57 protein-coding genes and 1 pseudogene (2 of these 58 running past the window's edge) are annotated in these 55,778 nt (G+C 66.2%); 17 read left to right on the top strand and 41 right to left on the bottom strand.

The window, feature by feature from the left end:
- Together E3O06_RS08025 and E3O06_RS08020 are read right to left on the bottom strand one after the other, a co-directional pair.
- Positions 1–533, bottom strand: the beginning of a protein-coding gene (locus E3O06_RS08025; protein ID WP_134502527.1) for an ATP-dependent helicase. Its footprint begins 2,047 nt before the window's first position; 533 of the gene's 2,580 nt are visible here — the first part of the coding sequence; it begins with the start codon at positions 531–533; the stop codon falls past the left edge of the window.
- A 70-nt stretch (positions 534–603) separates the two neighbouring features.
- Complete coding sequence (locus E3O06_RS08020) at positions 604–1,614, bottom strand: glycerophosphodiester phosphodiesterase family protein (RefSeq protein ID WP_134502525.1); 1,011 nt, start codon at positions 1,612–1,614, stop codon at positions 604–606.
- A gap of 233 nt (positions 1,615–1,847) precedes the next feature.
- Between E3O06_RS08020 and E3O06_RS08015 the strand changes: the two genes are divergently transcribed.
- The 3 genes from E3O06_RS08015 (at position 1,848) to E3O06_RS17510 (ending at position 4,844) form a co-directional block, all read left to right on the top strand.
- Complete coding sequence (locus tag E3O06_RS08015; RefSeq protein ID WP_134502523.1) at positions 1,848–2,666, top strand: Bax inhibitor-1/YccA family protein; 819 nt, start codon at positions 1,848–1,850, stop codon at positions 2,664–2,666.
- Positions 2,667–2,783: 117 nt separating this feature from the next.
- Complete coding sequence (locus E3O06_RS08010; protein WP_134502522.1) at positions 2,784–4,646, top strand: pyruvate kinase; 1,863 nt, start codon at positions 2,784–2,786, stop codon at positions 4,644–4,646.
- Positions 4,647–4,691: 45 nt separating this feature from the next.
- Complete coding sequence (locus E3O06_RS17510; RefSeq protein ID WP_166788140.1) at positions 4,692–4,844, top strand: hypothetical protein; 153 nt, start codon at positions 4,692–4,694, stop codon at positions 4,842–4,844.
- 34 nt (positions 4,845–4,878) lie between these two features.
- Here E3O06_RS17510 and E3O06_RS08005 read toward each other — a convergent pair whose 3' ends face one another.
- Positions 4,879–5,127, bottom strand: a complete 249-nt coding sequence (locus E3O06_RS08005) for a Rossmann-fold NAD(P)-binding domain-containing protein (RefSeq protein WP_134502520.1) — start codon at positions 5,125–5,127, stop codon at positions 4,879–4,881.
- Between the two features lie 85 nt (positions 5,128–5,212).
- Between E3O06_RS08005 and E3O06_RS08000 the strand changes: the two genes are divergently transcribed.
- Entirely contained in the window at positions 5,213–6,481 is a 1,269-nt protein-coding gene (locus E3O06_RS08000; RefSeq protein WP_134502518.1) for an MFS transporter, read from the top strand.
- Between the two features lie 30 nt (positions 6,482–6,511).
- Here E3O06_RS08000 and E3O06_RS07995 read toward each other — a convergent pair.
- The 4 genes and pseudogenes from E3O06_RS07995 to E3O06_RS07980 form a co-directional block, all read right to left on the bottom strand.
- Positions 6,512–6,832, bottom strand: a pseudogene (locus tag E3O06_RS07995) (GNAT family N-acetyltransferase); the annotation flags it as partial.
- Positions 6,833–6,911: 79 nt separating this feature from the next.
- Positions 6,912–7,874 carry a phosphotransferase gene (locus E3O06_RS07990; protein ID WP_134502516.1) on the bottom strand — a complete coding sequence of 321 codons (963 nt, stop codon included), beginning with the start codon at positions 7,872–7,874 and terminating at the stop codon, positions 6,912–6,914.
- Between the two features lie 44 nt (positions 7,875–7,918).
- Positions 7,919–8,266, bottom strand: coding sequence for a hypothetical protein (locus E3O06_RS07985; RefSeq protein WP_134502515.1), 348 nt, complete (start codon positions 8,264–8,266; stop codon positions 7,919–7,921).
- Positions 8,247–9,056, bottom strand: a complete 810-nt coding sequence (locus tag E3O06_RS07980) for an EamA family transporter (RefSeq protein ID WP_134502513.1) — start codon at positions 9,054–9,056, stop codon at positions 8,247–8,249. The genes E3O06_RS07985 and E3O06_RS07980 overlap by 20 nt, the downstream gene beginning before the upstream one ends.
- Between E3O06_RS07980 and E3O06_RS07975 the strand changes: the two genes are divergently transcribed.
- A complete protein-coding gene (locus E3O06_RS07975; RefSeq protein WP_166788138.1) occupies positions 9,046–9,396 on the top strand; it encodes a MarR family winged helix-turn-helix transcriptional regulator in 351 nt (116 codons plus the stop codon). The two genes, E3O06_RS07980 and E3O06_RS07975, sit on opposite strands and share 11 nt — an antisense overlap.
- A 150-nt stretch (positions 9,397–9,546) precedes the next feature.
- On the opposite strand, the gene E3O06_RS07970 is transcribed toward E3O06_RS07975, so the two are convergent.
- The 6 genes from E3O06_RS07970 to E3O06_RS07945 all read right to left on the bottom strand — a co-directional run bounded on the left by E3O06_RS07970 (position 9,547) and on the right by E3O06_RS07945 (position 15,031).
- Positions 9,547–9,969, bottom strand: coding sequence for a hypothetical protein (locus tag E3O06_RS07970; RefSeq protein WP_134502510.1), 423 nt, complete (start codon positions 9,967–9,969; stop codon positions 9,547–9,549).
- Between the two features lie 191 nt (positions 9,970–10,160).
- The gene (gene guaA, locus E3O06_RS07965; RefSeq protein WP_134502563.1) at positions 10,161–11,786 is read right to left on the bottom strand and encodes a glutamine-hydrolyzing GMP synthase; all 1,626 of its coding nucleotides are present in this window, start codon (positions 11,784–11,786) and stop codon (positions 10,161–10,163) included.
- Positions 11,787–11,788: 2 nt separating this feature from the next.
- Entirely contained in the window at positions 11,789–12,238 is a 450-nt protein-coding gene (locus E3O06_RS07960) for a DUF3817 domain-containing protein (protein WP_134502508.1), read from the bottom strand.
- A 10-nt stretch (positions 12,239–12,248) separates the two neighbouring features.
- Positions 12,249–13,013: an SURF1 family protein gene (locus E3O06_RS07955; RefSeq protein WP_241979990.1), complete on the bottom strand. Its 765-nt coding sequence runs from the start codon at positions 13,011–13,013 to the stop codon at positions 12,249–12,251.
- A gap of 5 nt (positions 13,014–13,018) precedes the next feature.
- Positions 13,019–14,494, bottom strand: coding sequence for a cation:proton antiporter (locus E3O06_RS07950; RefSeq protein WP_134502504.1), 1,476 nt, complete (start codon positions 14,492–14,494; stop codon positions 13,019–13,021).
- A gap of 3 nt (positions 14,495–14,497) precedes the next feature.
- On the bottom strand, positions 14,498–15,031 hold the full coding sequence (locus E3O06_RS07945) for a cation:proton antiporter regulatory subunit (protein ID WP_233193339.1): 534 nt from the start codon (positions 15,029–15,031) through the stop codon (positions 14,498–14,500).
- Between the two features lie 212 nt (positions 15,032–15,243).
- On the opposite strand from E3O06_RS07945, the gene E3O06_RS07940 reads away from it, so the two are divergent.
- Positions 15,244–16,221, top strand: coding sequence for a hypothetical protein (locus tag E3O06_RS07940; protein ID WP_134502503.1), 978 nt, complete (start codon positions 15,244–15,246; stop codon positions 16,219–16,221).
- A gap of 206 nt (positions 16,222–16,427) precedes the next feature.
- Here the strand turns inward: E3O06_RS07940 and E3O06_RS07935 are convergent, their stop codons facing one another.
- The 3 genes from E3O06_RS07935 to E3O06_RS07925 all read right to left on the bottom strand — a co-directional run bounded on the left by E3O06_RS07935 (position 16,428) and on the right by E3O06_RS07925 (position 19,780).
- Positions 16,428–18,158 carry a glycerol-3-phosphate dehydrogenase/oxidase gene (locus tag E3O06_RS07935; protein WP_134502501.1) on the bottom strand — a complete coding sequence of 577 codons (1,731 nt, stop codon included), beginning with the start codon at positions 18,156–18,158 and terminating at the stop codon, positions 16,428–16,430.
- Between the two features lie 58 nt (positions 18,159–18,216).
- On the bottom strand, positions 18,217–19,335 hold the full coding sequence (locus E3O06_RS07930) for a GuaB3 family IMP dehydrogenase-related protein (RefSeq protein WP_092107329.1): 1,119 nt from the start codon (positions 19,333–19,335) through the stop codon (positions 18,217–18,219).
- 112 nt (positions 19,336–19,447) lie between these two features.
- Positions 19,448–19,780, bottom strand: coding sequence for a hypothetical protein (locus E3O06_RS07925; RefSeq protein WP_134502499.1), 333 nt, complete (start codon positions 19,778–19,780; stop codon positions 19,448–19,450).
- 269 nt (positions 19,781–20,049) lie between these two features.
- Between E3O06_RS07925 and E3O06_RS07920 the strand changes: the two genes are divergently transcribed.
- A complete protein-coding gene (locus tag E3O06_RS07920) occupies positions 20,050–20,742 on the top strand; it encodes a hypothetical protein (RefSeq protein ID WP_134502497.1) in 693 nt (230 codons plus the stop codon).
- Positions 20,742–22,643 carry a clostripain-related cysteine peptidase gene (locus E3O06_RS07915; RefSeq protein WP_241979988.1) on the top strand — a complete coding sequence of 634 codons (1,902 nt, stop codon included), beginning with the start codon at positions 20,742–20,744 and terminating at the stop codon, positions 22,641–22,643. Before E3O06_RS07920 ends, E3O06_RS07915 begins: the two co-directional genes overlap by 1 nt.
- Before the next feature lie 49 nt (positions 22,644–22,692).
- Here E3O06_RS07915 and guaB read toward each other — a convergent pair whose 3' ends face one another.
- Entirely contained in the window at positions 22,693–24,195 is a 1,503-nt protein-coding gene (guaB, locus tag E3O06_RS07910; RefSeq protein WP_134502493.1) for an IMP dehydrogenase, read from the bottom strand.
- A gap of 296 nt (positions 24,196–24,491) precedes the next feature.
- Between guaB and E3O06_RS07905 the strand changes: the two genes are divergently transcribed.
- Genes E3O06_RS07905 through E3O06_RS07890 form a run of 4 tightly spaced genes read left to right on the top strand, consistent with a single transcriptional unit; the run spans position 24,492 to position 28,449 of the window.
- Positions 24,492–25,757, top strand: a complete 1,266-nt coding sequence (locus tag E3O06_RS07905) for a branched-chain amino acid ABC transporter permease (RefSeq protein WP_134502492.1) — start codon at positions 24,492–24,494, stop codon at positions 25,755–25,757.
- A gap of 8 nt (positions 25,758–25,765) precedes the next feature.
- On the top strand, positions 25,766–26,746 hold the full coding sequence (locus E3O06_RS07900) for a branched-chain amino acid ABC transporter permease (RefSeq protein WP_134502490.1): 981 nt from the start codon (positions 25,766–25,768) through the stop codon (positions 26,744–26,746).
- Positions 26,747–26,804: 58 nt separating this feature from the next.
- Entirely contained in the window at positions 26,805–27,695 is an 891-nt protein-coding gene (locus tag E3O06_RS07895) for an ABC transporter ATP-binding protein (protein WP_241979987.1), read from the top strand.
- Positions 27,682–28,449, top strand: a complete 768-nt coding sequence (locus E3O06_RS07890; RefSeq protein WP_134502487.1) for an ABC transporter ATP-binding protein — start codon at positions 27,682–27,684, stop codon at positions 28,447–28,449. The genes E3O06_RS07895 and E3O06_RS07890 overlap by 14 nt, the downstream gene beginning before the upstream one ends.
- 301 nt (positions 28,450–28,750) lie before the next feature.
- On the opposite strand, the gene E3O06_RS07885 is transcribed toward E3O06_RS07890, so the two are convergent.
- The 4 genes from E3O06_RS07885 to groES form a co-directional block, all read right to left on the bottom strand.
- Positions 28,751–30,052 (bottom strand): ABC transporter substrate-binding protein, encoded by a 1,302-nt coding sequence (locus E3O06_RS07885; protein WP_134502485.1) that lies wholly within the window; start codon positions 30,050–30,052, stop codon positions 28,751–28,753.
- A 127-nt stretch (positions 30,053–30,179) separates the two neighbouring features.
- A complete protein-coding gene (locus E3O06_RS07880) occupies positions 30,180–30,887 on the bottom strand; it encodes an ABC transporter substrate-binding protein (RefSeq protein ID WP_134502483.1) in 708 nt (235 codons plus the stop codon).
- Positions 30,888–30,931: 44 nt separating this feature from the next.
- Positions 30,932–31,876 (bottom strand): EamA family transporter RarD, encoded by a 945-nt coding sequence (gene rarD, locus E3O06_RS07875; RefSeq protein WP_134502481.1) that lies wholly within the window; start codon positions 31,874–31,876, stop codon positions 30,932–30,934.
- 100 nt (positions 31,877–31,976) lie between these two features.
- On the bottom strand, positions 31,977–32,273 hold the full coding sequence (gene groES / locus E3O06_RS07870; protein WP_092339382.1) for a co-chaperone GroES: 297 nt from the start codon (positions 32,271–32,273) through the stop codon (positions 31,977–31,979).
- A 125-nt stretch (positions 32,274–32,398) separates the two neighbouring features.
- Here groES and E3O06_RS07865 point away from each other — a divergent pair, with 125 nt between their 5' ends.
- Positions 32,399–33,604 carry a class I SAM-dependent methyltransferase gene (locus E3O06_RS07865; RefSeq protein WP_134502480.1) on the top strand — a complete coding sequence of 402 codons (1,206 nt, stop codon included), beginning with the start codon at positions 32,399–32,401 and terminating at the stop codon, positions 33,602–33,604.
- A gap of 8 nt (positions 33,605–33,612) precedes the next feature.
- Here E3O06_RS07865 and E3O06_RS07860 read toward each other — a convergent pair whose 3' ends face one another.
- The 7 genes from E3O06_RS07860 to E3O06_RS07830 all read right to left on the bottom strand — a co-directional run bounded on the left by E3O06_RS07860 (position 33,613) and on the right by E3O06_RS07830 (position 38,688).
- Positions 33,613–34,017, bottom strand: a complete 405-nt coding sequence (locus E3O06_RS07860; RefSeq protein ID WP_134502478.1) for a DUF4190 domain-containing protein — start codon at positions 34,015–34,017, stop codon at positions 33,613–33,615.
- Between the two features lie 75 nt (positions 34,018–34,092).
- Complete coding sequence (locus tag E3O06_RS07855; RefSeq protein ID WP_134502476.1) at positions 34,093–34,557, bottom strand: DUF4190 domain-containing protein; 465 nt, start codon at positions 34,555–34,557, stop codon at positions 34,093–34,095.
- Between the two features lie 53 nt (positions 34,558–34,610).
- The gene (gene tsaD, locus E3O06_RS07850; protein ID WP_134502561.1) at positions 34,611–35,717 is read right to left on the bottom strand and encodes a tRNA (adenosine(37)-N6)-threonylcarbamoyltransferase complex transferase subunit TsaD; all 1,107 of its coding nucleotides are present in this window, start codon (positions 35,715–35,717) and stop codon (positions 34,611–34,613) included.
- Positions 35,718–35,722: 5 nt separating this feature from the next.
- Positions 35,723–36,220, bottom strand: a complete 498-nt coding sequence (rimI, locus tag E3O06_RS07845) for a ribosomal protein S18-alanine N-acetyltransferase (protein WP_134502474.1) — start codon at positions 36,218–36,220, stop codon at positions 35,723–35,725.
- A complete protein-coding gene (gene tsaB, locus E3O06_RS07840) occupies positions 36,217–36,852 on the bottom strand; it encodes a tRNA (adenosine(37)-N6)-threonylcarbamoyltransferase complex dimerization subunit type 1 TsaB (RefSeq protein ID WP_134502472.1) in 636 nt (211 codons plus the stop codon). Before tsaB ends, rimI begins: the two co-directional genes overlap by 4 nt.
- 46 nt (positions 36,853–36,898) lie before the next feature.
- On the bottom strand, positions 36,899–37,666 hold the full coding sequence (locus tag E3O06_RS07835) for a sulfite exporter TauE/SafE family protein (protein ID WP_134502470.1): 768 nt from the start codon (positions 37,664–37,666) through the stop codon (positions 36,899–36,901).
- A gap of 26 nt (positions 37,667–37,692) precedes the next feature.
- Complete coding sequence (locus E3O06_RS07830; RefSeq protein WP_134502469.1) at positions 37,693–38,688, bottom strand: zinc-binding dehydrogenase; 996 nt, start codon at positions 38,686–38,688, stop codon at positions 37,693–37,695.
- Between the two features lie 82 nt (positions 38,689–38,770).
- Between E3O06_RS07830 and E3O06_RS07825 the strand changes: the two genes are divergently transcribed.
- Positions 38,771–39,208: a sulfite exporter TauE/SafE family protein gene (locus E3O06_RS07825; protein WP_134502467.1), complete on the top strand. Its 438-nt coding sequence runs from the start codon at positions 38,771–38,773 to the stop codon at positions 39,206–39,208.
- Here E3O06_RS07825 and E3O06_RS07820 read toward each other — a convergent pair.
- From E3O06_RS07820 to E3O06_RS07810, 3 genes are read right to left on the bottom strand one after another with little or no spacing between them, the layout of a single operon-like run.
- Positions 39,187–40,698: a carboxyl transferase domain-containing protein gene (locus tag E3O06_RS07820; protein ID WP_134502465.1), complete on the bottom strand. Its 1,512-nt coding sequence runs from the start codon at positions 40,696–40,698 to the stop codon at positions 39,187–39,189. The genes E3O06_RS07825 and E3O06_RS07820 overlap by 22 nt on opposite strands.
- Positions 40,695–41,921 carry a CaiB/BaiF CoA transferase family protein gene (locus E3O06_RS07815; RefSeq protein ID WP_134502463.1) on the bottom strand — a complete coding sequence of 409 codons (1,227 nt, stop codon included), beginning with the start codon at positions 41,919–41,921 and terminating at the stop codon, positions 40,695–40,697. Before E3O06_RS07815 ends, E3O06_RS07820 begins: the two co-directional genes overlap by 4 nt.
- Positions 41,922–41,960: 39 nt before the next feature.
- Positions 41,961–43,328 (bottom strand): SLC13 family permease, encoded by a 1,368-nt coding sequence (locus tag E3O06_RS07810; protein WP_134502462.1) that lies wholly within the window; start codon positions 43,326–43,328, stop codon positions 41,961–41,963.
- Positions 43,329–43,451: 123 nt separating this feature from the next.
- Between E3O06_RS07810 and E3O06_RS07805 the strand changes: the two genes are divergently transcribed.
- Positions 43,452–44,153, top strand: a complete 702-nt coding sequence (locus E3O06_RS07805) for a FadR/GntR family transcriptional regulator (protein WP_134502460.1) — start codon at positions 43,452–43,454, stop codon at positions 44,151–44,153.
- Positions 44,154–44,190: 37 nt separating this feature from the next.
- Here the strand turns inward: E3O06_RS07805 and E3O06_RS07800 are convergent, their stop codons facing one another.
- The 5 genes from E3O06_RS07800 to glmS are packed head-to-tail and all read right to left on the bottom strand — an operon-like array spanning position 44,191 to position 48,836.
- Positions 44,191–44,976, bottom strand: a complete 786-nt coding sequence (locus tag E3O06_RS07800; protein ID WP_241979978.1) for a sulfite exporter TauE/SafE family protein — start codon at positions 44,974–44,976, stop codon at positions 44,191–44,193.
- Positions 44,973–45,497, bottom strand: a complete 525-nt coding sequence (tsaE, locus tag E3O06_RS07795) for a tRNA (adenosine(37)-N6)-threonylcarbamoyltransferase complex ATPase subunit type 1 TsaE (RefSeq protein WP_134502458.1) — start codon at positions 45,495–45,497, stop codon at positions 44,973–44,975. Before tsaE ends, E3O06_RS07800 begins: the two co-directional genes overlap by 4 nt.
- Complete coding sequence (gene alr, locus E3O06_RS07790; protein WP_134502456.1) at positions 45,490–46,611, bottom strand: alanine racemase; 1,122 nt, start codon at positions 46,609–46,611, stop codon at positions 45,490–45,492. The genes tsaE and alr overlap by 8 nt, the downstream gene beginning before the upstream one ends.
- The gene (locus E3O06_RS07785; RefSeq protein WP_134502454.1) at positions 46,611–46,964 is read right to left on the bottom strand and encodes a holo-ACP synthase; all 354 of its coding nucleotides are present in this window, start codon (positions 46,962–46,964) and stop codon (positions 46,611–46,613) included. Before E3O06_RS07785 ends, alr begins: the two co-directional genes overlap by 1 nt.
- 21 nt (positions 46,965–46,985) lie before the next feature.
- On the bottom strand, positions 46,986–48,836 hold the full coding sequence (gene glmS / locus E3O06_RS07780) for a glutamine--fructose-6-phosphate transaminase (isomerizing) (RefSeq protein ID WP_134502453.1): 1,851 nt from the start codon (positions 48,834–48,836) through the stop codon (positions 46,986–46,988).
- 34 nt (positions 48,837–48,870) lie between these two features.
- On the opposite strand from glmS, the gene coaA reads away from it, so the two are divergent.
- A complete protein-coding gene (gene coaA / locus E3O06_RS07775) occupies positions 48,871–49,827 on the top strand; it encodes a type I pantothenate kinase (protein WP_134502451.1) in 957 nt (318 codons plus the stop codon).
- Between the two features lie 259 nt (positions 49,828–50,086).
- On the opposite strand, the gene glmM is transcribed toward coaA, so the two are convergent.
- From glmM to E3O06_RS07755, 4 genes are all read right to left on the bottom strand, one after another.
- Positions 50,087–51,448 (bottom strand): phosphoglucosamine mutase, encoded by a 1,362-nt coding sequence (gene glmM / locus E3O06_RS07770; protein WP_134502450.1) that lies wholly within the window; start codon positions 51,446–51,448, stop codon positions 50,087–50,089.
- Positions 51,449–51,467: 19 nt separating this feature from the next.
- On the bottom strand, positions 51,468–51,953 hold the full coding sequence (gene rpsI, locus E3O06_RS07765) for a 30S ribosomal protein S9 (RefSeq protein ID WP_092107287.1): 486 nt from the start codon (positions 51,951–51,953) through the stop codon (positions 51,468–51,470).
- Between the two features lie 67 nt (positions 51,954–52,020).
- Complete coding sequence (rplM, locus tag E3O06_RS07760) at positions 52,021–52,467, bottom strand: 50S ribosomal protein L13 (RefSeq protein WP_092107284.1); 447 nt, start codon at positions 52,465–52,467, stop codon at positions 52,021–52,023.
- A 138-nt stretch (positions 52,468–52,605) separates the two neighbouring features.
- A complete protein-coding gene (locus E3O06_RS07755) occupies positions 52,606–53,550 on the bottom strand; it encodes a tRNA pseudouridine synthase A (RefSeq protein WP_241979977.1) in 945 nt (314 codons plus the stop codon).
- A 92-nt stretch (positions 53,551–53,642) separates the two neighbouring features.
- Between E3O06_RS07755 and E3O06_RS07750 the strand changes: the two genes are divergently transcribed.
- Entirely contained in the window at positions 53,643–55,610 is a 1,968-nt protein-coding gene (locus tag E3O06_RS07750) for an acyltransferase family protein (RefSeq protein WP_134502448.1), read from the top strand.
- Positions 55,611–55,613: 3 nt separating this feature from the next.
- Here E3O06_RS07750 and E3O06_RS07745 read toward each other — a convergent pair whose 3' ends face one another.
- Positions 55,614–55,778: the final stretch of a GNAT family N-acetyltransferase gene (locus tag E3O06_RS07745; RefSeq protein WP_134502446.1), read on the bottom strand. The gene runs 879 nt beyond the window's last position; only the last 165 of its 1,044 coding nucleotides appear in the window; its start codon lies beyond the right edge, outside the window; its stop codon occupies positions 55,614–55,616.

Genomic DNA, 55,778 nt, shown 5'->3' with positions numbered 1-55,778 from the left:
TAGGTGTCGGCGTCGAGCCCCTTGATGATGCGCTTGAGGGTGACCTTGGTGTCGGCCGAGTCGTAGATGCTGAACGTGCTCGACAGGCCGATCTTCTCGGCTTCGCGGCGCAGAATGCGCACGCAGGAAGAGTGGAAGGTGCTGATCCACATACCGTCGGACCCCTGGCCGAGAATGGCGTGCACCCGCTCGCGCATCTCAGCAGCAGCCTTGTTCGTGAAGGTGATCGCGAGAATCTGGCTCGGCCAGGCGTCGCGGGTTTCGAGCAGGCTCGCGACCCGCCGGGTGAGCACGCTGGTCTTGCCCGAGCCGGCGCCCGCGATGATGAGCAGCGCCTGCCCGCGGTATTCAACGGCCTCTTTCTGCTGCGGGTTGAGCCCGTCGAGCAGCGGGCTCTGCCGGGCGCCGCCCGTGCCCGCATGTCCCTGCGCCGCATAGCCGTTGGCTGCTCTGTCGGACGCATCGAGGATGATCGGCGTGGCCGAACGACGGGCGGTGGCGGGCGCGGATTCCGCGTTAAGAGGTGTGGTCATGTCGGTTTCCAGTGTAGGCGAGGCCCCTGACAGCAGAACTGGTCAGCACGATCTGATCAGCACGAACTGGTCAGCGCAGCGCGTCGCGCACGTGCACGGCCAGATCGGGGTGGTCGGCGAACACCCCGTTGACTCCCGAGTCGAGAATGACCCGAAACTCCGACTGCCAGTGGCCGAAGTCCGCCTTGCGGGCACCGTTGCGAAAGGATTTCGCCAGGAATTTGTTTTCCGGGCGCAGAGTCCAGCAGTAGATCTCCAGCCCGACGGCGTGGGCGTCGTCGACCAGGGCGGATGCCCCGATCGTTTCGCCCGCGATATCCGTTTCGAGAATGAGCGATTTGGGAACGCTGATGCCGTCGATCGCGTCAGAACCAGCGGCCAGCTGCGCGAGACCGGCGGCCGTGAGGTGATCAGCGTAAGGTGCGGCGCCGGCACCGAACTCCGCCACCTGGTCGGCCGGACGTCCCTGGTCTTCCAGCAGAAAGATGCGTTTGCCGCGCACACCCTGGGCTCGAACGCGGGCGAGCACGCTCGGTTCGAAGCTCTCCACGGTGAGCCGGTCGGTGTTCCAGCCCGCAGCGGAGATCTCAGCGGCGAACAGTTCGGCCAGCGGCAGGTCGAGTGCGGCGAAATAGTTGGCGTGCTTGATCTCGGCGATGATGCCGAGCACCCGGTCGGCCTGCTCGGCCGCGGCGTCGACAATGTCGAACAGGTCGCGCAGGCGCAGAATCGGCTGCTGGTCGTTGAAGGTCGTATTGCCCTGGCGCAGGGTGGGCAGCCGTTCCCGGGCGCGCAGGGTGCGTAGTTCGGCCCAGGTGAAGTCCTCGGTGAACCAGCCGGTGACCGGGTTGCCGTCGATGTACTTCTCGGTGCGGCGAGCGGCGAATTCGGCGCGAGTGGCGACATCCGTGGTGCCGGAGATCTCGTTTTCGTGGCGGATCACGAGCACACCGTCGCGGGTGGCCACCAGGTCTGGTTCGACGGCGTCGGCGCCGAGCGCGAAGGCAAGGTTGAAAGCGGAGCGCGTGTGCTCTGGCCGGTGGCCGCTCGCCCCGCGGTGGCCGATGACGATGGGTCGCATGGTTTCAGGCTATCGGCGCCGACAGAACGGATGCTGGGGGCCAGCCACGCTCGCAGCACAACGGGGCTCAGAACACAGTCGATAATGCTGCAAATCCGCTGATCGCCGCGCATTCCCCGGTGCATTCGCAGTCACTCTCGGGTACCGTGGAGGGAGCGCCGCACCAGGCGCTGCGTGCCGGTTTGCCCGCATGCACCGAATTACCCACCAGCTGATTGTGAGTACAGCACCCCATGGCATCCTCCAACCCCGCTTTCTCCCGCAACGAAGCGTTCGGCGCTCGTGGCGCAGTGGCGTCGTCGCAGGCCCTCTCTGACAACGATCTGCAGTCGATGTACAACCGGCCATCCGCCGGTGCGCAGGACACCGAACGCATGACCTACGAAGACACCATCACCAAGACCGGCCTCGGCTTCGCGCTGCTGGTCGTCGCGGCAATGATCTCCTGGGTCGCCACCCCGGTGCTGCCGTTCCTGTTCATCCTCGGCGCCATCGTCGGTTTCGTGCTCGGTCTGGTCAACACCTTCAAGAAGGAGCCGTCGGCCCCGCTGATCCTCGCCTTCGCCGGGGCCCAGGGCCTGTTCGTCGGCGGCATCTCCCGCGTCTTCGACGACATCTACCCGGGCGTCGTGGTGCAGGCGGTTCTCGCCACCCTCGTCGTGGTCGCCGTCACCCTGGCCCTGTTCAAGAGCGGCAAGATCCGCGCCTCGAAGAAAGCCACCAAGATCTTTCTGATCGCCATGATCGGCTACGCCGCTTTCTCGCTCATCAACGTGGGAATGATGATCTTCGGCGGCACCGACCAGGCCTTCGGCATGCGCAGTGCGAGCATCAGCATTCTCGGCTTCGACATCAAGCTCGGCATCCTCATCGGCCTCCTCGCGGTGCTCCTGGCCGCGTACTCGCTGGTGCTCGACTTCGACTTCATCCAGAAGGGCGTCAACAACCGCCTGCCGCGCAAGTACGGTTGGACCGGCGCGTTCGGCATCATCATGACCGTCGTCTGGCTCTACGTCGAAATGCTGCGCATTTTCGTGCTCACCCGCGAGTAGCAGCTCGAACCCTGTCAGTGGGCCGATCCTCGCGGATCGGCCCACTTTTTTGTGTTTGCACCCCGGCCGTTCACCGGCACCCGCCATACTGGGCGGGCCCGCCACGAAAGGGACGCTATGACATCGCTCGAGTTGTCCGACTTGATCTCCCTGCACTCCGAGATCGTGGCGTTGCGGGCCGATCTGCTGCTGGCCGAAGCCCGACAGGCCGAAGAGATCGCCGCCGTTGCGCCACACCATGAGTTCAGTGCGACAAACCTGGTGCACTACGCCGAGCTGCGAGCCCACGATGTGCGCGATCTGCAGACTCGCCTCGCCCGCCACGGTCTGACCTCGCTCGGGCGCACCGAATCGCACGTTTTGGCGAGCATCGATGGGCTGCTCCGCACGCTGTCCCTGCTGATCACTCCCGACGATCGCTTCGTTCCCGTTGCGGTGCCCCCGCAACTGCCTGACGGCGCCGCCATCCTCACCCGCAACACGGCCCTCCTGCTCGGCAGGCAGCCGGAGCATCGTTCCACGCGCATCATGGTGACCCTGCCGAGCGAGGCGGCCACCGACGGCGAGCTGGTGCAGTCCATGCTCGAGAGCGGAATGGACATCGCCCGCGTCAACTGCGCCCACGACGGGGCGAGCGGGTGGAGCGCGATGATCGCCAATATCCGCTCGGCCGAGGCGTCGACTGGCCAGCGTTGCCTCGTGGCCATGGATCTCGGCGGCCCGAAACTGCGTACCGGACCCATCGAGCCCGGCCCCGAGGTGATCAAAATTAAGCCGGTGCGATCGGCGACGGGTGCCGTTCTTCGTCGCGGGCTGGCCTGGCTCGGAACGCGACCCGACAACGCGGTCGCGCCGGGGGCATCCGTTGTGCCGGTCACCGACCCGAGTTGGGTCGCCCTGCGCCACGTCGGCGACACGATTGACTTCGTCGACGCGCGCGCTTCGCACCGCACGCTCACCGTCGAGCAGAGTTACCCCGACGGATGCCTGGTGTCACTCACCCAGACCGCCTACTTCGTTCCCGGGCTCGCTCTGGCGGCCGACCGCGATGAGCCCGGCGTGGTCGGGGTCGTGGACGAACTGCATCCGACCGAACAATCCCTGCTCGTGCACCGGGGTGACACCCTCATTCTCACCGCGGACCTCAGCCCCGCAGCGGTCTCGACCGACGGCACCCACCGCATCGGCTGCACTCTGCCCGAAGCCTTTCGATCGGCGCACCCCGGCGAGCGCGTGCTGCTCGACGACGGCAAGATCGCCGGAGTCATCAGGGCCGTGGCGCCCACAGAGATCACTGTTGAGGTGAACCGTGCCGGCGTGAGCGGAACAAGACTGAAAGCGGAGAAGGGCATCAACCTGCCCGACACTCAGCTCGCGATCTCGGCACTCACCGACGACGACGTGGCGGACCTCACTTTTGTACGCACCCACGCCGATATCGTGAACATATCCTTTGTGCGCAGTGCAGCCGACGTGCGGGACCTGCTTGCGCACCTCGAGGGCAACCCGGAACTCGGCGTCGTGCTGAAAATTGAAACCGTCGCTGCGTTCGAAGCGCTACCGCAGATTCTGCTCGAAGCCATGAGGTGGCAGGGCGTCGGAGTGATGATCGCTCGCGGCGACCTGGCGGTGGAAGCCGGTTTCGAGCGGCTCGCCGAGGTGCAGGAAGAGATCCTGTGGCTGTGCGAAGCGGCCCACGTGCCGGTGATCTGGGCGACCCAGGTGCTCGACACCCTCGCCCGTACCGGCGTGCCGTCGCGCGCCGAGGTGACGGATGCCGCCATGGCCGAACGCGCCGAGTGCGTCATGCTCAACAAGGGCCCGTTCATCGCCGAAGCCATCGCCATGCTCGCCGGCATTTTAGGGCGTATGCAGGGCCACACCGACAAGAAGCGCAGCCTGCTTCGGCGCCTGCGGGCCTGGGATCTCGACACCCCACAGGTCGCGCCGGTCAGCGACGGGAGCAGCAGCATCCGCTAGAAAGTTGTGGCGCGCTTACCCGGCACACTGTGGTTGGCTTAAGCAATGAGCTTTACCGACCTGCACGCGCTGCTCCCCCTCGAAACGAACGGCCTGAACGCCACGTTCGGCTACATCGGCAGCGCCATCGTGCTGCTCGGCCTCGCCTGGGTGGTCGTGCTCGCCATTCGCCGCTACCTTCGGGCGCCGAAAGACTGACCGAACGGATGGCCGCGCCCCATTTCGGCAGCCGCTACGCGAGCGCTCCGGCGACGAGCTCAGCGTCATAGGACAGCTCGATGACTCGGTCCCAGCGGGTTTCGGCGACTCGGTCGTACGCCCCGGGTGCACGTCGATCAGAGCGGATGCTCGTCACGCCGTCTGCAAAATCCCCCGCCTCGCCGCGCGCGAGGCGGGTCACCTGTTCGCCTCGGGCAATCAACTGGCGGACGATCTCGCGACCGAGCCAGGCCGTTCCGCCAAGAATGCGGGTGCGCGTCATCTGTTCAGTCAATCGCAACGGCGAGGGTTTCAGTCCGGGGTTCGCCCGCAGCGAACCGCGTGGATCCCTGCGTAGACTCGGGGTCATGTCGCTCGGTCGTCCTTTCCGTGCGTTGTGGACGTCGAGTGCCTCCTCCAATCTCGCTGACGGGGTCGCGTTCATCTCGATGCCGCTTCTGGCGGCAGCCCTCACCGACGATCCGCGACTCGTCGCTGGGCTGGCAACGAGCTACGCCTTGGTCCGGCTCCTGGTTGCGCTGCCCATCGGCGTGTGGGTCGACCGGATCGATCGGCGCACGATGCTCATCGTTGCCAACCTCATCCGCGGGCTCGCGGTGATCGCCCTGGCAGTCTCCGTGCAGCTCGACGTCGGGTCACTGCCGCTGCTCTGCGCGGCGTTTGCCATGGTCGGAACGCTGGAAAGTGCGGCGGACAACGCATCCGTTTCTTTGCTGCCCGGGGTCGTGCCGGACCAGCATCTCGACCGGGCCAACGGCCGCATCTCTGCCGCGCAGCTGATTGCCGACGAGTTCGCCGGGCCACCGCTGGGTGGGCTGCTGTTCGCCGTCGCGGCCGCCACTCCCCTGTATTTCATGGGCGGACTCTGGGCCGCGGCCGGATTGCTGGCCCTCGCCCTGCCCATCCGGCGGCTGGGTGCATCGACCGGCATAGGGCTCGGGCCGCGCCAACCGGCTTTGCGAGAGGCAATGCAGGGCATCCGCTGGCTCGCCGGCAATCGGACCGTCGGCGGGCTCGCGCTCATCGGAGCCCTCGCGAGCGTGGGTTATATGCTTCCATTCTCGATTCTCGTGCTTTTCGCTGAGCAAAACCTCGCTCTCGATGCTTTCGGTTACGGTGTGATCCTTGCTGTTTCGGCGCTCGGCGGGCTGGTCGGATCGTTTGCCACGGCGCGGGTGACCGGGCTGTTCGGCTACCGATGGACGATCGTTGTGAGCCTGCTCACCGGCGCGGTCGCGCTCTTCGCACTGAGCGCCACGACAAACGGCGTGGTTGCCGCGGTGCTGCTCGCGGTCTACATTCTGCATGCCGTCGTGTGGGGAATCTGCGCCACGTCGCTGCGGCAGCGACTCGTGCCCGACACCCTTCGGGGCCGGGTGAACGCGGCCTCACGCGTGCTCAGCCTGCTCGGGCTGGCAATCGGTTCAGCACTCGGCGGCCTATTGGCTGTCACGAGCCTGCCGCTGTCGATCGTCGTCGGCGGTGCTGTGTTCGTGTGCTGCGCGGTACTGGCCGCCCTCGTCATCCCCCGCCATCCACACGCTGTCCCCACGAACAGCATCAGCGTCGATCCTGCCGTCCGCGGAGAAGCCGATCTTCTCGAGCACCCGAAATGACGGGATGTTCCACGATCGAACCGTGGCCCAGAATCGAGTTCGCCCCGTAGCCCAGCCCGCGTCGAGCACGGCCTGAGCCGCTTCGGTGGCGCAACCGTACTCGTGGGCGGCCCGGCACAGCTTGAAGGCGATCTCGGACTCGGCCAGCGTTCCCTCCCCCACGATCAGGCCGCAATAACCGATGAAATCGCCCTCGACTCGGCGTTCGATCGCCAACAGCGACAGTTTGGTACGGCTTGATTCGTCGAGCTGGTCCTGGATACGCCCGCGCATCTCGTCGACCGTGGGTCGGCCCGCCGCATCGATCACCCGCCGGAACCGAGGGTCCCGCTCAGCCCACAATTCACGCACGGCGCTGGCGTCGGAGAGACGCCACGGCCGCACCGCAGCCGCGAGGTTTCCAGGTGCTGCGGGAAAGGTTGAAGCTCCCTCACGGCCTCTCTCGCGCCTTCCAGCCGAGCCGTTCTCCCAGCCAGACCAGGCCGGCCACGCCTTCAGCACGCTGAAAAGCGCGCAACGTCGGCGTATTCTCCGGAGCGGGTTTCTGAGCCGCGTCCAAAAAGTATGCCGTCAAACCGGACAGTACGGCGTTGATGGCGTGGTCATCCGCGTCGGCGAAGAGCGGATGAGTCGCAATGATCTCATCAACGTCGGCGTCACTTCCGCGCAGGCGCGCGTCGAGCAGAAACGTGAGGGCGTCGAGCCACCGCACGCCGACCCCGGCCCACGGCCAGTCCACCAGCCAGGCCCGGCCGGTGTCATCGAAGAGGATATTGTCACTCCGCAGGTCGAGATGCAGAAGATAGTCTCCGTCGACGACCTGCACCGCACCCGCGGCCAGTTGCTCGAGTTCGTCGAGGTGCTCGTAGGCGCAGGCCGGCAGCGCTTCTGCACGCCCCGCAGAGCGGATGCTGCGCCAACCAGCGAACGCAGAAACCAACTCCGCCACCGCATCCGGTACACCGGCCCACCCGGCGCCGCCGCGAACCTTCGGCAGCGACTCGAGCGCCGACAGAACGGCGAGGATCTCAGAGAGCGTCGGAATCTCTCTCGGGTGCACGCCGGCGATGCTCTCGATGACCAGCGCCACCCACTCGCCGTCGTCGTAGAACCCCAGAAGCCGGGGCACCGCCAGAGAAGCGGGTAGCATTCGCAGCACCGCCAGCTCGCGCCGGTGGAGGTCGAGGGTATCGGAGTTTCGTTCGCGACTCACGGCTTTCACGAAGGCTCCGCGGCCATTGGCCGCGTGCACCCGGTCGGCGCTTCCCGGCGAGAATCCGTTCGCCTGGCTATGTGCTTCGACTACGGCTCCGCCCAGAATGTTCTCGACGGTCGCAGGAATCGAGGCGGGTAACTCCGGCCAGGTCAGTCTGAGCTGGTCGTGGTCCGTCATCTGGCGAGCCTAGCCGGTGGTCGACCTAGACGGTCGGTGCGCAACTAAGCGATCGCGCGCAACTCGTCCGAGGCCGGAAAGGTCAGGGTGAAGGTCAGCTGGGGAATATCGATCGCGCCCCAGTCGTCTTTCTTGACGAGGATTCTCTCCGTGGAGACCTCGGTGATGCGCACCCGCAACCACTCGCCTGTATCGAGCCGCAGCTCAAAGGGGTCGGCCAGATAGCCGATTCCCAGCGCATCCAGTGCCTCTTCCGCGGTCAACCCGTCCAAAGCATCGGTGCGAGCGCGACCGAGCAGATCGATCACGAGAAAGCCGTCGCCGGAAGCTCGCAGCCAGCCGAGCAGCTCACCGTCCGAGCCCCGTCGGTGTTCAATCCAGTCCTGGTCCATACGGCAACCCCACGCGCCCACTTCGGACCGTAGCGGAGACGACGACGGCGACCGAGCCCAGCACGATCACGACCCCCGCGACCTGCATCTCGGTGAGCCGCTCGCCGGCGATCGTCCACCCGAGCAGGATGGCCACTACCGGGCTGAGCAGGCCGAGGAAGGCGATCGTACTCGCTGGCAGACGACCGATCCCGTGAAACCACACGACGTACGCGAATGCGGTTCCAACCACGGAGAGATAGGCGTAGCCCATGATGTTGGTCTCGGTCAGTGATTCCGCGGGGATCCCCTCGACCATGAGCAGCACGGGCAGCACGGGCAGCACGGGCAGCACGGGCAGCAGGGTGATCCCGCCCGCGATGAGCTGCCACGCCGACGTCGCGAGCAGCAGCGCCGGCTGCCCCCATTTTTTCGAGAGCACGATCCCCGATGCCATGCAGACGGTCCCGGCTGCAGCGGCCAGCGCACCAATCACATCGAGCCGCGCTTGGGACTGCAGCACGATCAGGCTGACTCCGATTGCGCCGGCAGCGCCGCTGGCCAGCACGCGCGCGGTCAGTTTTTCGTGGAGCACCCGGCTCGCGAGGAGCGCGACAATGAGGGGTTGCAGGCCGCCCACGATGGCCGCCACGCCACCGGGAAGGCGATACGCCGCAATGAAAAGCAGGGCGAAGAACGCCCCGATATTGAGCACGCCGAGCAGCCGCACGTCCCTGGCCGTGGACGCCCGCCCGGCCGCCACTTTCGCGCGGTACGGGCTGGACGCATCCGCTTTTGACGTGCTTGCCACTCTGCTGCGAAGCGGGCCGCCCTATCGCATCACCCCGGCGGCACTGGCCCGGGACGCCATGATCTCGACGAGTGCCGTGGCACAACGGCTGAACAAGCTGCAATCGCAGGGGCTCGTGAACCGCGAGTCCAATCCAGACGACGGCCGGGGCACTATCGTTGCCCTGACGGATGCTGGCAAGCGGCTCATCGAGACCGCCCTGGTTCCGCACGTGGAGACCGAACGGGCCATCACCGAGGTCCTCACCGCCCAGGAGCAGTCGCTTCTCATCGGGCTGCTGCAGCGGATCAGCGTCGCGGCCGCGACGCCGCTGCCGCGGATCGCGCGCCGTCGGCCTTGACCTAGTGCTCGCCGGGTCGCCGCGCGGCCTGCAGAAGGGTAGGGACATCCGCTCGCAGAATCGCCTGGGCCGTTGCCTTCGGGGTCATGGCCTTTCTGGGCGTGAACGCGTTCCTCCCGTTCGCAGCGTAATCGAGCGGGTGCGGCTCGCCTAGCGGTGTGTGCGCGCGGCCAGCTCGGTGGCCATCGTGGCGACGAGCATAACCAGCGACGCGGGCGCCCAAATGATGCGCTCGCGCTTGCTCGGCGTGAGGGTATTCAGCACCACGCCCACGGCCAGCAGCCCGATTGCGACCCACATGACCACCGGAACAGCCCGCCCCGGAACCACCTGCGGCACCGCGTGGCCGCCCCGACGCAACACCACGAGTGCCACAATCGCCCACACAACGGATGCGACGGCGCTGCTCCCCCGCATCCGCCCAGTCGGGTGCTCGATCACCCCGCCATAGGCAGCCCGGCCCCAGGGAGCGCCGAGGGCGAGCGCCAACTGGAACCAGGCCAGTCCGGCCAGGAGAACGGCCCCGACCCCGGACGAGTATCGGGCGATGGGGGAGGCAGTCGACCGTGTCATGCCGCCGATACTAGGCGCATTCGCATGGGCGCGCCTGAAACGGGTGGCCGCTACGCCGATTACCGTAGCGGCTGCCGATCCGGGGCGCGGCTATCGCCGGGCAGCACAGGGCGCGGCCACGAGCGGATGCCCCGACCCGGCACACAAAAAGGGCCGGCTCTAACGAGCCGACCCGTCGAACTAGCCCGGGATCACTCCCACTCGATGGTTCCCGGCGGCTTCGACGTGACGTCGAGCACCACGCGATTCACCCCGTCGACCTCGTTGGTGATGCGGTTGGAGATCTTGGCGAGCAGGTCGTAGGGCAGGCGGGTCCAGTCGGCGGTCATGGCATCTTCCGACGACACCGGGCGCAGCACGATCGGGTGTCCGTACGTGCGGCCGTCGCCCTGCACGCCGACCGAGCGCACATCGGCCAGCAGCACGACCGGGCACTGCCAGATTTCGCGGTCGAGGCCGGCGGCGGTCAGCTCGAAGCGCACGATCGCATCCGCTTGGCGCAGCAGGTCGAGACGTTCCTGGGTGATCGAGCCGACGATGCGAATGCCGAGGCCGGGGCCGGGAAAAGGCTGGCGCTGCACGATTTCGGCTGGCAGTCCGAGCTCGGCGCCGATCGCGCGCACCTCGTCTTTGAACAGGGTGCGCAGCGGTTCGACCAGTTCGAACTTGAGGTCGTCGGGCAGGCCGCCCACGTTGTGGTGGCTCTTGATGTTCGCGGTGCCGCTGCCGCCGCCGGACTCGACCACGTCAGGGTAGAGCGTGCCCTGCACGAGGAAGCGGATCGGGTCGCCGTCGATTTCCTTGGCCTCGTCGATCAGTTCGGCCTGGGCCTGCTCGAAGGTGCGAATGAACTCGCGGCCGATGATCTTGCGCTTGGTCTCCGGGTCGCTCACACCCTCGAGCGCCACGAGGAACTGCTCGCGCACGTCGACGGTGACCAGACGGATGCCGGTGGCCTTGACGTAGTCCTCTTCGACCTGACGACGTTCGTCTTCGCGCAGAAGGCCGTGGTCGACGAAGACGCAGACCAGCTGGTCACCGATGGCCTTGTGTACGAGGGCCGCGGCGACGGCGGAATCGACTCCGCCGGAGAGGCCGCAGATGACCTTGCCGGCGCCAACCTGGGCGCGAATCTTCGCGACCTGCTCGGCGATAACGTTGCCGCTGTTCCAGTCGGCAGCGATGCCGGCGGCGCGGTGCAGAAAGTTCTCGAGCACGTGCTGGCCGTTCTCGGAGTGCTTGACTTCGGGGTGCCACTGCACGCCGTAGAGCCGCTTCTCGTCATTGGCGAACGCGGCGACCGGGGTCGAGACCGAGGAGGCGAGCACGGTGAAGCCGGCGGGGGCCGTGGCGACCGAGTCGCCGTGGCTCATCCAGACCGTCTGGCTGTCGGGCTGGTTCGCCAGCAATACGTTGTCGCCATTGCTCACGATGACCGGGGTCGAGCCGTATTCGCGGGCGCCAGTGTGGGCGACCGTGCCGCCGAGGGCGGTCGCCATCACCTGGAAGCCGTAGCAAATACCAAGCACGGGCACGCCGAGCTCGAAGATGGCCGCGTCGAAGGCGGGTGCGCCCTCGGCGTAGACGCTCGACGGGCCACCGCTGAGTACGATTCCCCTCGGGTTCTTGGCGAGCACCTCGGCGGCGGTGATCGTGTGCGGCACGATCTCGGAATAAACGGATGCTTCGCGCACACGCCGGGCAATCAGCTGCGCGTACTGCGCACCGAAGTCGACCACGAGAACGGGGCGATCCAGTCCCGAATCTGCAATGGGGCCCGAATCGGCGAGGGCGGCATCCGCTGTGGGGGTGGTCATGCTCATGCTGGGGCCTGGGCCTTCTCGGCAACTGCCGCGGTTTCTTCGGCGTTCTCGGCGAGGAAGCGCTTCACCGTGCGGGCGACGGGAACTTCGACGATGAACGACAGGGTGGGAACGACGCCGCCGAGGGCGATGAGCACGAAGCGCCAGAACGGCCAGCGCATGAGGCTCCACAGGCGGAAGTCGGCGAACAGGTACAGCACGTAGAACCAGCCGTGCGCGATCAAGATGCCGGTGCTCAGATTGACGGCCGCGACAGTGTCGGTCGGAACGAGCGCGAGGAACCCCTGAGCGCCGCCGAGTTCGATCTCGTGGCCGAAGCCGTACTTGATGACCATTTCGATGCAGAGCAGCAACAGGAAGACACCGGTGATGGTCGACGATATCTGGTACAGCCGGAGCGCACCGGGAATTCTGGGCAGATCGGCGAGCTTGGGTTGGCGAGGCATGTGGCTAATTCTACGTGTGCGCACCGACAGCTTCCGCTGCCTCGGCGTCTTCCTGCTCGCGTTCGAGGGCGTCGCGCACCAGGCGGTACCAGAGGAACACGGCGAACCCGGCGAAGACGACCCACTCGATCGCGTAAAAGATGTTCAGCCAGTTCAGCGACTGGTCGACTTCGGGCACCGGGGAATCGATCACGTCGAGGCCGGCCGGGGCCGCCGCGTCGACGATGTATGCGGAATAGACCGATTCGTCGGTGAAATCGGCCCACAGATTAATGAGAGCGGATGGCGCGACCTTGGTCAGCTCCATCGAGTCACCGTCCGGGTCGGGCAGCTCCGGGGCCTCGCCGGTGAGAAAGCGTCCGGTCAGGGTAACCGGGGAATTGTCCGGTTCGGTCCGGAGCGTGGCGATGGCGGCCTCGGCTGCGGATTTATCGGGAGCCCACCCGCGCGCGACCGCGATGCTGGAGGCATCCGTTTGAAAATGGCTGACGACCCAGAATCCCTCGACTCCGCCATTGATGCGCGTCGTGATGAGCGTCTCGTCTCCGGCCACCCAGGTGCCCTCGGCGGTGACCATCTGGCCGGTCGCGATCTGCGTCACTCCGCCGTCGGGCTGCGCCACCTCGGCGAGCGGCTGCGCCTGCTCGGTGGTGCGCTCCACGACCACGCCGGACTCGATGGCGCGGTCCAGCTGCCACTGCCCAAGCAGGGCGAAAGCTGCGGCGACGCCGAGGGCAAGCAGCAGTGCGGCCACCCAGCGGGGGCGCACCATCATTCTGATCACGAATAGTCACCTGTGTGAGTGTCTCGCCCGGGTTTGCGTGCCGGTGTGTCGGCGTCGTCATCGTCGGGTTCTGGGGAATGCTGACCGAGAGCGAAATCAGCCATCGAATCCAGCCCGGAATTGGCCGAATGCGAGTGTTTCTGTCGTTCCACCGTATCGGGCGCCGGGTGGGAATTGGCCGAGTCGCGTCTGGCAGCCCGGTGGGACTCGTCGGCATCGGCGGCCTGGGCAGCCGTCGCCGCCTCGACGAGTGCGATCTCCTCGTCGAGCATCGGATTGCGCGGCGCACGGGTGGCAGCGGATGCCGGCACGCGGCGCCTCAGAGCCGACCCGATCTTCTCGGAATTCGAAGCGAACAGCGGGCCGAGGATGGCCATGACGAGAACGTAGAGGCCCGCGAACGGCTGCAGCCTTGGGTCAAGCCCGGCCGACACCGACAGGGTCGCCAGAATCAGCGTGAACTCGCCGCGGTTGACGAAGATCGCGGCGGTGTTGAGCGCCTCGCGCGGCCCCATCTTATGCAGCCAGGCCAGCAGGGCGCCCGACAGCAGGCTGAGCACAAAGGTCATCACGATGGCGATGAGCACCACGCCGATCACCGAGCCGAACTGGGCTACGTCGAGGGCGAGACCGAAATTGAGAAAAAAGAATGCCGCAAAGATATCCCGCAGGGGCACGGCGACGCGTTCGATCTTGGCGCGATAGCTGCTCGCGCCGAGGACGACGCCGATCAGGAAGGCTCCGATCGCATCGGTGACCCCGATGATCTCGCCGATGCCGGCGAACAGCACCACGAGGCCGAAGAACAGGATGGTGAACAGTTCGTCGTCTTTGGTGCGCATCAGTCGCGACACCACCCGCCCGCCCCAGCGAGCGATGGAGAACATTGCCACGAGAAACAGGAACGCGATGGACAGCTGCAGCACGATGGGCCAGATCTCGGTTTCGCCACTGAGTACGACAGAGACGATCGAGAGGTAGATCGCGATGAAAATGTCGCCTACCACGGTCACGCCCAGGATCATCGGGGTCTCTTTGTTGGCGAGGCGGCGCAGTTCGATGAGCAGCTTGGTGATGATCGCGCTCGACGACGTTCCGGTCATGCCGGCGATGACGAGGGCTTCGCGCGGGCCCCAACCTACGAGCAGGCCAAAGATGAAGCCGGCACCCATGTTGATGAGAATCCAGGATCCGCCGGAGATGATCAGGGTCTTGGCGTTGCCGAAGAATTCTTCCTGGTCGAACTCGAGGCCGAGGCTGAACAGCAGCAGAATCAAGCCGAACACGGCGATGAGCTCGATGTCGGCGGATTGAAAGTCGAGGGGGAAGAAGTCGGTGTTGGGGCTCGCGAGAACGCCCACGATCATGTAGATCGGGATGGTGGGGAGCCCGATCAGCTTGCCCAGGCGGCCGAGAACGTAGGCGACGACGAGCAGGATGCCAAGAACGAGGAGGTCTTCGCCCAGGTGCACCGCTTAGCCCCCGGGTGGAGCGTCGACGGTCTTCGCCTTCACTTCACCGGTGCGGAAGAAGGCGAAGGCCTTGACGACCTTTTCGGGCGAGCCGGCGACGACGAGGGTGTCACCGGGGAAGACCTTGAAGTCGGCGGCGGGGGCCGGGTTGGCGGATTCGCCGCGCACCACGGCGACGACGGTGAGTCCGGCGATGCCGCGGTCGGCGGGGTTGCCGAGCGCCTGCCCGGCGATGTGGTCTTCATAGTCCACTGTGAACCAGTCGATGCTGAGGCCGGGAATCTGGTCGAGGGCGCTGAGCGACTCGGTGATCTGGGTGCCGCCGAGCAGTTCGGCGAGGGTGTGCGCCTCGTCTTCGTTGAGCCGGAGCGAGACTTTGCTCGCGTCGGGGCCGCCCTCGTCGTCGGCGAAGGTGATGAGGTCGCTGTGGCCGGATCGGTGGGCGATGACGCCGACCTTGCCGCCGTCATCCGTGATGAAGGTGTGCAGCACACCCACGCCGGGAAGTTTGACCCGCCGAACATCAACCATTGTCATGACTCCTGAGGTTTAGGGGCAGTCCCCCTATTCTATCGGAGCCGTTTTTACCGCCGCGCCCAGCGGATGCCCGCGCCCCATTTCGGTAGGCGCTACGCCGATTACCGTAGCGCGCACCCAAACCGGGCGCGCTCATGCCGATCGGCCACCGAGTTATGCACAGATTGTGCCAGAGCAGTCGAACCAGACACCTCATGTGCCACTCTCCCGTCATGACAGTCGCATCCGTGGATCCCCTCATGGCCATAACGCGAGCAGATGGCCTGGTGTTGCGCTGCGACGCGGCGGCGGTCGGCCTCGATCAGGAATTGCGCCGTGAATTCTCGCGGGGCCAGTTGGTGCGCATCCGTTACGGGGTCTATGTGGGCACCAGTGTGTGGTCGACGCTCAGCCCGAACGCTCGCTATCTGTGTCGCATTCGCGCCTACGCCGCGATCAGTCCTGAAGCGCCGGTGTTCTCGCACCATTCCGCGGCGGCGATCTGGGGGTTGCCGCGACCCGCGGCCTGGCCGACGGATGTCCACATCACCGTCCCCGAGGCATCCGGCGGCCGTTCGCGACACGGGGTCGTTCGGCACACTGCGGGACCGCCGCCACGGGTCGTCGAACGCGACGGGCTTCGGGTGACAACGGTCGCTGACACCGCGGTCGAAATGGCCCGCGTTCTGCCGTTTGCAGATGCCGTCGCGATGATGGATCGTGCCATCCATATTCCCCGGCGGGGCGTCAGCTTGGCGACTCGCGAGGACCTGGATCGGTCGCTCGAGGCCCTCGCCGGTCCGGCGCGGGTGAAGGGACGGGCGACAGCGCTCCGAGTGGTCCAGTTCGCGTCTACGCAATCAGGCTCGGGCGGCGAATCGGTCAGCCGAGCCAACATCGATCTGCTCGGATTCGAGGCTCCAGAATTACAGGTGCGTTTCGACGACGCCGCAGGCTTCATCGCCTTCGTCGACTTCTTCTGGCGCTCGATCAGCAAGGTCGGAGAGTTCGACGGCCTCGGCAAGTACGTCAAGGAGGAGTACACGCGCGGCCTCACAACGGCACAGGTCGTGATGGCGGAGAAGGACCGCGAGGACCGCGTGCGGGCGCTCGGACCGACATTTGCGCGGTGGGATTGGAAGATCGCCCGCGACCTGTCCGTCTTCGGCGAGTTCCTGCGCAGCCACGGAATCCCCCGCGGCGCGCGATAGTTGCGACCGCGCTGCCTAGCGGTGCAAGCGCACCTGCGCCCAATGCGGCGCCTGCCCAGCGGATGCCGGCAGCGCCGAAAACGGAACCACACCGTGAGTGCGCCCCATTTCGGTAGGCGCTACGCCGATTACCGTAGCGCGCACCCAAACCGGGCGCGGTCATGACGGGGGCGGCAGCTCACCACCCCTGGCCGCCGGCGCGGGCTCTAGTTGGTGACCATGATGTCGGGGGCCTCGAGTCGCACCCGGTCGGCGGATTCGTCGTCGGGCTCCTCCTGCGACGCCCGTTCGGCGGCGACCCGGGTGAGGTAGAAGCCGACCTCGCGGTCGATGCGCTCCTGGTCCCAGCCAAGCACACCGGCCATGAGCGCTGCGGCGACCGGGGCGGCCGATACCCCGCGGTCCCAGGCTTCGATCGAGATACGGGTGCGGCGGGCGAGCACGTCTTCCAGGTGCAGCGCGCCCTCGTGCGAGGCCGCGTAGACCACCTCCGCACCGATGTAGTCGTCGGCTCCGGGCAACGGTTCGGCGAGTGCCGGGTTGTCGCGAATGAGGTCGAGCAGTTCGTCGGTGAGGGTGCCGTAGCGGTTGAGCAGGTGTTCCACCCGCACGGTGTGCAGCCCGAAGGCCCGCGCGATCTTGCCGCGCTTGTTCCACGCGGCCTGATATCCCTCAGCGCCCAGCAGGGGGATGTTCTGGGTCGTCGACGCCGGAATGCGGCCGTCGAGGGCCGATGCCGCGGCATCCACTGCGTCTTTGGCCATGATGCGGTAGGTGGTCCACTTGCCGCCGGCGATCACGACGAGGCCGGGCACCGAGTGTCCGACGAGGTGTTCGCGGGACAGCTTGGAGGTTTGGTCGCTCTCGCCGGCCAGCAGCGGACGCAGCCCGGCATAGACCCCCTCGACATCTTCGCGGGTAAGCGGCACGCTCAGCACAGAGTTGATGTGTTCGAGGATGTAGTCGATGTCGGCCGCTGTCGCGGCCGGGTGCGCCTTGTCCAGGTGCCAGTCGGTGTCGGTCGTGCCGATGAGCCAGTGCCGTCCCCAGGGAATCACGAACAGAACGCTCTTCTCGGTGCGCAGCAGCAGCCCCATGGCGCTCTGAAACCGGTCGCGCGGCACCACGAGGTGCACGCCCTTCGACGCGCGCACCTTGAAGGTGCCACGTTCGCCGACCATGCGTTGGGTGTCGTCGGTCCAGACACCGGTCGCGTTCACGACCTGCTTGGCCCGCACGTCGAAGCGTTCATCGGTCTGCAGGTCGTGGGCCCGCACGCCGACGACGCGCTCCCCCACCTTGATGAAGCCCTCGACCCGCACCCGGCTGGCAGCGTGAGCCCCATAGAACGAGGCCGTGCGCACGAGTGACGACACATAGCGGGCGTCGTCAACCTGGGCGTCGTAGTAGGTGATGCCGCCGACCAGTGCGTTGTTGGCGAGGCTCGGAATGAGCTTCTGTACCTGAGCTCTGGATAGGTGGCGGTGGTGCGGCACGCCGGGCGGGCGGCCACCGGTGTAGGAGAAGATGTCGTAGAGCAGCATGCCGGTACCGATGTAGAACCGTTCGATGAACCGTTTCTTGAGCGGGTATAGAAACCGCACCGGCTTCACCAGGTGCGGCGCGATGCGCTGCAGCAGCAGCCCCCGCTCGGTGAGCGCCTCACGCACGAGGCGAAAGTCGAGCTGCTCCAGATAGCGGATGCCGCCGTGCACGAGCTTGGACGACCGGCTGGACGTGCCAGACGCCCAGTCCCGCGCCTCGAGGATTCCGACGCTCAGACCTCGGGTGACGGCATCGAGGGCTGCCCCGGCGCCGACGATGCCGCCGCCGACGACGAGGATGTCGAGCTCTTTCTCTTTGAGCTTGGCGAGAGCGGCGACCCGCTCCTCAGGCCCCAATTTTGTGGACCGGGTGACCGAATTGTGGGAGGCCATTGCTGCTCCTGTTCAGACTCAGTGTGAAGGTGAGTTGACGAACTTTCTACCAACGACGCTAGTTCACTCGGTACGGCGCGACAACCACTTCGACCCGCTGAAATTCTTTGAGATCGGAGTAACCGGTGGTTGCCATCGACCGACGCAGCGCGCCGATGAGGTTGGCGGTGCCGTCGGCGACCGGTGCCGGGCCGTAGAGAATCTCCTCGAGCGGGGCCACGGTACCGACCTCAACCCGCTTGCCGCGGGGCAACTGCGGGTGGTGAGCCTCGGCGCCCCAGTGGAATCCGCCGCCGGGGGCATCCGTCGCCCGGGCCAGGGCGGTACCGAGCATGACGGCGTCGGCGCCGCAGGCGACGGCCTTGACGATGTCCCCAGAGGTGCCGAGGCCGCCGTCAGCGATGACGTGCACGTAACGGCCGCCGGATTCGTCCATATAGTCGCGGCGCGCGCCGGCGACATCCGCTACGGCGGTGGCCATCGGGGCGTGGATGCCGAGGGTCGCCCGGGTGGTCGACGCGGCTCCTCCGCCGAAACCGACCAGAACGCCGGCGGCGCCGGTACGCATGAGGTGCAGGGCTGCGGTGTAGGTGGCGGCGCCGCCCACGATGACGGGGACGTCGAGTTCGTAGATGAACTTCTTGAGGTTGAGCGGTTCCTGGTTCTGCGACACGTGCTCGGCCGACACGGTCGTGCCGCGAATGACGAACAGGTCGACGCCGGCAGCAACGACGGTCTCGTAGAGTTCCTGGGTGCGCTGGGGTGAGAGGGCACCGGCCACGGTGACGCCGCCCGCGCGAATCTCGGCGAGGCGGGCGGTGACGAGCGCAGGCTGGATCGGAGCGGAGTACATCTCCTGCATGCGCGCGGTCGCCTTATCGGCGGGCAGGCTGCGAATTTCGGCGAGCAGCGGCTCCGGGTTCTCGTGCCGGGTCCACAGGCCTTCGAGGTCGAGCACACCGACGCCACCCAGCTGGCCCATCATGATGGCCGTGGTGGGCGAGACGACGGAGTCCATCGGCGCGGCGAGCACCGGAATGGCGAACTGGTACGCATCGATGGTCCAGCCGACCGACACGTCCTCCGGGTCGCGGGTGCGCCGACTCGGCACCACCGCGATGTCGTCGAAAGCGTATACGCGGCGAGCGCGCTTGGAACGGCCGATCTCGATTTCCATGGCTTCAGTTTAGTCGGAGCCACCGACGGGGCTGGCGCGGGCGTCGCATCCGCTTGGCTGCGCTGCACTGGGACAGGTCAGCGCCAGCGGATGCGACGGCACCGACGGCGAACTACTCGCCGCAGGTGATGGTGATGCCGTTGTTTTCGAAGACGCCGGCACCGTTTTCGGCGCAGAACGCTGCGGTCGTGGCGATAGCGCCGACAGAGACGATGATGATGATCGCGAGGGTGACGGTGCCGAGGGCGCCGACGATGATGCCCCAGACCGCTGCCAAGTTCTTGAAGCCGGCCTTTTTTGATTTGCGCAGCGCGACGATGCTGACGATGAGGCCGATCACGTTGAACGGAAAGGCAAGGATGAGGCCGATCAGGCCGAGCTTCTTGCCGGGGTTTTCACCGATCGGCGAGGTACCCAGTTCGGGTGACGAGATGGTTTCGGTCATGTGATGCTCCTTGGTAGCGGGTTTGATGGGCGCCCCCAACGCGGTTCACCCCGCCCGAAGTGTAACCGCACGAAAGGGCTGGCTGGTGGCCAATTTCAGTCGGTGAATTGCCGGGTGCGCACCCGATGGACTGCCGCAGTTTTACGCGCACGGATACCGCATTCCGCTGGACTGTTTTTCCCCCAGAACTGGGTGATCGACGTTTGCGCCGCGCTGCGGTCCTGGCCCCTAAGCTCCGAATGCATCTACACGGCAACCGGGGGAACTCCATGTCTGAAAATACTGTCGCCAGCGCAAAGAAACCGCGGCTCAATCTCATGTTCAGCAACCTCGAGCTCGTGATCGCGGTGCTGCTCGGTCTGGTCTCGATCGTGACCGCGTACGCATCCTTTCAGGCCGCCCTCTACGACAGCCAGATGGCCGGCAACTACACGAAGGGTTCCAACCTCTCCACGGAAGCGGAGTCGCTCTACCTCGAGGGCAACCAGCAGTTCATCCAGGACACCCAGGTGTTGAACCGGCTGAGTGAACTGGCCATCGAGACCAACAGTGCCAACGAGACCCTGGCCCTCGATGCGAGCGACAAGATCGACGAACTCACCTTCATGTCCGTCTCGGAGGAGTTCGGTGCCGCCATCGCCTGGGGTGAGGCCGAGGACGTGTCCGACGCCGAGTTTTATCACAACCCGCAGGACAATGAGGACTATCAGGACTTTCTGTTCTCCGGCTGGTCCGACACGAAGGCCGAGGCCGAAGCCATGATCGCCGAGGGTGACACGTTCAACAGCCTCAGCGACCGTCTCACCCTCAACACCGTGCTCATGGCCATCTCCCTGTTCCTCCTTGGTGTTGCGGCCGTGGTGCGCCTGGCCCGGGTGCAGCTCGTGCTCATGGGTACCGGAATGGCCATCTTCCTCGTCGCCGGCGCGCTGACCGCCGGCATTCCCTTCGTCGGGCTGTGATGGAACGCCGCGCTCGCCCGCTACTCGCCGCAGTCATGCTCGGCATGATTCTGCTCGGCGCGAGCGCGTGCAGTTTCGAAGCGGATGCCGACGCCTCTTCCGCAGGCGCCGGCAGCTGGACTGTGCTCACCTACTCGATCGCCGACACCGACCTGGAACCGTACATGATGGTCGACGTCGACGAGATGGGCCAGGTCGGTTCGAGCGAGAACCTGAGCATCGTCGCCCTCGTCGACCGGGCCGCGGACTACAGTTCCGACCCCGTTCTGGGGCTCGATGACTGGGCGGGCGGAAAGCTCCTCGAGATCAACGAGGGGTCCGCCACCGAGCTGGAGGATCTCGGCGACGTGAACACCGGTGATCCCGCCGTGCTGGCCGATTTCATCACCCGCGGCATCGAGGAGTACCCCGCCGACAACTACGCCCTGATCATCTCCGATCACGGCGCCTCCTGGCCCGGTGTCGGCGGCGACGAGTCGAGCGATTACGACTCGCTCAGCCTCGCTGAAATCGACACGGCCCTGGCCTCCGGCCTCGATGTGGCCGGCGTTGACAAACTCGACCTGCTCGGGTTCGACGCCTGCCTCATGGCCACCTACGAGGTGGCGAGCACCCTCGCCCCGCGCGCCGACCTGCTGCTCGCCTCGCAGGAGCTCGAACCCGGCCACGGCTGGGACTACACCGCGCTCGATACCGCGAGTAACCCCGTGAACGGTGCGACGCTCGGCAGCGCACTGCTGGCTGGCTTCGCCGCGCAGGCCACCGACGAGGGCAACGAATCGGAGATCACGCTCTCCCTCGTGGATCTGGCCCGGATGCCCGCCGTCGACGACGCCCTCGCGACGTTCAGCGGCGCCCTGATCGACCGCGGAGCCGCCGTGGCACCGGTGGTCGGCGTGAGTCTGGCCGGAACGCTCGGATTCGGGCGCAGCCCCGACCCGTTCGAAGACACCCACATGACCGACCTCGGTATCCTGGCCGGCGAAATCGGTGTCGAGGCCCTCGACGTCTCCGATGCCGCCGACGACCTCGTGCGGTCCATCAACGACGCCGTGCTCGACAAGGTCGACGGCCTGTCGACCCTCGGCGCCACCGGGCTGTCGATCTACTTTCCGCCGCAGGAGGAGTATTTCTCGGCGGACTATCTGAGCCTCGACCCCACCGGGGGCTGGAGCGATTTCCTCTCCTCCTATTACGGCGCCGGCGCCGGCATCCCCGCCACCGACCAGGCCCGGTTCACCGCCGCCGAGGGCGAGGTCTCCTTCGCCGACGACGGACTGTACATCTCGGCACCGTTCGCCTCCGCCGAGAATTTAGCGGAAGCAAGCATCCGCTATGGCTTGGTTGAAGCGGATGGCTCGATCACCTTCCTGGGGCAGGAGGAAGCCACCTTCTCCACCGACGGAACCGGCCTCGCCGAGGGCTACTTCGACCTGACCACCATGACGATCAGCGACGATGAAGACACCGTGACCGCGTACCTGCAGCTCGATACCGACGAAGGGGCCGGGGTGACGACGATCAGTGTTCCCATGGCGTACTACGCGCCCGACGACGTCGACGGCGAGACCTACCAGGACGTGCTGCTCACCATCACGACCGATGCCGAGACGCAGGACGTACTCACCGAGACCTACTACGCCTTCAACGCCGACCTCGGCACCTATGGCGAACTCACCGCGGACCCGGCCGGCATCATCGTTCCCGAAGTGCTCAACGTGCTCGCAGACGGTGCCGAAGAATGGCTGGCCACGAGCGACTACGGTCTCTACGCCGACCTGCCGTACCTGCAATACGATTTCGTGCGCCTCGCCCCGGGAACGGAGCTCTACATCGAGCTGGGCGTGATCGACTACGGCGGGAACACCTCGACAGTGAGTGCCACGGTCACCGTTCCTTAACGGCTGAGGGACCGCCAGCATGATCGCCGGCGGTCCCTGCTGGATTCAGCTACCGACGGTAGTTCGGAGCCTCGACCACGATCTGCACGTCGTGCGGGTGCGACTCCTTGAGCCCGGCGGGCGTGATGCGCACGAACTTGCCCTTTTCTTTGAGCTCGGCGATGGTGCGGGCGCCCACATAGAACATGGACTGGCGCAGGCCGCCGACAAGCTGGTATGCCACGGCGGCGAGCGGGCCGCGGAACGGGACCTGACCCTCGATGCCCTCGGGGATGAGCTTTTCGTCGCTGGGAACATCGCTCTGAAAGTAGCGGTCCTTCGAGTACGACGTCTTCGAGCCGCGAGTCTGCAGCGCGCCGAGCGACCCCATGCCGCGATAGGTCTTGAACTGCTTGCCGTTGACGAACACGAGCTCGCCGGGACTTTCGGTGCAACCGGCGAGCAGGGAGCCGAGCATGACGGTGTCGGCGCCGGCTACGAGCGCCTTGGCGATGTCACCGGAATACTGCAGTCCGCCGTCGGCGATCACCGGAACACCGGTTTCCCGCGCGGCGAGGGAGGCCTGATACACAGCGGTGATCTGCGGCACGCCCACACCGGCCACGATGCGGGTGGTGCAGATCGAGCCGGGGCCCACTCCCACCTTGATGGCGTCGGCGCCCGCGTCGATGAGCGCCTGGGCGCCAGAGCGGGTGGCCACGTTTCCGCCGATCACGTCGACATCGGCGAACGCCCTGTCCGACTTGAGACGGCGGATGATGTCGAGCACGCCGGCGCTGTCGCCGTTGGCGGTGTCGACCACGAGCACATCCACCCCCGATTCGAGCAGGGCACTGGCACGCTGCCAGGCGTCACCGAAGAAGCCGATGGCCGCGCCGACGCGCAGGCGTCCGGCGTCGTCCTTGGTGGCGAGGGGGTATTCCTCGCTCTTGTCGAAGTCCTTCACGGTGATCAGGCCGGTGAGCTTGCCGTTGGCGTCGATCAGGGGCAGCTTCTCAATCTTGTGCTTCGCGAAGATCGCGAGCGCATCTTCGGGGGCCATCCCGACCTTGCCGGTGATCAGCGGGGACCTCGTCATGACCTCACTCACCCGGGTGAGTGCCTTCCTGGCGTGCGGCACGAAGCGCATGTCGCGGTTGGTGATGATTCCCACGAGGATGCCGTCGCCGTCGATGACGGGCAGCCCGCTCACCCGGAACTGGCCGCACAGGGCGTCGACCTCGGCCACGGTGGCGTCGGGCGACGTGGTGACCGGGTTGGTGATCATGCCGGATTCGCTGCGCTTGACCAGGTCCACCTGTTCGGCCTGGTCGCCGATGGAGAGGTTGCGGTGCAAAATGCCGAGTCCGCCCTCGCGGGCCATGGCGATGGCCATGCGGGTCTCGGTCACGGTATCCATGGCGCTGGAGAGCAGCGGCAGCGACACGTCGATGCGCCGGGTCAGGCGGGATTTAGTGACCGCCTCACTCGGAATGACATCGGTGTGCCCCGGCAGGAGCAGCACGTCGTCGTAGGTGAGCCCGGTGAATCCGAACGGATCTGGCTGATCCATGAAACCCCTTACCTGTAGCTAAAAACAGAAAATTATCCGGCAAAACGCGTTACCACCGCACGGGACGTGAAGTAACTAGACCGGTCCTCCAATGTTAAGCGTGTTTGGGCTCATCACATTCCGCACACAATTGCTCTTCGGTGCGGAGTTTCGAAACATATAGGACATAATCGGCACGTACTCTCAACAACGACGTTGGCAGTACTTGCCCGGCGTCCGCCCGGTTACCCACCGGTCGGCACCTACATGGAGGTCCCGTGAAGTCCACTCTTACGGCTCAGAGAAACTTACCCAGGATGCTGGCCATCCTGTTCGTGACGCTTCTCGCAGCCCTCACCATGGCCACCTTTTCGGTGAGCAGTGCGCACGCCGATGAGGTCGGTACCGAGTTCGATTTCACGATCTCCGGCAACGTGCAGTTCGACAGCGAGGCCCTCGCCGACGTCGCGATCGCCGTGAACGGCAACGGCTACGAAGCCGACACCGTGACGGATGCCGAGGGCCGTTGGGCCATCGGAGTACCCGAGAAGGGCACCTACGAGGTCACCCTCGACGAAGACACCCTGCCCGAGGGCGTCGTCGTCACCGAGGGCGATAACGTCATTAAAACCGAATTCGGACTGACCGACCGTCGTTCGGTGAACTTCTTCCTCGGTGAAGGCACCCGCGACACGGTGGGCTTCTTCGACCAGTTCGTGAATCGATTCTTCAACGGTTTGAACTTCGGCCTGTTGCTCGCCCTCGCGGCGATCGGCGTGTCGCTGATCTTCGGCACGACCGGGCTGAGCAACTTCGCCCATGCCGAGCTGATCACTTTCGGTGCATTGATGACGCTGGTGTTCTCGGTCAACCTGGGACTGCCGATCTGGCTCGCCATCCTGATCGCCATCGCGCTCAGCGGCGCGCTCGGGTACAGCCTCGATGCGGTGCTCTGGAAACCCCTGCGCCGCAAGGGCGTGGCGGTGATCCCCCTCATGATCGTGAGCATCGGCCTGTCGCTCGCCCTGCGCTATCTGTACCAGTACTTCTTCGGCGGCAGCACGAGCCAGCTTCCGGGTGCCGGCATGGCTGATCTCAAGTTCGGCCCGATCTCGCTCTCCCCGATCGACCTCGCGAGCATGGGCATCAGCATCGTGGTGTTGCTCGCCGTGGCCTACTTTCTGCTGCGCACCCGCATCGGCAAGGCAACCCGCGCCGTGTCCGACAATCCCAGCCTGGCCTCAGCGAGCGGTATCGACGTCGATAACGTCATTCGCATCGTCTGGGTGGTCGGTGCGGCCCTGGCCGGACTCAGCGGCGTACTCTGGGCCTACTTCCGCCCGGGTGTCAGCTGGGACATGGGCTTTCAGATGTTGCTGCTCGTCTTCGCCGCCGTGACCCTCGGCGGTCTCGGCACTGCCTTCGGCGCTCTCGTCGGCTCTCTCATCGTCGGGCTCTTCGTTGAGCTGTCAACGCTCTGGCTTCCGTCCGACATGAAGATCGTCGGCGCCCTCGTGATCTTGATCCTCGTGCTGCTGTTTCGACCGCAGGGCATTCTGGGTCGCAAAGAAAGAATTGGTTAGGGGTTCACATGGACTGGGGAGCAATCTTCAACAATGCCGCCGTCGAGTTGATCAGCCCGACCACGGCCGCCTACGCACTGGCCGCCCTCGGGCTGGCCGTGCACTTCGGTTACACCGGCCTGCTCAACTTCGGTCAGGCCGGGTTCATGGCTCTCGGAGCCTACGGCTACGCCATCTCAATTCTGACCTTCGGGTTTCCCGTCTGGGGCGCCTTTCTGGTCGGCGTGGGGGCATCCGTTGTTTTCGCCTTAATTTTGGGTATTCCCACGCTGCGACTGCGCGCTGACTACCTCGCGATCGTCACGATCGCCGCCGCCGAGATCGTGCGGCTGTTGTTCACGACGAACAGCTTCGCCGCGGTCACCGGTTCGGCCAACGGCCTGAGCGGTTATAAGAATGAATTCGCGGCGCTCAACCCGCTCGCGGACGGCACCTACGGCTTCGGCCCGTTCACGAACAACGCCTACGACACGTGGCTGCGCATCGTGGCCTGGTCTGTCGTGATTCTCGCGGCCCTGCTGGTCTGGCAGGTCATGCGCAGCCCCTGGGGCCGCGTCATCAAGGGCATCCGCGAAGACGAAGACGCCGTGCGCGCGCTCGGCAAGAACGTCTACGCCTACAAAATGCAGTCGCTCATCTTCGGTGGCGTGCTCGGCACCATTGCCGGCATGATCTTCGCCCTGCCGCGAGCGGTCGTGCCGTCGAACTACCAGACAACGCTGACCTTCTTCATCTACGCCATTCTGCTGCTCGGCGGGGCAGCGACGGTTCTCGGCCCGATCATCGGTTCGATGATCTTCTGGGTGCTGCTGTCGTTCTTCTCCGGCTTCATCGCCCGTGCCGTGGAGGCCGGCTGGCTGCCGTTCATGACGGCGATCCAGGGCGGCCAGCTGCGCTTCATCCTCGTGGGGGTGGCGATCATGCTGATCGTCATCTTCAGACCGCAAGGCATCTTCGGCAATAAAAAGGAGTTGGCTTTTGTCCGCTAACGCTGTTCCTCTCGATTCTGCGGCTCCGCTCGAGCCGCCCGTTCCCACCAAGAAGCCGATCAAAACGACGGGCCTGCACATCGGTGAGGCCGAACCGGGCTGCGCGAAGGTCGACCCGATTCTGGTCGTCGACAATGTGCGACGCACATTCGGCGGCCTCACCGCGGTCGATGTCGCCCACGTCGAGGTTCCGCGCGGCGCGATCACGGCGCTGATCGGCCCGAACGGGGCCGGCAAGACGACCCTGTTCAACCTGCTGACCGGTTTCGACAAGCCCGACGACGGCAAATGGACCTTTGACGGCCGTCCACTCGCCGGTGTTCCCGCGTACCGCGTGGCCCGGATGGGGCAGATTCGCACGTTCCAGCTGACCAAGGCCTTGGGGCTGCTCACCGTGATGGACAACATGCTGCTCGGCGCGAAGGGTCAGACCGGCGAGAATATGTTCCGCGCGCTGATGCCGTTCCTCTGGCGCAACCAGGAGGAGGAAAACCGGGCCAAGGCGATCGACCTGCTCACCCGGTTCAAACTCGACACCAAGAAAGACGACTACGCCGCGAGCCTCTCCGGCGGGCAGCGCAAGCTGCTCGAAATGGCGCGGGCGCTCATGAGCGACCCGACTCTGGTGATGCTCGACGAACCGATGGCCGGCGTCAACCCGGCGCTCACGCAGTCGCTGCTCGACCACATTCTCAACCTCAAGTCGCAGGGCATGACCGTTTTGTTCGTGGAACACGACATGCACATGGTGCGCCACATCGCGGACTGGGTGATCGTGATGGCCGAGGGCAAGGTGGTTGCCGAGGGCGACCCGCACGAGGTCATGAAAAATCCGGCCGTGATCGACGCCTACCTGGGGCAGCACCACGACGAGGACATCGGCGAAGACCCCGACGCCGAGGTTGAGCACGTTTCCGCCATGAAGGAGTTGCTCGATGACGAACGCTAATCCCATGACCGCGCCGGCTCCGGCCGAGACCCGGGAAGCGGTGGTCGAGGTCAAGAACGTGACGGCCGGCTACGTCACCGGCGTGAACATTCTCAACTCCTGCTCGCTGACCGCCTACGCCGGCGAGCTGATCGGCATCATCGGCCCGAACGGCGCCGGCAAGTCGACGCTGCTCAAGTCAATCTTCGGCCAGGTGAAGGTGCGCGACGGTGAGATCCTGCTGCGCGGCAAGAACATCACCAACCTCAAGGCCAACAAGCTGGTCGCGCAGGGGGTGGGCTTCGTTCCGCAGAACAACAACGTGTTTCCCACCCTGACCATTCGGGAAAACCTCGAGATGGGCATCTTCCAGAAACCCAAGGGACTCGTCGAGAGGCTCGAGTTCGTCACGGAGATTTTCCCCGAGCTGAGCAAGCGGATGTCGCAGCGCGCTGGGTCGCTCTCCGGCGGCGAACGCCAGATGGTCGCCATGAGCCGTGCGCTCATGATGGGCCCGCACGTGCTGCTGCTCGACGAGCCGAGCGCCGGCCTCTCCCCCGTGCGCCAGGACGAAGCCTTTCTGAGGGTGAAGGAGATCAACAAGGCTGGCGTGACCACGATCATGGTCGAGCAGAATGCCCGTCGCTGCCTGCAGATCTGCGACCGCGGCTATGTGCTCGACCAGGGCCGCGACGCCTACACCGGCACCGGACGTGAGCTTTTGAACGACCCGAAGGTGATCGGCCTCTACCTCGGCACTCTCGGGCAGGATTAGCAACCGAAATCACCCGTGCCAGCCCGTGGCGGCGTCCGAGACTCTCTCGGACGCCGCTTCTGTGTGTGGCGGCGAGCGGATGTCCGCAGCTCGCGTTGCGAGATCGGCTCACGAGGTCTCGAGACGCTCGCAAAGCTCGCTCCTCGACCAGCGAGATGGGTGAAGTCTCGACCAGCGAGATGGTCGTCATCCGCTGGTCGAGGAACGGGCACGCCTTTCGCCCGCGTCTCGAGACCCGATGCGGGCGCGCAAAAGGGCCCCGGCCGACGCCGGGGCCCTTCAACTCAGTAAAGCGGTGAAGCTAGTTGATGCGGGTGTACTTGTTGTCCGCACCGAACTCGTAGACGCCGATGGTTGCTTCGGTGGGGTCGCCGTTCTCGTCGAACGTGATCGGACCGGAGAAGCCGTCGTAGTCCACCTGGTCGCCAGCCTTCAACGCTGCAGCGGCCTCAGCGAAGTCGGTGACCGTGGCGCCTTCTCCACTTCCGCCAGAGACCTGACGGAGGTAGCTCGCGATCGATTCTCCTGAAGTGTCGTTGGCGGCGTAGGCAGCCAGGGCGATCAGGATCACGGCGTCGTACGACTCGGCAGCATAGCTGTAGTCGGTCAGCGTCGGGTCGACCTCGAGGAGGCGGGTGGTGAAGTCACCGAGAGTGGCGGTGTCGAGGCCGGGCAGGGTGCCCTTGGAGCCCTCGATGAGGCCGGCCGCGAAGTCGGCACTGTAGTCGGCGACGTTACCGTCGACGAAGTACAGCTTGTCGCCGGGGAAACCGGAACCAACGAGGGCCGGAGTGATGACCTTGGCCTGGTCGAACGTGACGAGCGCGATCGCGTCGGGAGCTGCCGCGGTGACTTCGGCGATCTGCGAGGCGAAGTTGGAATCGCCCTCGTTGAACAGCGAGGTCGCAACGACTTCGCCGCCAGCAGCCTCGAAGGCATCGCTGGTGTACTTGGCCAAGCCGGTTCCGTAGGCATCGTTCAGCACGATCAGGCCGAGGGTGGCGTTGCCGTCGTCAGCGATCTGGGTGCCGAGCACTTCGCCCTGCAGAACGTCGGACGGAGCCGTACGCCAGTACAGGCCGTTGTCGTCATAGGTCGTGAAGGCGTCCGAGGTGTTGGCCGGGGAGAACTGTACAACGCCGGCGCCGGTTATCTGGTCGATCACGGTCTTGGAGACACCCGAGGACGCCGCACCGATGATGGCCGAAACGTCCTGCGACAGGAGGTCGGTCACGGAAACGGTGGCGGTGTCGGTCGTGGTGTCGCCCGAGTCGCGGAAGATGGCTTCAACGTTGATGCCGAGGCCGGCCGCGTTGATGTCGTTGACCGCGAGCTGAACGCCAGCTTCTTCGGGCGGGCCGAGGAACGCCAGTCCACCACTCTGCGGGAGGATGGTGCCGATCTTCAGGGACAGGTCGCGATCACCGGCCTCGACCGTCTGGAAGTCTGCGGCATCCGCTGAGGGGGCTGCCGAGTCGCTGGGCGTCGTGGCGGCGCCGTTGCTGCAGCCGGTGAGCACGAGTGCGCTCACTCCGACCAGTGCGATACCGGTAACGAGGGTACGAACTGAGCGGGAGGCCGAGGCCTTCGCGAATACGCTCATGTTGCTCCTTGATAGTTAAAGAGAGGTAAGTCTGGTCAGCCGATTGACTGCCGTGGTGTCAGAGTAGGCAATCAGGAGCTCCGAAACCTACCTGTGCGTGTTACAACCGTGTAAAGCGACCAAATCGTTACGAACGGACGCCGGTGATCCCCTGATAATCAATGCCCTGCTTTGCAGTCAGCGCGAACACACACTCTCCCCAGGAGACGCACACCGCGCTTCCGGAAATCACCTGCGGCCAGCCCGCTGCGAGCGATGCGCCGCCGTCGTCGCCGGTGATGACGGCGGCCAGGGCTGCTGTGATCACCCCGTCGTAGGCTTCCGCGCCGCCGTCGGTGCCGGCCAGGCCGGGGTCGGCGGTCTTCAGCCGAATGGTGAATACCTCGTCAGCGGCGAGCGGTGTGCCGCCGTTGGCGAAGTCGCCGAGGGCCACCATGATGGCGCTGCCGACGGAGCTGTCAGCATCCGCTGGTAATGCCGTCGTTGCGTCCCAGAGCACCAGGTCGACGCCGCGCGCCACCAGGTCGGCGTAGGCGGCGGCGAGGTCGCCGGCCGAGTTGCGGTGGATGAGCTGCACGGGCTGGGTCGGCGTGGTCTGCTCGGCGAGGATGTCACGCACGGCCAGTTCGGTGCCGGCCACCTGGGCGGCGCCGCTCGCGGCGGTGTCACCGGTCATCGGAAACAGGGTGCCGATGATCAGCGTTCCGTCTCCGGAGGGTGCTGCCGTCGGGACCGTCGTCGGGGTGGGACTCGGTGAGGGGGCCGGTGTGCTCGAGCAGCCGGTGAGGGTGAGGGCACCAAGAAGTACAGCGACGATGAGCGGGCGACGGGGCATCTGGATCCTTTGGTGCGGGGCTATTGGTTTCAGGGTAGCGAAGCTCAGGCCGGTTCGATGGCGCTGCGGCGCGAGGGCCGGCCGGAGGCGATCATGTCGACCGTCAAAATGATCAGGGCCACCCAGACCAGGCCGAAGCCGATCCAACGTTCGAGCGGCATCGCTTCGTTCAGGACGAACACGCCGACGAGAAACTGGATAACGGGCGCGACGAACTGAATGAGCCCGAGCACCGTCAGCGGCAGCCGACGCGCGGCCGCGGCGAACAACAGCAGGGGAACCGCGGTGATGACGCCGGCAGCGAGCAGGCCCATGGTGTGCCAGCCCGAGACCGTACCGAAGGTGAGGCCGGACACACTCGCGACCACCAGTAGCTGCACGACGGCCACCGGGGCGAGCCAGGCCGTTTCGAGGGTGAGGCCGGTCACGGCGTCGACGTTCGGACCGACACGCTTTTTGATCAAACCGTAGAACCCGAAGGAGAACGCAAGAACCAGCGAGATCCACGGCAGTGTGCCGTAGCCGACCGCGAGTACGACCACCGCGAGAAAACTGATTCCGATGGCCACCCATTGCAGGCGGCGCAGGTGTTCGCGCAGCACGAAAACGCCCAGCAGCACGGTGACGATCGGGTTGATGAAGTAGCCGAGGGCCGCTTCGACGACGTGCCCGGTGGTCGCGGCGATCACATAGGTCTGCCAGTTGACGAAGATGAATGCCCCGGCGAGTCCCATGGTCCAGACCAGGCGTGGCTGACGGAAGGCCCGCCCGAGCACGGTCCAGGTGCGCGTGAGCGTGATGATCAGGGCACAGAAGACGAGCGAGAAGAGCACCCGCCAGGCCACGATTTCAAAGGCGCCGGAGGGTGCGAGCAGCAGAAAATAGAGTGGCAGCATTCCCCAGAGGGCGTAAGCGAGACCGCCGAATCCGAGGCCGGTGCGGTGGGTGGAGCGAGCCGCCGTCTGGGCTGGTGCGGCGGCATCCGTCATGGGTTATCTCCTGCGCGACACGAAATGGGCAAACAAAAACTCCCGAATGGCGAGGCCATCCGGGAGTTTCAGTCTAGAGACTAGGTAGTGAAGAACCTACTTAGCGTACGACCACGGCGAGCACGTCGCGAGCGGAGAGAACCAGAAGGTCATCGCCACCGAACTTGACCTCGGTTCCGCCGTACTTGGAGTAGATGACTTTGTCGCCGACGGCGATGTCGAGGGGAATGCGGTTGCCGTTGTCGTCAATGCGGCCGGGGCCGACTGCAACAACTTCGCCCTCCTGGGGCTTTTCCTTCGCGGTGTCAGGAATGACCAGACCTGATGCGGTGGTCTGCTCGGCATCGACCTGCTTGATGACGATGCGATCCTCGAGCGGCTTGATGGAGACCGACACGGTTGACCTCTTTCTAAGACTTGGGTTAGCAGACTCACAGCGAGAGTGCCAAGTGAAGTTTAGGGGGCTTCTGGCACTCACGCAACGTGAGTGCCAGATGGGGGTCATTTTGGTAGCGTTGCAGCATGGATCGAACCGAACTCGTTGAGCTGCTGTCCCCCGCGAGTTTGCGACTGCTGGACTCCCTGCCGCCCTACGACACCAACGGCGACGTGCTGAAGCTCGTGAGCGACCTGCGCAAGGCGGGGCACGCGCCTGAGCTCGTGTCGGCGGTGCTCAGCCAGTCCCGGCTGCGGGCGAAGGCCTCGGCCAAGTTCGGTGAATTCGCCAAGCGGATGCTGTTCACCGAGGCCGGCCTGGAGCAGGCGACCCGGTTGCGGGTCGCCGCACTGCACGCCGGCCGGTTCGCCGGTCTCGGTGCCGCCCTCGATCGAGCGCCGCGGGTCGCCGACCTCGGTTGCGGCATCGGCGGCGACGCGATGGCCCTCGCCGCGATGGATCTGCCGGTCGTCGCCGTCGACGCCGACGAGGTCACGGCGACCGTGGCGAGTTTCAACCTCGCGCCGTTCCCCAACGCATCGGCGCTGCAGGCCGATGCGGAGACCGTGGATCTGGCTGGTTTCGATGCGGTCTGGCTCGACCCGGCTCGTCGCACAAGCGGCCACAGCAACACGACCCGGCTGACGCGCTCCGAGGATTACTCTCCCTCGCTGGACTTCGCCTATCTCCTCGCAACCCGGCTGCCGCTCGGCATGAAGCTCGGGCCCGGTCACGATCGCGACCAGATCCCGGTCGATGCCGAGGCCCAGTGGGTCTCGGTGGACGGCCAGCTCGTGGAGATGGGACTGTGGTTCGGCGCACTCGCGCGCCCGGGCATCCGTCGGTCGGCACTGCTCCTGACGACGGGAAGCGTGCAGGAACTGACCGCTGCGGCCGACAGCGACGACGCCGCGGTGGGCGAACTCGGCAGCTACGTGTACGAACCCGACGGCGCGGTCATTCGGGCCCGCCTGATCGGCGATCTGGCCCGCTCACTGGATGCCCGAATGCTGAGCGAGGGCATCGCTTACCTCACCAACGACACGCTCACCGCGACGCCGTTCGCGAGCGCGTTCCGGGTGCTCGAGACGCTGCCCTTCGATGAGAAGAAGCTGCGGATGGCCCTGCTCGAGCGTCGGATCGGAACGCTCGAGATCAAGAAGCGCGGCGTCGACGTGGACCCGGCGACGCTGCGCACCCGACTGAAGCTCAAGGGGCCGGAATCGGCGACCCTGATTCTGACGCGCGTGGCCGGGCATCGGGTGGCTCTTCTCGTGGAACGCGTGCGCTAGCTGAACGGCTAGAGCAACGGCAACACGATCTGGCTGATGTACACGACCCAGCCGGCCGCGAGCAGAACCCCGACGAGTCCGCTCACGAGTCCGCTCGACCAGAGCGCGCGCGCTCGGTTCTCCGTGCTGCGCGCGATCAGCGCGAGGGCGACCGCGATGAGGGCGATCGGCAACCCGAACACACCGATGACGCCGAGGGCGAGCCCGGCCAGGCCACAGATCAGCGATGCGACCGCGAGGCGGCGGCGGCGGCTGGTGATGCGCGCCACCTCCGCCTCGGGGTAGGAGTACGGCACGAACTCGGTGGGAGCGGTGACCGTCGACGCCCAGTCCAGCTGGCTGCCGGGCGGCGCCGGGGCGCGCGTGTAACCCAGCTGCGCCGAGGCGTCGTCGTGCTGGTGGGGTGTGCTCATGGCTGTCCTCTGGCCTGAAGCCGCAGTCGCTCAGGCCGACCGGTCGAAGTCTGACCGGGATGGATCGGGTGCTGGCTAGGAGTTGAAGGTGCTGGTGGTGGCAGCCCCACTGACCAGGATCGCGATGAAGATGAACGCGAAGATGATCCCGGTGACGATGCCCAGGTAGCCCAGGATCAAACCCCACAGGGCCAGGCCGTAGCCCTTTTCACCGGTCTTCTTGATCTGACTCATCGCCATGTGCCCGGTGATGACTGCCACCAGCGAGACGAAGAATGCACTCACGAGCGAGATGATCGCCAGAACGTTGTACTTGTCCTGCGGGTTCTGCTGCCCGTACGGGTTCTGGCCGTACGCGGGCGGCTGGCCATAGGCGGGCGCTGCCGGGGTGCCCGGTGCCGGGTAGCTCGGGTAGACCGGGGCTGCGGGAGATTCGTACGCGGGCGGTACGCTTGAGCCGGCAGGCATCGAACCCGTGGGGTCGCTTCTCGTCGGGTCGTTTCTCGTCGGGTCGACGGGGGGCTGGGTGGGATCAGACATCTGCGGTCTCCTTCAGGCGGAAAGTTCGGTGGTCGCTCGGCCAGATTATCGTGTTACGGCCCGCCGAGCGACTGGGCCAGGCCAGAGACCTGGATCTGGCCGACCGGCAGGGTGGAATCGGCGCCGAATTCGAGCGTCGACGCCTCGTGCCCGGCCATGATCAGCTGTGCGCCGAGGGCGGCGATCATGGCGCCGTTGTCGGTGCACAGGGAGAGCGGTGGGATGCGCAGAACCACGCCGGCGGCATCCGTTCTCTCGGTGGCGACCTGACGCAGCCGGGCATTGGCGATGACACCGCCACCGAGCAGGAGGCGCGGCACGTTGTAGTCGGCGCACGCGGCGAGGGCCTTGGTCAGCAGGATGTCGACGACCGCCTCCCGAAAACTGGCCGCGACATCGCTGATCGGCACGGGTTCGCCCGAATCCTGGCGTTGTTCGACGAAACGGGCGACGGAGGTTTTTAGTCCCGAGAAGGAGAAGTCATAGCGGTGCGCGGCCATATCCTTGGGTTGGCTGAGGCCGCGCGGGAAGCGGATGGCCTTCGGGTTGCCGGAGGCCGCGACCCGGTCGATCTGCGGCCCGCCGGGATACGGCAGTGACAGCAGGCGGGCGACCTTGTCGAAGGCCTCGCCGGCGGCGTCGTCGATGGTCTCACCGAGCAGTTCCACGTCACTGACCAGGTCGCGCACCAGCAGCAGCGAGGTGTGGCCGCCGGAGACGAGCAGGGCGATGGTCGGATATTCCAGCGGTTTGGTGTCGGTATTGCTGGTGTCGGTATTGCTGTGCAGCAGGTCGGCGCCGACGTGGCCGACCAAATGGTTGACCGCGTAGATCGGCTTGTCGAGCGCGACGGCGAGCGCTTTCGCTGCGCCGACCCCGACCATGAGGGCGCCGGAGAGCCCAGGCCCGCAGGTGACGGCGATGGCATCGAGATCCTGTAAGCGGATGCCGGCCTCGGCGACGGCCGCATGGATGGCCGGCACGAGCTCGTCGAGGTGCGCCCGAGCCGCGATCTCGGGCACGACGCCGCCGTAGCGGGCGTGCTCGTCCATCGAGCTGGCGATGGTGTTGGAGAGCAGCGCTGTACCGCGCACGATGCCGATGCCGGTCTCGTCGCAGGAGGTCTCGATGCCGAGCACGAGCGGATCGGTGCGATTCAGGGTCGTCACGGGGTCTCCACGGTCACGAGCATAGATTCCAATTCGGGAATATTCAGGCGCATGACGAGGGCATCGACGTTGTCGGGCTGGTAATAGCCACGGCGCACCCCCACTTCGATGAACCCAAGTCGTTCGTACAGGCGCTGGGCGCCCGGGTTATCGGCCCGCACCTCGAGGAAGACCAGCCGGGCACCACGTTTGCGCGCCTCGCTGATGAGCGCCTGCATGACGGTGCGACCGAGCCCGTGGCCGCGCGCCGATTCAGCGACGGCGATGGTCTGGATGTCGCCCTCGGTGGCTCCCCGCGGGGCCAGCAGCCCCGCGTAGGCCACGATTCTGCTCGGATCGTCGGGCGGAAACGCCACGAGGTAGTAGCAGGCCGGGTCGCCGAGGTCGCGCAGCATCATCGGCGCCGACCAGGCGTCGTTCTCGAAGATGCTGGTTTCCAGGAGCATGATGGCCGCCAGGTCAGCTTCGTGCGCGCGGCGCAGCTGCCAGGTCATCGGCTGACCCGCTTGGGCCCATTCGACAGTGTGACGTCGGGCGAGCGCAGATAGAGCGGTTCATTGGCGGCGAACGGGCGCTGGTGGGCGTGGGTCAGCTCGGCGACCATGCCGAGTTCGCCGGCCGACACCGTGGCAGCGTCGAGTCGAGGCCAGCGCGCGTGCAGCCAGGTCGCATCGTCGAGTTCGGCCGGTTTGGCCAGGCCGGGCGGGCCGACGCGCGCGGGCAGGCCGGCGGCATCCGCTTCACTGTAAGCACTCCAATAGATTTCCCGGCGACGGGCGTCGGTGACGACGACGAGCGGGCCCGTGTGGCCGCGGCGATAGTGGCCGTAGGCGATGGCGTCGTGGCTGATCACCGGTACGAGTGGTGTGCCGGCGCCGAGGGCGAAGACGCGGGCCGAGGCGATGCCGACGCGCAGGCCGGTGAACGGGCCTGGCCCCATACCGCCGACGACGCCGGAGAGGTCAGCGGGGGCGATATCCGCTTCCTGTAGGCATTGCAGAATAAACGGCCCGACGATCTCGGCGTGGCGCATCGTGTCGGCTTCGCCGCGTTCGGCGATGACCCCGCGGGCAAGGTCGACGACGGCGACGCTGGTGCCGGCGGAAGTGTCGATGGCAAGTAGCACCCATTCAGCCTAGCTTTGATGGGGCCACCGCTTCGCGCGGCTGGCTTCACGTCAGAAACAGCACGACGGCCGCGGTCAGGGCAACGATCACGAGGATCGCGCGCAACACCGGAGCCGACAGCCGCCGACCGATGCGGGCACCGAGCCAGCCACCGAATGCGGACCCCACGCCGATCAACAGGGCGATCACCCAGTCCACGGTGCCGCTGGAGATGAAAATAATCGCGGAGACGAGGTTGGCCATGCCGGCCAGCACGTTCTTGGCACCGTTGGCCCGGTGCATGTCGGTGGACCACAGAATGCCCAGCAGCGCCAGCAGCACCACACCCTGCGCTGCACCGAAGTATCCCCCGTAGACCCCCGTGCCTAGAATGCCGAGTACCAGGCCGAAGGTGATTGGGCGAGTATCGGCGCCGGTACCTTCCGGGGCCTTGCGTCGCACGTAACGGGCCACACGAGGCTGGATCGCGGAGAGCAGCGCCGCCAGCAGCAGCAGGAACGGAACGATCGCCGAGAAGGCTTCCTCGGGCAGAATCAGCAGCAGCAGCCCCCCGATCACACCTCCCACGGCCGAGAACACGGCCATCCAGGCCACCGGCCGCCACTGTGACGTGAGTTCCCGGCGGTACCCGTAAGCACCGGCAACCGACCCGGGAACCAGACCAACGGTGTTGGACACGTTCGCGGTAATCGGTGGGATGCCGAGTGCGAGCAGGGTGGGAAAGGTGATCAGGGTTCCAGCGCCGGCGACCACATTGATGATGCCAGCGGCAATACCGGCGACCAGGATGATCGCGCCTTCAAGGAGAGTCATTTAGTGAGAGTTTCCAGTGTTCGAATTCACTCGGGAGCCGCGTCGCCGACGGCGAGCACAATCTTGCCGCGGGAGGAATTGGTGCTCATCAGTGCCTGGGCCGCCTCAGCTTCGGTCCACGGCATGATTCGGTCGATGAGCGGTCGAAGAACCGGCGAGTCAAGGTCGACGTCGGCACGCAGTGCGGCGACAAGCTCGATTTTGTCCGGGGTGGAACGAGTGCGAAAGGTGACTCCGTACAGGGCGAGTCGCTTGTAGGCGAGCATTTCCAGATCAAGACTGCCCTCACCGCCGCCGAGTCGTCCGACCCCGATGATGCGGCCGGCGATAGCGGCCGAGCGGATATTGTCGGCCAGGTAGGGTCCGCCGACGTGGTCGACAATGACGTCGGCTCCGTGTCCATCGGTCAACGCCAGCACCTGGTTGGCGAAGCCGTCATCGCCGACCACGATCACCTGGTCGGCACCGACCGAACGGATCAGCGGGGTCATGCTCTCCGAACGGGTCGTACCGATCACGAGCCCGGCGCCGAGGTATTTCGCGAGCTGAACACACTGCAGGCCGACCGAGGACGCTGCGGAGTGAACCAGCACGGTCTCACCGGGCTGCAACCGACCGTGGGTGCGGAGCGCGTTGTGCTCGGTCAGGAGGCCAAGAACCGCCGCGGCCCCCTCGGCGTAACTCCACCCGTCGGGAATCGGAATCGGCAGGCCGGCATCGACGACGATGTGCTCGCTGAGTCCCCCGCCAACGATGGTCATGACGCGATCGCCGACCTGAAGATCGGTAACTTCCGAGCCCACCTCGATCACATCTCCCGCGGCATCCAGCCCGACAACGGGCGGAGCACTTCCCGGCACAAGCGGTTCATGGGTACCGAAGCGTTGGGCCAGGTCGGCACGATTGACGGATGCCGCGTGCACGGCAATGCGCACTTGGGTCGGGCCCGGTACCGGGACGGCCTGTTCGCCCAGAATCAGTTGTGTTCCGGCACTGCCCTGCTCGATCAGGATTGCTTGCATCAGTGGATTTTCCTTTCGTGGCCAACAGATCGGGGAGTCTGAGGGCCCCGCTCGTTTCGTTTGATTATCGCCTAGGCAAGCCTTGACAAGAATTCGGCCCAGCGGTGTGGTCGGCGGTTTGATGCTGCTCATTTTGCTCGAAGAAGCCTTTTTCGCGATCGTGCCGTTTTTACTGTTGCTGGCCGCGCTGCTCTCGGCAGTCCAGCCTCGCGTGGCGCGCTACGTTCGCCGCAAGGCACCCGACCACGCCGCCGCCGATACCCGGCCGATCACGTTCGGTCTCGTGCTCGGCATTCTCGGTACCGGGGTCTACTGGGGATACTTCGGCGCCGCTCAGGGCGTGGTACTGCTTGCGCTGCTGGGCATACTCTGGTCCACCGACATGCACCGAGCCAACGGGGCCAAAAACGTTCTGGCCGGCATGGCAAACCTGGACCGCGGGGTAATCGCCGAACGTTGCGGAACCGACACCATGCGCCACACCGAAATGACGAGGGGTCAGCGACCGAGGGAGTGGTAGCGGGCCAAGCGGCGCGGAAGTAGCTCGTCAACGGGCACCGTGGAGAGCGCGGACAGCTCGTATTCGATGGCCGACGCCAAGCGCTGGCAGAACGCCCGTCCCTCGTCGGCGGCGTCGGGGCGCTCGTCCACGATGTGGTCGACGATCCGATTCGCGTACAGCGAGGCCACGTTCACGCCCTGAGCCTCCGACATGGCCGGTGCGAACTCGGTGTTGTGGTGCACGATGGCACTTGCCCCTTCGGGAGGAAGCGGCGACAGCCAGGAGTGCTGGGCGGCGATCGTACGGTCGGCGGGCAGCAGCGCGAGCGCCCCGCCGCCAGCACCCTGTCCGAGCAGCACGGACACGGTTGCCGACCGCAGGCCGATCAGCTCGTGCAAAGAGCGGGCGATTTCCCCGGCCATGCCGCCCTCCTCGGCCTCCTTCGACAGCGCGGCCCCGGCGATGTCGATCACGGTGAGCAGCGGAAGCCCGAGTTCTTCCGCAAGGCGCATGCCGCGACGGGCCTCCCGCAGCGATCCGGGGCCCATCTTGGTGTCTTGCGAAGGCCGCGGCCGGATGTGCCCGAGCACGATGCAGCTCTGCTGCCCGAACCGTGCCATGGCGAGCATGAGCCCCGGGTCCTTCTCACCCTCGCCCGTGCCGTTCAACGGCAGCACGTCGTGCGCGCCGTAGGCGAGCAGCTGGCGCAGGTCTGGTCGCCGCGGGTTGCGCGAAATTAAAATGGATGCCCAAGCGCCGCTCGCTGCCGGCCGCACGTTCAGGGTCTCCGGTTCCGCCACCGGCGTGGAGGCCCGGTCGGTGAGAATTGTGAGGGCGCGGTGCACGATCTCCGGCAGCTGCTCCGGCGGCACAACGGCGTCGATCAGCCCTTGGTTGAATAGGTTTTCGGAGACCTGCACGTTTTCCGGAAATTTCTTGCCATACAGCGCCTCATAGACCCGAGGGCCGAGAAACCCGAGCAGCGCGCCCGGCTCGGCCACGGTCACGTGCCCGAGCGAGCCCCAGGAGGCCATCACCCCGCCCGTGGTGGGGTGCCTCAGGTACACAAGATACGGATGCCCCGCCTCGCGGTGCGCGCGCACGGCCGCGGTGATCTTCACCATCGACAAGAAAGCCAACGTTCCCTCCTGCATGCGGGTACCGCCGGATGCCGGTCCGGCCAAGACCGGCAACCCTTCGCGTGTGGCCCGTTCGATCGCGTCCACAATTCGGTCGGCAGCAGAAAGCCCGATCGATCCGGCGAGAAATGCGAACTCGCTCACCACAATCGCCACCCGGCGGCCGCGGATCAGCCCCTCTCCGGTGAGCACCGACTCGTCGGTGCCGCTCTTCGCTCGGGCCCTCACGAGGTCGGCCCGGTACACCTCGTTCGGGGCGGGGTCGACCACGGGCTGATCCCAGCTCGTGAAGGAGCCGTTATCGAGCACCACGTCGATGAGCTCCGTGGCATTCAGGTGGCGAGTTGCGAGCGCGGATTGAGAAATCACAGTGAGATACCTTCCAGTGAGCGGTTGAGCCAGGTGCGAATGTCGGTCCCGTGCTGATCGAGCACGGGCGGAGCGGAGTGCATCGTGATCGTTGTCTCGACCGTATCGGCGGGTCCGAAGAACCGAAGCGGCGGCCCGGGGAGGCTGATCCGGCCGAGCACCTCATGTTCAACGTCGATCAGCAGCCCCTGCGACAGCACCTGATCCCATTGATAGACCTCATCCAGGGAACGCACCTTGCCGGCCGGGATACCGGCATCGGTCAGTTTCTTCAGCAGGGTCACGGCATCGAAGTCGGCGAAGGCATCCGCTATGGCAGCCTTGAGGCCCTCCCGATTGCGCACGCGGTGCGCGTTGGTGGCCCACTCGGATTGCGCAGCATCGAGGCCGAACTCGGCTGCGAAGGTGGCCCAGAGTTTCTCACTGCCGATGCTGATCTGCACGCTGCCGCCGCGGCAGGGAAAGAGCCCGTAGGGAGCGATCGACGGATGGTGGTTGCCCTGGGCCTCCGGCACCTCGCCGGCCACCGTGGCGCGGGTGCCCTGGAAGGCATGCACTCCCACCAGTGCGGCGAGCAGCGAGGTGCGAACAATCTGTCCCTGACCGGTGCGCTCGCGTTGAAGCAGCGCGGCGAGCAGTCCGAACGCGCCATACATGCCCGAGAGCAGATCGGCGATCGGCACGCCCACACGCTGCGGGTCGTCGGGGGCGGAGCCGGTGAGGGACATCAGGCCGGCCTCGCCCTGCAGAATCTGGTCGTAGCCGCTTCTACTGGATTCCGGGCCGTCGTGGCCGAAACCGGTGATCGAGAGAATCACCAGCGCCGGGTTGAGAGCGTGCATCGCCTCGGGAGAGAATCCGAGCCGGTCGAGCACCCCTGGACGAAAATTCTCCACCACAACGTCCGCGCGCAGCAGCAGCTCGCCGAGCACCTCCCGACCGTCGTCACTCTTCAGATCGAGGGCGATGGATTCTTTATTGCGGTTGCACGAGAGAAAGTACGTGGATTGCGGATCGTTCGCGGGGCCCACAAAGGGCGGGCCCCAGCCGCGGGTATCGTCTCCCGTACCTGGATTCTCCACCTTGATCACGCGTGCGCCAAGGTCGGCGAGCATCATGCTCGCGTGCGGACCGGCAAGCGCGCGGCTGAGGTCCACAACGAGGTAGCCCGCGAGGGGACCCTGCCGGTCGGTTTCAGAACGGGTGTCGGTTTCGGTACTCATGATCGGTCCTTTCTCGAGGTGCGTGGGGTCGGTGACGGGTTACAGCCACCCGGGCAGCACGAGCACCGCCCAGGCGATGGCCGGCCCGGCCACGACGACGATTCCGCTGTAGGCGAGGATCTGCTTGTAGAAGCGGTCCTTGTCCACGTCGTCGGGGGCGTTGGCGAGCACGAGCGCGCCATTGGTCGAGAACGGCGACACGTCCACGATGGTCGACGCGACGGCGAGCGCGCAGATCACGCCGATAGCGCTGATCTCCCCGGTCGCGAGGAACGGCACGGCGAGCGGAATCAGCGCGGCCAGAATGGCCGTTGATGAGGCGAAGGCCGAGACGACGGCACCGATGTAGCAGATCAAGAGTGCGGCAAGCAGGGGCATGCCGAGGTTGGCCACCGCTTCCGATACGTATTCGATGGTGCCGACCTCTTCGAGAACACCGACGAAGGTGAGCATGCCGCAGATGAGCAGCACGGTCGACCAGCTGATCTTGTTGACCGCGCCCTTCTGGGCCGCGGGCGAGACGAGGGCGAGGATGACGGCGATGGTGATGGCAACGAAGCCCACGTCAACCTTGAAACCGAGCGCGATCACGGCGAGAGCGATGAGGCCGGCCACCGTCACAAGCTGCGGGATGCGCTCTCCGCGGGTGGCCGTGGCCTGCACTCCGTCGCCCGCGGGGTCGCGGGGGCCGTAGATGCCGGAGCCGAAGCCCTTGAACGCCACATCACCGCCGGCGCGCGCACCGACACTCACGGCCATGCGCGCTTCGGCGGCTTGCTCCACGAAATGTCCGACCCGGCTCGACATCAGGTTTCGGCCACCGAGCACAATGAACAGCACGACGGCGATCAGAAAGTTGAAGATGAGGCTCGACAGAAACACCGCTGTCGGGCTCGCGTCGAGCCCGGTGGTCGAGATGAGGCTGTTCACGATCACGCCGTAGACGGCGATCGGCGAGAATCCGCCGCCCTGCGCGCCGTGGATCACCATCATGCCCATCAGCAGCGGGCTGATCTTGTACTTGCGGGCAAAGCCGAGCGCGATCGGCGCCACGATGGCCACCGCGGCCGGGGACAGCGCACCGACCGCCGTGATCACGGCGGTGATCACGAACATCACCCAGGGGATGAGGGCCACGCGACCGCCGACGAGCCGCACTGCACCGCGCACCAGCAGGTCGATCGTGCCGTTGCCCTGCGCAATCGCGAACAGGTACGTAACGCCGACGAGCGTGAGGAACAGCCCGCCCGGGAAGTTGGCGAGAATATCGGTGGTCTCCATGCCGAGGAAGACAGCACCGAGAAGAAAGGCACCCACGAAGGCCAGCGCACCCATGTTGACGGGCAAAAGCGTGGCGATCAGAAACATCACCGCCAGGATGATGATTGAGATAACGGGAGCGGACATCGTTGTTCCTCCATAGATTCAGATGAAAGTGGGCTATTGGCTCACTGGACTAGCCTCCTAGACAGTAGGTGACTTTGTCAAGAGCCGTGTAAAGTTGGGAAGACGGATCTTAGGGAGGCAGACATGACGAGGGACGCAATACCCCAGCCGCTCATGCGCGTCACGAAACCGCGCCTGTACGAACAGCTCGTGGCCCAGCTTCTCGCCTACATCGAGTCCGCCCACCTCGGCCCCGGCGACCTGTTACCCGCCGAACGCGAGCTCGCGGAACGGCTCGGTGTCTCCCGCGCCACCCTCGCCCAGGCCCTTGTGGCCCTCGAAGTGCTCGGTGTCATCGACGTTCAGCACGGCACCGGCGCCGTTCTCATCTACCGGCCGAGCATCGCAGCGGTGATCAGTGGGCTCCGGGAACATCGCAACCGGCTCCCCGAGATCGTGGAAGCCCGCACCACCCTCGAGGTGAAACTCGCCGAGCTCGCCGCGGAACGCCGAACGGATGCCGACCTGCTCGCGATCGAGGATGCACTCCGGGCGATGGCAGAGGAAATCGCCGTCGGTGACCGCGGGGCGCACGGCGACGAGCTCTTCCACCAAGCCGTCACGGCGGCTGCTCACTCTCCCGTGCTCGCCCAGCTGATGGCATTCATCGCCGAGATGATCCTCGAAACGCGGCTCGAGTCACTCGCCCAGCCGGGACGGCCCGAGCAGTCCCTCGCCTCACACCGCACCATCACCGCGGCTATCCGGGCGCAGGACGCCACAGCGGCGACCGCGGCGATGCTCTCGCACATCGAGCTCGTCTCCGACGTAGCCCTGCTCAAGTAAGGGAGAACGGGCAGCCCTCTCCATCGTGATGACTCGATCACTGACGCGGCCGCCCGCGGATAGCCTTAATGATCAGCTGCATTGCGGCTAGCAGAAGCAAGACCGCGAACAGAACGCCGGAAAGTTGCGGCGGAATGGCGAGCGCGAGCGCCACGCCCGGCGCCGACGCCGCAGTGGCTGCCACGCCCACCACCAGGCCGGCGCGCACGTCCACCAGCCCCCGCCGCAGGTGCGCCACGGTACCGACGATTCCGGTGGGAATCACCACGAGGAGTGAAGTACCCTTCGCGATCAGGTCACTCACCCCGAAGACAGCAATGAGCGCCGGCACCGCAATCACGCCGCCGCCGATACCGAACAATCCTGATGCGATTCCCATAACCAAGCCCAGAGCGACATAGCCGATGGCGACGTACCAGGTGAGTTCCAGGTCCGAGCCGCGGATCGGCGGGACGAGAAGCAACCGGGCAGCAACGATCAAGATTAGAGCGATGAACATCCAGCGTAACCAGGTAAGTGGAATGCGGTGCAGTAGCCGGCTGCCAATCACGGCACCGACCACAGCACCGCCAGCAATGATCGCCCCGGCAACCAGATCGACGTGCCCTTGAATCAGGTAGGTGACTACTCCCACGCTCGACGCGGGGATGATGGCTACCAAGGAGGTCGAGGCAGCGCTCCGCTCGTCCATGCGCGCCAGTCCGATAAGAAGTGGAACCATGATGATGCCCCCGCCCACTCCGAAGGCGCCTGAAAGTAACCCGCCAACCAGCCCGATCAGAGCGAGGGTGATCCAATAGTGGGCGCCACGGCTCAAGGTCACGGCAGCGAGTCCGCCAGGCGGGTCCAGCGCCTGCCGTGCCCGGTGAGGATGAGGGTACGGGGTTCGTCGAGATCGTGATCCAGGTCGATAACGGATGCCGCGGCATCCGTTTCGCCGGTTGCCGGCGACCGGCCCTTCGGGCGCTCGATCTCGATGTCGAGCCAGGACTCGGTGATGCCGTCGAGCAGGCCGCGGCCCCACTCCACCACGACGATGGAACGGGCGAAATCGATGTCGAGGTCGTCGAGCTCCATGGCGCTGCCCAGACGGTAGGCGTCGACGTGCACGAAGGGCGGGCCTCCGACGAGGCTCGGGTGGGTGCGCGCGAGCACGAAGGTGGGACTGGTGACGGCGCCGCGCACCTCGAGGCCCTCGCCGAGGCCGCGCGTGAGGGTGGTCTTGCCCGCGCCGAGCGGCCCGGTGAGCACGATCAGGTCACCAGCCTGCAGGCTGCGAGCGAGGTCGACGCCGAATCGGTGCATCGCCGCCGCATCGACAATCGTGCGGTGCAGCTCAACCATTGATGTGTCGCCGGGTCACCCGGTGCCCGATGCGGGTGACGATCTCGTAGTTGATCGTGCCGGCGGCGTCGGCCCAGTCGGTGGCGCTCGGCGCTCCGGTGCTCGGGTCGCCGAACAGCACGACCGCGTCGCCGACGGCCACCGCGGGGCCGTCGGCACCGAGGTTGACCACGAACTGGTCCATCGCCACCCGCCCGACCAGGGGATAGTTCGCATCGTGAATGTGCACGAGTGCCGTGCCAGAGGCCTGCCGGGGAATGCCGTCGGCATAGCCGAGCGGCACGAGCACGAGCGTGGAATCGTGCGGCGCCCGCCACAGGTAGTCGTAGGAGACTCCGGCGCCCGCGCTCACCCGGCGGATGAGGGCCACTCGGCCGCGCAGGGTCATGGCCGGAATCAGGCCGAGATCGGCGCTCGTCGCATCATCGAACGGCGACAGCCCGTAGATGGTGATGCCGAACCGCACCATGGTGAAGCGGGCGGCCGGCAGCCGCAGCGCCGCAGCGGACGACGCGAGGTGCACGAGCGTGGGGGTCAGGCCGGCGCTGCGCGCGGCGGCGACTCCGCGTTCGAAGCATTCGAGCGCCTGCTGGTCGTCCAAGGCTGAGGCGTTGGCGAGGTGGCTCATGACGCCGTCGACGCGCAGCAGACCGACCCGTTCGAGCGCAGCCGCGAGCGCGAAGACCTCCGCCCAGTCGTTTTCGTGCACGCCGTTGCGGCTGAGACCGGTTTCGAGTTTCAGGTGAACGGATGCCGTCTGGCCGAGTTCCGCCGCGGCATCCGCTACCTGTTGCACCTGACGAGCCGAGGAGAGCCCGAGGGTGACGTCATCGTCGATGGCGGCACTGAAATCGGCGTCGGGGTCGTGCAGCCAGGCCAGGATGGGTGCGTCGATGCCGGCGTCACGCAGGGCGAGGGCCTCGTCGATGTCGGCGACGCCGAGCCAGTCGGCTCCGCCGGCGAGCGCGGCGCGCGCCACCGGCACAGCGCCGTGACCATAGGCGTTCGCCTTGACCACCGCCATCGCGTGCGGGGTGCCGACGAGTCGGCGCAGGTGGGCCATGTTGTGGCGGATCGCGGCGAGGTCGATCACGGCCTCGCGAAAACCGGTCATCACTCCCCCTCGGCGACGACGAAGGCGCAGGCCACCCCGGCGTCGTGGGTCATGGTGACGTGCACCCTGGTGATGCCCCGGTTCTGTACGGCCTGAAGGGCTGCCCCGCTGAGCCTGAATTCGGGGTTGCCGTGCGGGTCGTTCACAATTTCCATCTCGTGCCAGGTTGCCCCCGCACTATCGCCGAGGGCCTTGATCAGGGCTTCCTTGGCGGCAAAGCGCGCAGCCAGGGAATGCACCGGCAGTCCCCGTTCACTTTCGGCGAACAGCCGCGGCACGAGGCGCGGCGTGCGCTCGACCTGGCGGGTGAACCGCGCCAGGTCGACCACGTCCACCCCGATGCCCTTGATCATTCTGTGCTTACTCGACAGTTCCTATTCGACCGTGACGGACTTCGCCAGGTTGCGCGGCTGGTCGACGTCGAGGCCCTTGGCGATGGCGAGTTCCATGGCGAACATCTGCAACGGCACCACGGCCAGCAGCGGTTCGAACAGCGGCGCCGCGAGCGGAATGTGGATGACGGTGTCGGCGAACGGCAGCACCGCGGCGTCGCCGACCTCGGCGATGGCGATGATGCGGGCTCCGCGGGCGCGGATCTCCTGGATGTTGGAGACGACCTTCGGGTGCAGGTGGGCTGAGCCGCGCGGGCTCGGCACGACGACGAACACCGGCTGGCCGGGCTCGATCAGCGCGATCGGGCCGTGCTTGAGCTCACCGGCAGCGAAGCCCTCGGCGTGGATGTACGCAAGTTCCTTGAGCTTGAGCGCACCCTCGAGCGCGATCGGAAAGCCGACGTGGCGACCGAGGAACAGTACAGCGCGGGTGTCACTCATCCAGCGGGCCAGCTGGCGAACCTCGTCTTCAACGCCGAGCACGGTGCTGATCTTCTCCGGGATGGCCTGCAATTCGGCGACCTGCGCGGCCTGCTCGGCCTCAGGGAGGCTGCCGCGCACCCGGGCGAGGTGCAGGGCGAAGAGGTAAAGCGCGGTGATCTGGGCCACGAAGGCCTTGGTCGACGCGACGGCGACCTCGGGGCCGGCGTGCGTGTAGATCACGGCGTCACTCTCGCGCGGAATGGTGGCGCCCTGCGTGTTGCAGATGGAGATCGCCTTCGCGCCGAGCGACATGGCGTACTTGACGGCCATGAGCGTGTCCATGGTCTCGCCGGACTGGCTGATCGAGATCACCAGGGTGTCGTCGCTGAGCACCGGGTCACGGTAGCGGAACTCGTGGCTGAGTTCGACGTCCACCGGCACCTGCGCCCACTTTTCGATGGCGTACTTGGCGGTCTGGCCGGCATAGGCGGCGGTTCCGCAGGCGACGATGACGATACGACGGATGCCCGCGAGCACGTCATCGCCGAATTCGGTCAGTTCCGGCACGATCACCTGACCGTCGGTGATGCGGCCGCGCAGCGTGTTGGCGACGGCATCCGGCTGCTCGGACACTTCCTTGGCCATGAAGCTGGACCAGCCGCCCTTTTCGCTCGCGGAGGCGTCCCAGGCGATGTCGAACTCTTCGGTCTCGACGGGGTGACCGTCGAAGTCGGTGACCGTGACGGCATCCGCTGTGATGGTAACGATCTGGTCCTGGCCGATGGCGACGGCGCGGCGGGTGTACTCGACGAATGCGGCGACGTCGGAGCCGAGAAAGTTCTCACCGTCGCCGAGGCCGATGACGAGCGGGGAGTTGCGGCGGGCGCCGACGACGACGCCGGGCTGGTCCTGGTGCACGGCGAGCAGCGTGAACGCACCGTCGAGGCGGGCCACAATGGTGCGGAACGCTTCGGCCAGGTCGCCGACGCGCTGGTATTCGCGGCCGAGTAGTACTGCGGCGACCTCGGTGTCGGTTTCGCTCGTGAAGGTGAAGCCCTCATTGAGTAGTTCCTCGCGCAGCGGGGCGAAGTTCTCGATGATGCCGTTGTGGATGAGGGCGAGCTTGTCGTTGTCGCCGAGGTGCGGGTGGGCATTGCCGTCGGTGGGTCCGCCGTGGGTGGCCCAGCGGGTGTGGCCGATACCGGTCTGACCGTCGTTGATCGGGTGCGCCTTCAGTTCACCGACCAGGGCCGAGAGCTTGCCGGCCTTCTTGGCCGTGTTGAGCACACCGGATTCATCGATGACGGCGATTCCCGCGGAGTCATACCCGCGATACTCGAGCCGTCCAAGCCCTCCCATGAGAACGTCAACGGTCTTGTTGCTTCCGACATAACCTACGATTCCGCACATGGAAGTCGATTTTAGTCGGACTAAGCTTGGGGGAATGTCCGATCCGGTGCTGGCCCCTGTAATGAACGGTCACGGCACCCCTTTTGTGGAGCTCGACCGAGCCGACTGGGCCGCGCTCGCGCCGACCACCCTGCTGCCGCTCAAAGAGACCGAGATCGTGCAACTGCGGGGCATCGGCGAGCCGCTCGACATCAACGAGGTGACGGATGTCTACCTTCCGCTGAGCCGACTGCTCAACCTCTACGCGGCGAATGCCCGCACGCTGCACCGCGCGACCAGTGGTTTTCTGGGCGAACGGGCTCGCCCCACCCCGTTCGTGATCGGTGTGGCAGGCTCGGTCGCGGTCGGAAAATCGACCACCGCCCGACTGCTGCGCGAGATGCTCGCCCGTTGGGACGACACTCCCCGGGTTGAACTCGTCACGACCGACGGTTTTCTCTTTCCCAATGCCGAACTGAACCGTCGCGGCCTGATGGAGCGCAAGGGGTTTCCGGAATCGTACGACCGACGTGCCCTGCTGCGGTTCGTGAGCGCGGTCAAGAGCGGCGCCCCCGAGGTGCGGTCACCGTTCTACTCGCACCTGAGCTACGACATCGTGCCCGACGCGCAGATCGTGGTGCGGCAGCCGGACATCTTGATCGTCGAGGGTCTCAACGTGCTGCAGCCGCCCGGTCCGGGCCACGGCCTCTCGGTCAGTGACCTGTTCGACTTCACCATCTATGTGGATGCCCGCACCCAGGACATCGCCCGCTGGTACGAGGAACGCTTTCTGAAGCTGCAGCGCGGGGCCTTCGCCAACCCCAACTCGTTCTTTCACCGCTACGCGGCGCTCACCGAAGATGAGGCTCGCGGCAAGGCGCGCAGCATCTGGACCAGCATCAATCAGCCCAACCTGCTGCAGAACATTCGCCCGACCCGGTCGCGCGCAACCCTGGTGCTGCGCAAGGACCCCACGCACGCCGTCTCCAAAGTGCTGCTGCGCAAGGTCTGACCCCGCCACCCGCCTCTGCGTGTCGGCTCGCGGGGTCTCGAGACGCTCGCAGAGCGCGCTCCTCGACCAGCGGTATGGTCAAGCGCGCTCCTCGACCAGCGGTATGGTCAAGCGCGCTCCTCGACCAGCGGTATGGTCAAGCGCGCTCCTCGACCAGCGGTATGGTCAAGCTCGCTCCTCGACCAGCGAAACCCCGCTGGTCGAGGAGCGCGCACGCTTTTCGCGCGCATCTCGAGACCCGGTGCGCCGAAGTACGGGGCTAGAGGGCGAGGCGCTCGCGCACCACGTCGGCCAGGGAGTGCGCCAGGCGGTCGGCGGTGGGCTGGTCGGCGGCTTCCACCATGACCCGCACCATCGGCTCGGTACCGGAGGGGCGCAGCAGCACCCGGCCGGTGTCACCGAGTTCGGCTTCAGCGGCGAGGACGGCCTGGGCGATGACCTCGTCGGCACCGAGACCCTTGTGGTTGACGCCGCGCACGTTCACCAGGATCTGCGGGTACACCGTCATGACGGATGCGAGTTCGGCGAGTGTTTTACCGGTGCGCGCCATTTCGGCCACGAGGTGCAGCCCGGTGAGAATGCCGTCGCCGGTCGTGGCGAACTTGGTCATGATGACGTGACCGCTCTGCTCGCCCCCGAGCGAATACCCGTGGGCGTTGAGTTCTTCGAGCACGTACCGGTCGCCGACCTTGGTCTGCACCATGGTGATGTCGTTGGCCGCCATGGCCTTGCGCAGGCCGAGGTTGCTCATGACGGTCGCCACGAGCGTGCGGTCCTTGAGCACACCGCGTTCGGCCATCGACACGGCGAGAATGGCCATGATCTGGTCGCCGTCGACGACCTTGCCGTCACGGTCCACCGCGAGGCAGCGGTCGGCGTCGCCGTCGTGGGCGATGCCGATGTCGGCGCCGCGCTCGAGTACGGCTTTGGCGAGGTTGTCGAGGTGGGTCGAACCCACCCCGTCGTTGATGTTGAGGCCGTCGGGGTCGGCGCCGATCACGGTGAGGCGAGCGCCCGCATCCGTGAACACCTGCGGAGAGACGCCGGCAGCGGCGCCGTGGGCGCAGTCGAGCACGACGTGGATGCCGTCAAGGCGGTGCGGCAGCGTGGTGAGCAGGTGCACGACGTACCGGTCTTCGGCGTCGGCGAAACGACGGATGCGTCCAACGTCGCCGGCGATCGGCATCAGCGTGTCGCGACCGATGTAGCTCTCGATGCGGTCCTCGACGTCGTCGGGAAGTTTGGTTCCGCCAAAGGCGAAGATCTTGATGCCGTTGTCGGGCGCCGCGTTGTGTGAGGCAGAAATCATCACACCGAAGTCGGCACCGATGTCGTTGATCAAGAAGGCTGCGGCGGGCGTGGGGATGACCCCGGCGTCGAGAACGTCGACACCACTGGAGGCCAGACCGGCCGAAACGGCAGCCGTGAGGAATTCACCGGAGATTCGCGGGTCGCGAGCGACCACGGCGACGGGCCGTCGACCCTCAGCAAGACGTGCTTGGGCACGACGTCCCTTGGTCAGCACCGCGGCGCTGGCCTGGGCAAGGCTCAGGGCCAGGCCAGCCGTGAGATCACGGTTGGCCAGGCCCCGAACGCCGTCCGTGCCGAACAGACGAGTCATATCGTCGTCGGCTATCGGGTTAGCGCTTGCTGAACTGAGGTGCCTTACGGGCCTTCTTGAGTCCGGCCTTCTTACGCTCCTTGACTCGAGCGTCGCGGCTGAGGAAGCCGTTCTTCTTGAGGATGGCGCGGTTGTTCTCTTCGTCGATCAGGTTGAGGCAGCGTGCGATGCCGAGGCGCAGCGCGCCGGCCTGGCCGGACGGGCCACCACCGGTGATGCGGGCGATGACATCGTACGAGCCGAGCAGGTCGAGGACCTTGAACGGGTCGTTGATGAGCTGCTGGTGCAGCTTGTTCGGGAAGTAATCGGCGAACTCGCGGCCGTTGACAACGATCGTGCCGGAGCCGGGGACGATGCGCACGCGGGCGATAGCCTGCTTGCGACGGCCGACGGCTGCGCCGGGAACGTTGAGGACGGCGCGGGGCGCCTTGGTTACGGTTTCGGCCGGAGTCTCGGTGGAGTAGCTCTCCGGAGCCTGGTCAATCTGGTCTGCGATCTTCGCCACGATGATGGGAATCCTTTTTATCCGTGTATCTAAGTATCTAAAGAGTCGAGAAGTCTGGTTGCCGGCGCTACTGCGCGACCTGGCTGAGCGTGTACGGCTTGGGCTGCTGAGCGGAGTGCGGGTGCTCAGGGCCGGCGTACACCTTCAGCTTGGTGAGCTGGGCGCGACCGAGCGAGTTCTTCGGCAGCATGCCGCGGATCGCTTTTTCGACCGCACGGGTCGGGTGCTTCTCGAGCATCTCGGAGTAGTTGGTCGCCGTGAGGCCGCCCGGGTAACCGGAGTGGCGGTAAGCGATCTTCAGGTCGAGCTTCTTGCCGGTGAGGGCAACCTTCTCGGCGTTGACGATGATGACGAAGTCGCCACCGTCCATGTGCGGGGAGAAGGTGGCCTTGTGCTTGCCGCGCAGCAGGATTGCCGCGTGGCTGGCCAGACGTCCGAGGACGATATCGGTGGCATCGATGACAACCCAGTCGTGCTGGAGTTCGCTTGCCTTGGGGGTGTAAGTGCGCGTCACTGTTGTGCTGCTTTCTTCTTTTTCGAACGGAGGTGTTCGTGAATCCCGCTCCGGGCGTGTTTTCGTGAGGAGAACACTGTCGATGGAGGGCTCACGTTCGGGCGCCGTGCTGCAACGCACAGACACCAAGGGACAACACTAGTCGGAGGCGGCCGCGGATGCAACCTGGGCGGCGGCCGGCAGTGAGCGCCGGTTGCGAGTGTCCACGGCGCGCTGCGCCAATGACGCATCATCGGGGTAGCCGACGTCGATCAGGGTGAGGCCGTGCGCCTGCATCACCTTGAACTCGCTGATGCGGTGCTTGTCGAAGTGCAGGTGCGCGAGGGTGCTGCCGTCGAGGCGCCCCTCCCCCACGGCCACGCAGGCGCCGACCATGGCGCGCACCATGCTGTGGCAGAAGGCATCCGCTGTGATGCTGGCGATGATCAGGCCGTCGTCGTCGCGCCACCAGCGAAAGTCCTGCACGGTGCGGATGGTCGTCGCTCCGGGGCGTGGCTTGCAGTAGGCCGCGAAGTCGTGCAGGCCGACCAGGGTGGCTGCAGCGGCGTCCATCGCGGCGAGATCGAGTGTGAACGGATGCCAAGTGGTGCGCAGCCGCTGCTGCGGGTCGTGCAGGGCGAGGGGGTCGGCGATGCGGTACTCGTACCGACGCCACAGGGCGGAGAACCGGGCGTCGAAGCCGCCGGGCACGACCGTGGCACGGCGCAGCACGACGTCGGGTTTGGTCACGAGGATGCCGCCGAGGCGGCGCAGCACCGCGGTGCCGAGGTCGACCGGCGGGCGGCTTCCGGTGCCGCGCTGAATGCGCACCAGGGAGTGCGCCTGTTCGGCGGTGAGGTCGAAATGGGCGACCTGCCCGCGGGCGTGCACCCCGGCATCCGTTCGGCCGGCGACGATCAGGGTGGGGTGAGGGGGAAAGCTCTGCAGGATGCCGGCGAGCCCGTTTTCGATGTCGGCCTGCACGGTGCGAAAGCCCGGCTGGCGGGCCCAGCCGGTGAAATCGGTGCCGTCGTAGGCGAGGTCGAGGCGGATGCGCGTGGAGCCCAGCGCTGCATTCGCGGCGCGGGGCACAAAAAGATTCACGAGGGTAAGCCTAGGTGGCGCGCGCGGGTTATCGTTGAAACCGGCCCCTGGTCCACCCCCCTTGTGCGTGCCAAAGAAACCTCGTGTTGCCCATGACTCGTTCCCCGCTGTCGTTCCCGTTCACCGGGAGGACTCGGTCGACGACCGCGACGATTCTACCGATCGCCGGGCCGGTGAACACACCCGTGCTGGGGCCGCCGAACGTGCAGCGCAGCGGCCGTCTGGCCGGGCTCGACGGCCTGCGCGCCCTCGCCGTCATTGCCGTCGCGCTTTACCACTTCTTTCCGGCGATACTGCCGGGTGGCTTCATCGGCGTCGACGTTTTCTTCGTGATCAGTGGTTTTCTGATCACCGGACTGCTGGTCTCTGAGCACACCCGAACCGGGCGCATCTCGCTGCGCCGATTCTGGCAGCGGCGCGCCCGCCGGTTGGTGCCCCCGCTCGTTCCGGTCATCCTGGCCAGTTGCAGCATCGCCTTCCTCATCGGCGGCGATGTGCTCGTTGGTCTCGGCGCCCAACTGCTCGGCGCCACGACCTTCGGCTACAACTGGGTGTCGATCGCCAATGACGCCAGCTATTTCAGCGTCAACGAGCCCGAACTGCTGCGCAACCTGTGGTCGCTCGCCGTGGAAGAGCAGTTCTACCTGGTCTGGCCGCTGCTGCTGCTGGCCGTGCTGCTGCTTCGCCGCCCGCGCGTGCGACTGGCCGTCGTCACCGCCCTGTTCATCGCCTCGGCCCTGTGGATGGGCGTTTTGTATCAGCCCGGCGCCGACCCGACCCGTGTGTACTACGGCTCGGACACGCACAGTTTCGGGCTGTTCGCCGGTGCCGCCCTCGCCCTGCTGCTACGCCGCCCGAGCGGGCACCGCAACGAGCTGCCGCGCCTGCGACCGTGGCTCGGAGCGGCCGCCGTGGTCACGATCATCGGGTTCGCGCTCTGGCTGCCCGAGAACGGCGCCGCGACCTACCGCGGCGGCCTCGTCGCCGTGAGCCTCGCCACAGCGCTAGCCATCTGGGCCGGCGTGCGCGGCGGCCGGTTCGGGCTCCTGCTCGACTCGGCCCCGCTGCGCTACCTCGGCGAACGCTCCTACGGCATCTACCTGTGGCACTGGCCCGTGCTCGTGCTGCTGCAGCTACTCTGGCCGGCGTCGTCGCCAGCCGGCAGCCTGCTGCCGATCGGGCTGCTCGCCACCGCCATCACCCTCGTCCTGGCCGGAGTGTCCTACCGCTGGCTGGAACTGCCGATCCGCTCGGTAGGCGTGCGCGGCAGCATCCGCCAAATCGGGGCTCTCTGGACCGGCCCGACGCACCGTCGCCGCCTGGTCGCCGCAACGGCCGCGCTGTCGCTGCTGCTGGTCGGCGGCACCACGGCCGCCGTCGTCGCCGCGCCAGCGCAGACCTCGGCGCAATTGCGCATCGAACGCGGCCAACGGGCAATGGATGCTGCGGCGCGCGTCGCCGCGCAGGCTGCGGCCTCCGAGGCTGCCCGCCAGGCCACGGCAGAGCCCGCCCTGGCCGACGGCCCGATCACGGCCATCGGTGACTCGGTGATGCTGGCCTCGGCCCCCGAATTGCAGGCCACCTTCGCGGGCATCACCGTGGACGCCTCGGTCTCCCGCGGCATGTATTCCGCCGATGACATATTGCTCGCGCTGCAGGCTGCCGGCCAGTTGCAGCCCGTTGTGGTGGTGGGGCTCGGCACCAACGGACCGATCACCGACGACGAGCTCACCGCGATCCTGCGCATTCTGGGGCCGGATCGACAGCTCGTGCTGGTCACTGCCTACGCCGAGCGAGACTGGACCGACGGCGTGAATGCCACCCTCGCCGCTTTTGCCGCGGGCAATCGCCGGGTCGAACTCGCCAACTGGCACGACACGATCGCGGGGCGTCTCGACCTGCTGGCCGGCGATCACGTGCATCCGGGCCCGACCGGCGGCCAACTCTACGCCGACGAAGTGCGAGCGGCGCTCGACCGTCTCGCGGCGGTGCCGCCGCTGCCAGACACCAGCTGGCTGATGCGTGACCCCGACGCGCCGCGTCCGCCGCCCTACCGCTGAGGATCAGAACTCGAGCACGTAGGCCACCTCGCGGTTGGTAGCGAAGAAGCCCATGCCGGTGTACAGGTCGAGCGCACCGGTCGGGCTCGCCGAGTCCACGTCGAGGGTGGCGCGCTCGTGCCCGGCGGCGCGGCTGGCGGCCAGCTGCGCGGCCAACAGAGCCTGCGC

It is taken from the genome of Cryobacterium glaciale (assembly GCF_004402535.1).
Classification (GTDB): Bacteria; Actinomycetota; Actinomycetes; order Actinomycetales; family Microbacteriaceae; genus Cryobacterium; species Cryobacterium glaciale.
This window is presented reverse-complemented; position numbering and strand designations above follow the sequence as displayed.

Bases quoted from the DNA above. Each gene is read 5' to 3' on its own strand.
- E3O06_RS08020 (WP_134502525.1), bottom strand. From the start codon at position 1,614: ATGCGACCCATCGTCATCGGCCACCGCGGGGCGAGCGGCCACCGGCCA.
- E3O06_RS08015 (WP_134502523.1), top strand. From the start codon at position 1,848: ATGGCATCCTCCAACCCCGCTTTCTCCCGCAACGAAGCGTTCGGCGCT.
- E3O06_RS08010 (WP_134502522.1), top strand. From the start codon at position 2,784: ATGACATCGCTCGAGTTGTCCGACTTGATCTCCCTGCACTCCGAGATC.
- E3O06_RS17510 (WP_166788140.1), top strand. From the start codon at position 4,692: ATGAGCTTTACCGACCTGCACGCGCTGCTCCCCCTCGAAACGAACGGC.
- E3O06_RS08005 (WP_134502520.1), bottom strand. From the start codon at position 5,127: ATGACGCGCACCCGCATTCTTGGCGGAACGGCCTGGCTCGGTCGCGAG.
- E3O06_RS08000 (WP_134502518.1), top strand. From the start codon at position 5,213: ATGTCGCTCGGTCGTCCTTTCCGTGCGTTGTGGACGTCGAGTGCCTCC.
- E3O06_RS07990 (WP_134502516.1), bottom strand. From the start codon at position 7,874: ATGACGGACCACGACCAGCTCAGACTGACCTGGCCGGAGTTACCCGCC.
- E3O06_RS07985 (WP_134502515.1), bottom strand. From the start codon at position 8,266: ATGGACCAGGACTGGATTGAACACCGACGGGGCTCGGACGGTGAGCTG.
- E3O06_RS07970 (WP_134502510.1), bottom strand. From the start codon at position 9,969: ATGACACGGTCGACTGCCTCCCCCATCGCCCGATACTCGTCCGGGGTC.
- guaA (WP_134502563.1), bottom strand. From the start codon at position 11,786: ATGACCACCCCCACAGCGGATGCCGCCCTCGCCGATTCGGGCCCCATT.
- E3O06_RS07960 (WP_134502508.1), bottom strand. From the start codon at position 12,238: ATGCCTCGCCAACCCAAGCTCGCCGATCTGCCCAGAATTCCCGGTGCG.
- E3O06_RS07955 (WP_241979990.1), bottom strand. From the start codon at position 13,013: ATGATGGTGCGCCCCCGCTGGGTGGCCGCACTGCTGCTTGCCCTCGGC.
- E3O06_RS07945 (WP_233193339.1), bottom strand. From the start codon at position 15,031: ATGACAATGGTTGATGTTCGGCGGGTCAAACTTCCCGGCGTGGGTGTG.
- E3O06_RS07940 (WP_134502503.1), top strand. From the start codon at position 15,244: ATGACAGTCGCATCCGTGGATCCCCTCATGGCCATAACGCGAGCAGAT.
- E3O06_RS07935 (WP_134502501.1), bottom strand. From the start codon at position 18,158: ATGGCCTCCCACAATTCGGTCACCCGGTCCACAAAATTGGGGCCTGAG.
- E3O06_RS07930 (WP_092107329.1), bottom strand. From the start codon at position 19,335: ATGGAAATCGAGATCGGCCGTTCCAAGCGCGCTCGCCGCGTATACGCT.
- E3O06_RS07925 (WP_134502499.1), bottom strand. From the start codon at position 19,780: ATGACCGAAACCATCTCGTCACCCGAACTGGGTACCTCGCCGATCGGT.
- E3O06_RS07920 (WP_134502497.1), top strand. From the start codon at position 20,050: ATGTCTGAAAATACTGTCGCCAGCGCAAAGAAACCGCGGCTCAATCTC.
- E3O06_RS07915 (WP_241979988.1), top strand. From the start codon at position 20,742: ATGGAACGCCGCGCTCGCCCGCTACTCGCCGCAGTCATGCTCGGCATG.
- guaB (WP_134502493.1), bottom strand. From the start codon at position 24,195: ATGGATCAGCCAGATCCGTTCGGATTCACCGGGCTCACCTACGACGAC.
- E3O06_RS07905 (WP_134502492.1), top strand. From the start codon at position 24,492: ATGCTGGCCATCCTGTTCGTGACGCTTCTCGCAGCCCTCACCATGGCC.
- E3O06_RS07900 (WP_134502490.1), top strand. From the start codon at position 25,766: ATGGACTGGGGAGCAATCTTCAACAATGCCGCCGTCGAGTTGATCAGC.
- E3O06_RS07890 (WP_134502487.1), top strand. From the start codon at position 27,682: ATGACGAACGCTAATCCCATGACCGCGCCGGCTCCGGCCGAGACCCGG.
- E3O06_RS07885 (WP_134502485.1), bottom strand. From the start codon at position 30,052: ATGAGCGTATTCGCGAAGGCCTCGGCCTCCCGCTCAGTTCGTACCCTC.
- E3O06_RS07880 (WP_134502483.1), bottom strand. From the start codon at position 30,887: ATGCCCCGTCGCCCGCTCATCGTCGCTGTACTTCTTGGTGCCCTCACC.
- rarD (WP_134502481.1), bottom strand. From the start codon at position 31,876: ATGACGGATGCCGCCGCACCAGCCCAGACGGCGGCTCGCTCCACCCAC.
- E3O06_RS07865 (WP_134502480.1), top strand. From the start codon at position 32,399: ATGGATCGAACCGAACTCGTTGAGCTGCTGTCCCCCGCGAGTTTGCGA.
- E3O06_RS07860 (WP_134502478.1), bottom strand. From the start codon at position 34,017: ATGAGCACACCCCACCAGCACGACGACGCCTCGGCGCAGCTGGGTTAC.
- E3O06_RS07855 (WP_134502476.1), bottom strand. From the start codon at position 34,557: ATGTCTGATCCCACCCAGCCCCCCGTCGACCCGACGAGAAACGACCCG.
- rimI (WP_134502474.1), bottom strand. From the start codon at position 36,220: ATGACCTGGCAGCTGCGCCGCGCGCACGAAGCTGACCTGGCGGCCATC.
- E3O06_RS07835 (WP_134502470.1), bottom strand. From the start codon at position 37,666: ATGACTCTCCTTGAAGGCGCGATCATCCTGGTCGCCGGTATTGCCGCT.
- E3O06_RS07830 (WP_134502469.1), bottom strand. From the start codon at position 38,688: ATGCAAGCAATCCTGATCGAGCAGGGCAGTGCCGGAACACAACTGATT.
- E3O06_RS07815 (WP_134502463.1), bottom strand. From the start codon at position 41,921: ATGAGTACCGAAACCGACACCCGTTCTGAAACCGACCGGCAGGGTCCC.
- E3O06_RS07810 (WP_134502462.1), bottom strand. From the start codon at position 43,328: ATGTCCGCTCCCGTTATCTCAATCATCATCCTGGCGGTGATGTTTCTG.
- E3O06_RS07805 (WP_134502460.1), top strand. From the start codon at position 43,452: ATGACGAGGGACGCAATACCCCAGCCGCTCATGCGCGTCACGAAACCG.
- tsaE (WP_134502458.1), bottom strand. From the start codon at position 45,497: ATGGTTGAGCTGCACCGCACGATTGTCGATGCGGCGGCGATGCACCGA.
- alr (WP_134502456.1), bottom strand. From the start codon at position 46,611: ATGACCGGTTTTCGCGAGGCCGTGATCGACCTCGCCGCGATCCGCCAC.
- E3O06_RS07785 (WP_134502454.1), bottom strand. From the start codon at position 46,964: ATGATCAAGGGCATCGGGGTGGACGTGGTCGACCTGGCGCGGTTCACC.
- glmS (WP_134502453.1), bottom strand. From the start codon at position 48,836: ATGTGCGGAATCGTAGGTTATGTCGGAAGCAACAAGACCGTTGACGTT.
- coaA (WP_134502451.1), top strand. From the start codon at position 48,871: ATGTCCGATCCGGTGCTGGCCCCTGTAATGAACGGTCACGGCACCCCT.
- glmM (WP_134502450.1), bottom strand. From the start codon at position 51,448: ATGACTCGTCTGTTCGGCACGGACGGCGTTCGGGGCCTGGCCAACCGT.
- E3O06_RS07750 (WP_134502448.1), top strand. From the start codon at position 53,643: ATGACTCGTTCCCCGCTGTCGTTCCCGTTCACCGGGAGGACTCGGTCG.